Genomic DNA, 56,778 nt, shown 5'->3' with positions numbered 1-56,778 from the left:
ACACCTTCGCTGGTGCAGCCCACAGGCATTGATGTGGCACGCTTTTCTCACGTTGAGGAGAGTGAGTTGGAAGCGCTGCGCGAGCAATTAACTATCGACCCTGCAAGTAAAATATTGATCAGCGTCTCGCGGATTAGTAAGGAGAAAAACATTGGCTTTATGCTGGAGGCCCTCGCCGAACTTCAGTCACAGGGGCATGATGATCTTCATCTGCTACTGATTGGTGATGGGCCAGACCGGGAGGCGATTCAAAACCAAATCGATACTTTGAAACTGACCTCGCAGGTCACCCTGGTCGGTGCGGTGCCGCCGGAGCGCATGGCGCTTTATTACCATCTAGGCGATATATTTGTATTTGCTTCGACCTCAGAAACCCAGGGCATGGTGATTCTTGAAGCAATGTCGGCGGGGTTGCCCGTCGTGGCGGTGCGCTCCAGCGGTATCGATGATGTGGTGCGCCAAGGGGTCAATGGGTTCAAAACACCGCAAAATCGTCAGGCCTGGGGGCAAAGGGTGGTTGAGTTAAAAGATAACGCTGAGCGACGCCGGGAGTTGGGTAAGCAGGCCAGCCACTTTGCTGAGGAGTTTGATATTGCCAACTTTGCCTCAGCGGTGGCGGGCTTTTACGCCGAAGTGCTGGCCAAATATCACTCGCCTTCGCGGTGAGGCTGTTTTTTTGCCGCTTGGCGCCGGTTAGCATAGCGTTTAAGGCCTATTAACAGGCCCACGCCGGCCGCTAGTCCGACAGTTGCTAAGATAATTTCTTTGGTCGAGGCCGCGGTGAACAGTGCGCCTAGCTGGCTGCCCAATAAAATCACCGCTGCCAGCCCCGGTACGATGCCCAGGGTGGAGCCGATCATATAGTCGCGAAACTTAAGGTGAAAAGCGCCCGCCAGCATATTGGTGAGCGTGAACGGGGCGAGTGGCAGCAGGTTAATCACCGTCATGGTGCGAATGCCGCGTTTGGATAAGTAACCCGATAGGCCGCGCAGATGACGCCCGCCATAACGCATAAGCGCCTCACGGCCTAACCAGTGGCCTACCCAGTAAGACACAATCGAGGAGGTCAATGTGCCTAGCGTGGCGTACACCAGCCCCCATATCGGGCCAAACAGTAAGCCAGTCACCACCACCAGTAGGCTAAGTGGAAACATCACCAGCAAGGCGCTGGCATAAGTGGCCATTACCGCAGCAAACATCCAGGGCGCGGTACGCCACTGGCGAATGTAAGCGATAAACTCGCTAAGGCGCGCCTGGGTGAGTAGGTCGTAGCGCTGCAGTACCTGCCACATGACGCCCAGCAGCACGACGACTACCAGCAGGCCTACGCCCTTACCCAATGTCCGCGACATGCCCACTCCCATCGGCTAAAAAAGCGCTAGCATACGCTAGCCATCCAATGGGATGAAGGCGCTTTTCCATTAAGCGCAGTCGTTAATCAGCGGTTTCTTAGTTGTTGAGCTGGGCTTCAATGACCGGCCAAGCAGGATCGCCATCAGTGGTGGTGACGTCTGCCAACATTGCTTCAATGCGTTCTGGGTGGTCGTTGATCCACTGTTCGGCGACGTCGGTAAGATCCTGCTCTTCCTGGCCAAACGCCTGAATCATCCAGCTCTGCTCTTCAGCCGAAAAGGTAAACTGCTCAAAGAAGGTCACTACGTTAGGGGTGGCTTCAGCGTAGTCACTGCGCAGCAGCGTCAACACATCGCTTTCACCGTTGTTCTCACCGAACAGGTCTTCAGGATCTTCCAGGTAGCGCATGGGCAGCTCAAGGTTCATCCAGTGGGGCGTCCAGCCTACCCAGACAATCGGTTCCTCACGGGAGATGGCGTCACGTGCAGCGGAAAGCATGCCCACTTCACTGGTATCGACGACCTGCCAGTCACCTAGACCCCAGGTGTCGTTGTCAATGGCGTTGTGAAGAATCTCACTGGCAGCAGAGCCTGCGCCGAAGCCATAGATTTCACCCTCGAACTGCTCGCGATTTTCGTCTAGATCAGCAAAGCTCTGAATGCCACTCTCATACAGATATTCCGGCACCGCCAGGGTCATTTGCGCACCATCGACGTTATTCGCCACGTCAATCAGTACACCCGACTCCTTGCGGGGATTGAACATCTCACGCTGGGCGGGCAGCCAAGCCCCTAGAAAGGCGTCGATATCGCCGCTTTCGATACCCTGGTAAATCACCTGTAGGCCGATTTCCTGGGTGCTGGTTTCGTAGCCGAGTGGGTTTAATAGCTGTTCGGCGATAGCCGTTTTTACTGTAATGCCGGGCCAGGCGGGCACACCGAAATCGAGGGTTTGGTCGTCGGCGTGAGCAGCCGAGGCAAATAGCGCGGTAGTGGCGAGGGCAATGCCTGAGGCGAGAGGCTTGAGGTGTGTCATAGGATCTCCTTGCTAGGTTTTTGTCTGATAGGTGTTGTTGTTAAACAGTGATTATTGAATACCGCTAAACGTTACGGGCCAGCACGCGGAGGCGTGAAGCCAGCATGTCGCGGTCTAAATAGGTGCCCTGTAAATGGCGTGCGCCGCTGTTAGGGTCGAACTCGCGCCGTCCGTGGAGTACGCGACGATTATCAAAAGCGACCATTTGACCAGGGCGAAGGGTGAACTCTAGCTGGTGTGCTTCGCTGTGGAACAGCTTCCACAATAGAGCGTAGGCGCTGTACCAGGCGTCCATCTGCTCTACTGGTAGGTGAAGGGCATCGCGAATCCAGTTATTCAGGCGCATCTCAACCAGGTTGCCTGCGCTATCCAGAGTGATCACCGGTGCCCGCATTGAAATATCGTGGGTTTCATCCTGAAAGCGAAAATCAATCGGTGTTTCGCTAAGAATCGTCAGCGCTTCTGGAGACTCCTGGCGCAGCGCTTCTACGACCCGAGCGCCATCAGCAAATAACGATTCGCCGCCGCTGGCACCGTTTTGCAGGCAGTAGAGCAACTGAATGTCTGGCGGTTGGCGCCAGTTGGGTAAATCGATATGCAATGGCAACCCTACCGCGGTATAAGCCGCGTTGTTGGGATTGGGTTTGGAGCGCACATCAAAGCGGGCGCCAAAGTTGGTGGCGCGCAGGGGGCCAATACGTTCAGCTAAGCGGCTTACTTCCTCTTCTACCAATGGGCCGTCGGTAATTAGTGCCAGCCCGTCGCGTAGCATGGCGGTTAGCCAGGCTTTCTCGCCTAGAGGGGTTAAAAAATCGCTATGGCTGATGTGCTCGGGAGTGAAGTTATCGACCCAAGGCTTAGCGTTGGGTACCGCAGAAGTCAGCTCGGCTTCCGGGCGGCGCTGGTAAAGCCAGCCGCTATGAAAGGCACTGACATGACCATCTTGCCATTGCAGGTGTAAGTGCCCATCTAGCAGAGCAACGCTGGGTGGCTCAGTGATGGGTTCAAGCGGCAGGTAGAGCCTTTCCCGGGTCTGCGGATGCCGGCAGGCCGGGCAGGCGCAGTGGTCGCGCAGCCAGAGCAGGGGCAGAGTGGTTTTTTGACCATCTAGCCACTCAAGGGCAATGCCATTGTGGGCAAGCGTCGCTTGAGTGAGTACCGGGCCCGCTTGATAAGGACTTAATTCGCCCATCTCAGGGGTGTTTGCATGGGGGGGCGTTAAGGTGGTCTCTGCTGTGCTGTTCATTAAAACTCCGATTCGCTCCCTCTGTGGCATTACGTAGGGGTGTGCGTTTGTGCCAACCAGGATGCGGAGTAGCCGCAGCAGTGACAAACGATTAATCTGACCCCTAAGACATCATTTAATTTATAGGTCTCTTTTTCATGAGCCAATTACCGCCATTGTTATGGCTACAAGCCTTTGAATCTGCGGCGCGTACCTTAAGCTTTACCGCTGCAGGCAATGAGCTTGGGGTTACCCAAGCGGCCATCAGCCAGCGCGTCAGGCTGCTGGAAGACCGGGTGGGGCAAAAGCTCTTTGTTCGTCATGCACGCAGCTTAACGCTTACCCCCGCTGGGCAGGCGTGGCTGCCCAGCATTCACGATGCGTTTGTGCGTATTAGTGAGGGCACCCTGGAGGTCTTTGGCAGCACCTCTGAGCAGCCAGTGACGCTGCGTGCCACGCCGGTTATTCAGCAGTCGTGGCTGGCGCCGCGTTTAATTGCCTTCCACCGGGCTCATCCCCAGGTGTCGATTCGTGTAGTAAGTGCTATCTGGCCCGATGACTTTGGCCCCGAAGGGGCGGATATCGAGATTCGCTATGGCAAAGGGGAGTGGACGGGCGTTGAAATGCAGCCGCTAGGCGAAGAGCAACTGCTGCCCGTTTGCTCGCAGGCGTTAGCGGACACGCTTACTGCGCCGAGCGATCTGGCTGGGCATACGCTGCTGCACGCTGTCGGTTTTGGGGTGGGGTGGCCGGGGTGGCTGCAGGAAGCGGGGGTTGCTCACCTGGAAGCGCAGTGCTGGTCGCTCACTTGCGATAACCAGGTGATGACACTGGCGCTTGCTAGCCAGGGCGGTGGCGTTGCGTTAACTCACCGACGCTTAATGGAGCAGCGTAGCGATTTGGTGGCGCCTTTTGAGCTCAGTGTGCCCAGCGATGAGCGCTTCTGGTTGGTTCGCCCTAGCCGGCGCCACGTTAGCGACGAATCCGAGCTGGTATGGCGGGGGCTTTGCGATTCAATGTGATAAGTGGTTATTGCTGTTTTAAAGTCTTTTCACCAATTTCCTTGCCATTTTGGTGCAGCCGTGAAAAATGATGCGCTTTCATTGTTTAAAAAGGCGTGATCTTCATGGACTTTACTCTCCCTCCGTTGCTGACATCGCTGGTGGATCGCGGCAACGGCTTGCTCTGGGGCAGCGTGCTGATTTATCTGCTGATTGGCGCGGGTCTCTATTTTACTGTGATGACACGCGGTATTCAGCTGCGCTATTTCGGCCATATGTTTAAGCTGCTGGGCAGCTCCCGACAATCAAACGGCGGTATCTCTTCGTTTCAAGCGCTCTCAACCAGTCTGGCGGCCCGAGTCGGTACCGGTAACCTGGCGGGTGTCGCGGTGGCTATTTATTTTGGTGGCCCTGGGGCCATTTTCTGGATGTGGATGACCGCAATGGTTGGGATGGCGACCAGTTTTGTGGAGTCCACCCTGGCTCAGGCGTACAAAACAGACCACGGCGACAACACCTTCCGTGGCGGCCCTGCGCGTTATATTGAGCGTGGTTTGGGCTTGCGCTGGCTGGCTGTGCTGTTCTCTATCTGTTTGATCATTGCCTTTGGGTTAGCGTTCAACAGCGTTCAGGCCAACTCTATCGCCCAGGCCATGGAACAGGCGTTCGCCATTCCCACCTGGGCCATGGGGTTAGTTTTGATGGCTGTTGTGGCGCCGATCATCTTCGGCGGTTTGAAGTCGATTGCCAAGGTGGCTGAACTGGTGGTTCCGCTTATGGCGCTGCTCTACTTAATTCTGGCGCTGGTGGTAGTCGGGTTGAATATCAGTGACTTGCCCGCAGCGATCATGACCATTGTGCGCAGTGCATTTGGCTTTGAGCAGGCGGCCGGTGGGGCAGTAGGCTACGCGGTATCCCAGGCGATTATGAACGGCATTCAGCGCGGGCTGTTTTCCAATGAAGCGGGGATGGGCTCAGCGCCCAATGCCGCGGCCACGGCCTCTACGCGGCCAGATCATCCTGCTGCCCAGGGCTTTATTCAGATGCTCGGGGTGTTTCTGGATACCCTAGTGATCTGTACGGCCACGGCGGCGATCATCATTATGGCGGGGCCGGAGCTGATGGCGGGCGATGAGAACAACGGCATTCAGTTGACCCAAATGGCGCTTTCCAGCCATGTGGGCGATTGGGGTGGTATGTTTATCGCGGTGGCGATTCTGCTGTTTGCGTTTACCTCGGTGATTGCCAACTACTCCTACGGCGAGTCAAACATTGAGTACCTGGCCGGGCGCCGCGCCCCGGTTGCCGTGTTTATTTACCGCTTAGCGGTGCTGGCGATGATTATGATTGGTTCGGTGGCAAGCCTGGGGGCGATTTGGAACTTCGCCGACCTCTCTATGGGTATGATGGCTATTATTAACCTGGTCGCTATTCTGCTTCTCTCGCCAGTAGCTTTCGCACTCTTCCGCGACTACGAAGCGCAGTTGAAAGCGGGCAAAGAGCCTGTGTTTGATCCCAGCCTTTTTCCCAAGCTGGTTAATAAAGTCGATCCCAAGGCCTGGCCCAAGAAGTAATCAAGCTTAAGAAAACGAGCTATAGTCATCTAATCCACTGGCTGTGCCCCGCTTCGCATTTTGCGTCGCGGGGCTTTTTATTTTATTGGCCGTCGCATGATTCGATTTAATCGAATATAAGTCGGAAAACGTTGCGCTTTTGCTTATTAGAAAGCGCCGTAGAATAGCTTCCAATCCTTCCGTGTACATTTTGGAGCTTTCAATGACGACTCGTGCCCTGGTAATTACCTCTTCTATTCTGGCTGAAAACGGCCAATCCATTGCGTTGGCTAATCGCTTTATCGAGCAGGCGAGCGCCCGCAACGATGTAAACGTTACTCAGCGTGACGTGGTGAAAACCTCGCTCCCTCACCTGGATATTAGCGAACTGGGGGCTTGGCAGGTGGCGGCCGCAGAGCGTACCGCTGAGCAGCAGGCGTTAGCCGCGCGCTCGGACGAACTGCTGACTGAGCTGCGCACCAATGATGTGCTGGTCATTGCGGTACCGATGTACAACCTGGGTATTCCTTCACAGCTGAAGGCGTGGTTTGACCGTGTTCTGCGTGCCGGTGAAACGTTCCGCTATACCGAAAACGGCCCGCAAGGGTTGGTAGAAGGCAAGCGAGCGATTATTCTGGCAGCGCGGGGTGGTCAGTACGCGGGTACGGAATTTGACAGCCAAACACCACACCTGAAAGCCATGCTGGGGCTGATGGGAATTAAAGAGGTTGACGTGGTCTATGCTGAAGGGCTGAATTTGGGTGAGCAGCAGCGCGAAGCTGCAATAAAAGAAGCTTTCCAAGCGATCGATCAACTGGTTGAGGGGCTTTAAGCACATTCAGAAGTGCCCTCAAGAAATAAAAGGATAGTCACATGGCTCGGCCGGAATTACTCGAACAGATTTACACTATTGTCGATCAAATTCCGCCGGGCCGGGTGACGACCTATGGCCGCATTGCCGCCATGACCGAAGGTGCTACCCCACGCATGGTAGGTTCGGCAATGCGCCACCTGCCGGATGGCCACCAGTTGCCTTGGCATCGCGTGATCGCATCGTCTTTGAAGCTTGCCGATCACGGTGGCGCCGAACGCCAGCATCGTAAGCTACGCGATGAAGGGGTGTTGTTTGATGCCAAAGGCCGAGTGCCCGCGCACCTCGTCTGGCCTGATTAAGCTGCTGTCATTGCGAGGAGCTTGCGACGAAGCAATCTAGGCAGATGTGGCCATAACCCCGAGATTGCTTCGCTTCGCTCGCAATGACATGTGAGGGTGCGTTCGCAATGACATTAGCGGAATCTGACGCGAACACAACCACGCCGCCCAATTTGGGCGGCGTGGTTGTATTTATGAATTGCGTTGGTGAGCCTTCTCGCGATTCACCATTCGCGATTCACCATTCACCATTCACCATTCACCATTCACCATTCAATCCTCCAAATTAGCACCCGATTTCCACGACCAGTCGCGCCAGCGTAGGTCAAACAGATCCTTGCGGCGGTCTTTAAGGTTGGTCACCGAACCCTCGGCACGTACCACCGTTAGGCGAGTGAGATCCAAGTCCGAGAAGAAGATCATCTCGGTATTGGGTGTGGTTTCCGCCAGCACTGCATCGTGGGGAAACGCGAAGTCAGACGGCGAGAACACCGCTGATTGGGCGTACTGGATATCCAGGTTTTCAATCGAAGGCAGGTTGCCGACGCTGCCGCAGAGCACCACGTAGCACTCATTTTCGATCGCCCGCGCTTGACTGCAATGGCGCACGCGCAGGTAACCGTTTTTGGTGTCGGTCCAGAAGGGCACAAACAGAATGTCCATATCCTGGTCGGCCAGCAGTCGGCCCAGTTCCGGAAACTCCACGTCGTAGCAGATCAGGATGCCCACGCGGCCAGCGTCGGTATCGAACACCTGTAGCTCATCGCCGCCCTCGATCACCCAGTCGCGACGCTCTTGAGGCGTAATATGCAGCTTGGCCTGGCGCTCAACGGTGCCGTCACGATGGAAGAGGTAGGCGATGTTGTAGAGTCGGTCATCGTCACCCACTTCAATCATCGAGCCGCCGACAATATTGATATTGTAAGAGACCGCCATCCGCGACAGTTCAGACTTAAAGCGTTCGGTGAAACCGGCCAAAAAGCGAATCGCGCCCATTTGATCCTGCTGGGCGGCGCGGTCTTGGAGGCCCATCAACGGCGCGTTGAATAGCTCAGGGAAAACGGCAAAGTCACTTTGATAGTCGGAGAGCGCGTCTACGAAGTACTCGATCTGCTGAAGCGCGGCTTCCACCGATGAAAACTCACGCATCTGCCACTGCACCGCACCCACCCGTACTTGGGTCGGTTTGTTGTCGAGCACACTGGCAGCGGGCTCAAACAAAATGTTGTTCCACTCCAACAGGGTGGCGTAACCGCGAGACTGCTCATCTTCAGGCAGGTATTTGCGCAGTAGGCGCTTTACCTGAAAATCGTTGGCCTGCTGGAAAGAGAGAATCGGGTCGTAGATCTCTTTGCGCGAGACTTTATCGATGTATTGGGCAGGCGTGAGTTCATCGGCGTGCTGGTGATACTCAGGAATACGCCCACCGGCTAAAATCGCCCGTAGGTTCATTGAGCGACATAGCTCTTTACGCGCTTCGTAAAGGCGGCGGCCCAGGCGATAACCGCGGTAATCTGGGTGAATCAGCACATCCAGCCCGTACATGGCGTCGCCATCCTCGTCATTGAGGATGATCTCGCGATGGCCAATCAGGTCATCGTACTTATGCGGGTTGGAAAATTCGTCGTAATCCACCTGAACGGTGAGTGCTACGCCCACCAGAAGGCCATCGTCTTCAATGGCGATTTGGCCGTCGGGGAATTCCTGAATTAATTTGTCGATGGTGTGCTTCGGCCATGACCCGCCGATATCGTGATAGACGGCGTCCATCAATGCCTTGAGCTGATCGTAGTCATCGCTCATTAGGTTGCGCAGATTAAGATGCAGTTCTTCCAGGGACATATCAGGGCTTCCCAGCGTTAGAAATCGACGGCCATTCTAGCATTATCGGGCGCTGCTCGGCTTATCCGAGGTTAAACCACGTGCTAACGGGCGTGTCAGCGTTTGCGCCATGATGACACCCGCCAGAATCAGCAGCCCACCGGTAAAGTGGAACCCTGCCACTTGTTCACCCAAGAAGGCCATCGCAATCAGTGCGCTAAACAGTGGCATTAGGTTGATGAAAATACTTGATTGATTGGCACCGATCTGGCGAACTGCGCGCATCCACAAAAAGGTGGTGATGATCGAGGCAGGAATGCCCGCGTAGACAATCAGGCCGATATTCTGACTATCAATAGGTGTCATTGGCCCCATCAAATAAGGCGGTAACAAGAACAGCACCGCAAAACAGACTTGGGCGTAAAGCATCACCCAGGGCGGTAAATTCATCGACCAGCGTTTGAGCATCACCCCATATAGCGCGTAGCAAGTGGCTGCTACCACCATCAGCGCATCACCAAGGGCAACCTCTAGCTGTAGCAGCGAGAGCGGATTACCACGCCCTAGCAGAACGGTAACCCCCACGAAGGCCAGCACGCCGCCCACGATGCCACCCAGGGTCGGCGGCTCGCGAAGAATCAGCGCGCTCAGCAGTACCGTTAACAACGGCACCATGGCGGCGAGAATCCCCATGTTGGTAGCGGTCGTCGTTTCTGCCGCCACATAGGCCAGCCCTTGCCATAGGCCCATGCCGAGTAGTCCAAGCAGCGCTAGCTTGGGCCACTGGCGGCGAATTTCGTCGCGGTGGCGTAACGCTGCGGGGAGTACAAACGGGGTCATCACCGCAAGGGCAAGCAGCCAGCGTAAAAAAGCGATACTGCTTGGCGCGATGGCGCCTACGCTAAGCTGATTAATGGTCATATTGCCCGACCAGATAAGCACGGTGGCGAGTGGCGGCAAAAAATACATCAAGGGCATAGCAACGGTTCCTTATCGTTAGCCGGGTAATGTGACGCGAATTTGCACGCTGGGCAAGGGGGAGGAGAACGGCAAACCTGGCAATATTCAGATAGGTAAAGGTCTGTACGTTGCGGCGAGTATGTCATACGCTTGTTTGAATGCGTTTTAACACTGTTACTAATAATACCAAGGAGTACCGTGATGACCCGTGCGCCCGCCTATCCGCACCTTTTCCGCCCGCTGACCATTGGCTATTTAACGTTGCCCAATCGCGTTTTGATGGGCTCTATGCATACCAATTTGGAAGAGGCGCCCAATGGCTTTGAACGCTTAGCGGCATTTTATGCCGAGCGTGCGCGGGAGGGGGTTAGCCTGATCGTCACCGGCGGTATTGCCCCTAATGCGGAAGGCGCCGTATTCCAGGGCGCCCACGCGCTCGTTGATGAGGCGCAGTTGCCAGAACACCGCCAGGTGGCAGACGCGGTGCATGCTGAGGGCGGTCATCTGTGCATGCAGATTCTTCATGCCGGGCGCTACGCCTACTCGCCGGATTTGGTAGCACCTTCGGCTATCCAGGCGCCGATCAATCCCTTTATGCCTAGAGCACTTTCTAGCGATGAGGTTGAGCAACAAATTGCTGACTACGTTCGCTGCGCAAGCTTAGCCAAACAGGCGGGCTACGATGGCGTTGAGATCATGGGGTCAGAAGGTTATCTGATCAATCAGTTTATCTGCCAGCGTACCAACCAGCGTGACGATGAGTGGGGCGGGGCGTTTGAAAACCGGATGCGTTTTGCCGTTGAGATCGTGCGCCGTGTTCGCGAAGCGGTGGGTGAACGATTTGTGATTATCTTCCGCCTCTCGATGATTGATTTGGTCGAAGAGGGCAGCACCTGGGAAGAGGTCGTCACGCTGGGCCAGGCGATCGAAGCCGCCGGGGCGAACGTGATCAACACCGGTATCGGTTGGCACGAAGCGCGGGTGCCCACCATTGTAACCAGCGTGCCCCGCGCTGCCTTTACCGAGGTGACCCGGCGGATCAAATCAGCACTATCGATTCCGTTGATTACCACCAACCGTATCAATATGCCTGAGGTAGCCGAGCGCGTACTGGCGGCGGGCCACGCGGATATGGTCTCCATGGCGCGGCCTTTCCTGGCAGATCCCGCCTGGGTACGCAAAGCCGAAGAGGGCCTGGCGGAAGAGATCAATACCTGTATCGCCTGTAACCAAGCCTGCCTGGATCACACCTTTGCCGGAAAGCTGACCTCATGCCTAGTTAACCCCCGTGCCTGTCATGAAACCGAGCTTTTGATAGAGCCCGCGCAAACCCCTAAACGCGTTGCAGTGGTGGGCGGTGGGCCAGCGGGCCTGGCAACGGCCGTGACAGCCGCTAGCCGCGGCCATAGCGTGGTGCTGTTCGAACAGCGCAGTGAGCTGGGCGGGCAGTTTAACTACGCGCGTAAGATTCCTGGCAAAGAGGAGTTTAACGAAACCCTGCGCTACTACCGGGTGATGCTGGAGAAATATGCGGTAGAAGTACGTCTAAACACTACGGCAAGCGCAGAAACCCTCGCCGATTTCGATGAGGTGGTCATGGCCACCGGCGTTAAGCCCCGGGAACTCAATCTTCCAGGTCACGACCACGGCAAGGTGTTGAGCTACGCCGAAGCGATTGAATCTCCCGAGCGTGTTGGGCGTAAAGTAGCGGTGATTGGCGCGGGAGGTATTGGTTTTGATGTGTCCGAACTGCTGGCCCACCAAGGCCACCCAGCCTTGGACATTGCCGACTGGTGCGACGAGTGGGGCGTTGATTTGGCAGTCGGCAAGCGGGGCGGTTTAAAAGCGCCGACAGCGCCCATGGTTCCCCGCGAAATTGTCATGCTCCAGCGTAAAACTTCCAAGCCTGGCAAGTATCTGGGGAAAACCACCGGTTGGGTTCACCGCGCATCGCTTAAGCAGCGGGGAGTGAAAACTCTCACCGGCTGCGAATACCTTAAAATGGACGACGAGGGGCTGCATATTCGCCGCGATGGCGTTGACCAAGTACTTGCCGTGGATAGTGTGGTGGTGTGCGCCGGACAGGAGTCAGTGCGTGATCTGCTGGCGCCGTTGGAGCGCGCACGGGCGGTGGTACATATAATCGGCGGCGCGGATGAAGCCAGCGAGCTGGATGCCAAGCGGGCAATTGAGCAGGGCACTCGATTGGCCGCTAGCCTATAGGCTGGATAGAGTAAATTTCATAAATCCCCATTCACCATGTTCGAGGGCAGGTTGAAGCGAGGGTCTTTCGCCATGGCCGGAATAATGTTCCCGACAATGCCGGCATTTCCGCCATCCATGGCGGTCAGATGGCGAAAGTAGCGTCCATGGACGGATTCACAGCGCCCTCGCGGAAACCTGCCCTCGGCCACCGACGTGTCCCGAGATAGTTCTGTGTAGGTGAGTTGAGCGGGTGACGTTAGCCCATAAATGGCGATAGACTAAATGACTAATCTAGTTATTAAGAATAGCTAGATATTAAAGGCGCGAGTGGCACCCAGCTCGCGCCGTTCGATCGCCAGATAAAAGGACTGTCGTCATGACCTCGGAGTGTAGCCCGCGTTTTTTAGCCAGTGATAACACCTCCGGTATCTGCCCGGAGGCGATGGAATACCTGCTTGAAGCCAACCGTTGCGATGATTTGGCTTACGGCAACGATCTCTGGACCGCCCGTGCCGCGGATCGCTTTCGCGAGATGTTTGACTACGACTGCGATGTCTTCTTCGTTTTCAACGGCACCGCCGCCAACTCCCTGGCACTCTCTGCAATGGGACGCAGCTACCACAGCGTTATTTGCCACGAGCTTGCGCATATCGAAACCGACGAGTGCGGCGGTCCGGAGTTCTTCTCTAACGGAGCGAAGCTGCTGACCTCTCCGGGGGCCAATGGCAAGCTGACGCCGGAAGGCATTGAGGCGCTGGTCACCAAGCGCAGCGATATTCACTACCCAAAACCTAAAGTGGTATCGCTCACGCAAGCCACCGAAGTGGGCACGCTCTACTCCCGGGAAGAGCTCATGGCGATTCGTGCCATTGCCGATAAACATGACTTGCGCTTGCACATGGACGGCGCCCGCTTTGCCAACGCTTGCGCCAGCCTAAATGCCACTCCGGCAGAAATTACCTGGCAGGTGGGAGTGGATGCGCTGTGTTTTTCGGGTACCAAAAACGGCTTAGCGTTTGGCGAAGCGATTCTGTTTTTTAACCGCGAATTAGCCGAAGACTTTTCCTACCGCTGCAAGCAGGCAGGGCAGTTGGCTTCCAAGATGCGCTTTGTCTCAGCGCCGTGGTTAGGGCTACTAGAAAGTGGTGCCTGGTTAACCAACGCACAGCACGCCAACGAGATGGCGCGCTACCTATCGGAAGGGCTGCAAGCGCTACCCGGCGTATCGCTAATGTTCCCTACCCAAGCCAATAGCGTGTTCGTTGAATTGCCGCCCCACGCTATTGAAGCGTTGAAAGCTAAAGGCTGGACCTTCTATACCTTTATTGGCGCAGGTGGCGCGCGTTTTGTATGTGCGTGGAACACCACCGTTGAATTGCTGGATGGTCTATTGGCCGATATTCGCGCGGTACTTGAGCGTTAAAGCCGTCAGTTACTCTCTTTTTTGTCGCTGTTGGGCGCTTTTGACCTAGTGATGTCGCTGCCTAAAGCAGCGACATCACTGCTTTAGCGCTTTGCGTTTATTTGAGATGCTTGGACTAACGCAACTATTCGTCTGAATAATTCTCTTATCTATATCGCTGCTGCGTTGAAGGTTTTAGTCATCACTTTTTGCTAATGCTGACTACGCTAAAAAAGCGACACCTCGTTTGGCACGCCGTTGCGTAACATTTGGCTTGACGGTGACTGCCTGGGGATGGGCCACAGGAGAGTTTCATGAGCATCTTTGATCACGTTCAAGACCGTTTTTCCCGCGTTCAGCAAGAGGACATGAGTCTGGAGGAGTACCTGGCGCTTTGTCGCCGTGATCCGAAGGTTTATGCCAGCGCCGCCGAGCGCATGCTGGAAGCCGTAGGCGAGCCTGAAGTGATCGACACGGCGAAAGACCCGCGTCTATCACGTATTTTTTCCAATAAAGTGATTCGTCGCTATCCAGCCTTTGCCGAGTTTCACGGTATGGAGGAGGCCATTGAGCAAATCGTCTCCTACTTCCGCCATGCGGCTCAAGGGCTTGAAGAGCGCAAACAGATTCTCTATCTGCTTGGCCCTGTGGGCGGCGGTAAGTCGTCGCTGGCAGAGCGTCTTAAGCTGCTGATGGAGCGGATTCCGTTCTATGCCATTAAAGGCTCGCCGGTCTACGAGTCGCCGCTTGGCTTGTTCTCACCCGAAGAGGACGGCGAACTGCTCGAGAAAGAGTACGGTATCCCACAGCGCTATTTGCGCAGCGTAATGTCGCCCTGGGCGGCAAAACGGCTGAATGAGTACGGCGGCGATATCTCCCAGTTCCGGGTAGTGCGTTTGTACCCATCACGGCTTAACCAGATCGCTATTTCCAAAACCGAGCCAGGGGATGAGAACAACCAGGATATCTCGTCGCTGGTGGGTAAAGTCGATATTCGCCAATTGGAGCTTTACTCCCAGGATGATCCGGATGCCTACAGCTTCTCCGGCGGTTTATGCCGTGCTAACCAGGGGCTGATGGAGTTTGTGGAGATGTTCAAAGCGCCGATCAAGGTGCTGCATCCACTGCTTACCGCGACGCAAGAGGGTAATTACAACCCCACCGAAGGCATGGGGGCGATTCCCTTTGATGGCGTGATCCTGGCCCACTCCAACGAGTCGGAATGGCAGGCGTTTCGCAATAACCGCAATAACGAAGCGTTCCTTGACCGGGTTTATATCGTCAAGGTGCCTTATTGTTTGCGGGTTACCGAAGAGATCAAGATCTATCAAAAACTGCTCGAAGACTCCTCGCTTAACGCCGCGCCCTGCGCACCGGACACGCTGCGCATGCTGGCCCAGTTCTCGGTACTGTCACGGCTAAAAGCGCCGGAAAACTCCAATATTTACTCGAAAATGCGCGTTTACGACGGTGAGAATCTGAAAGACACCGACCCTCGCGCCAAGTCGATTCAGGAGTACCGCGACGCCGCAGGCGTTGACGAGGGTATGCAGGGTCTCTCCACCCGCTTTGCATTCAAGATTCTTTCTAAGGTATTTAACTTCGACAGCACCGAGGTGGCCGCTAACCCAGTCCATTTACTTTATGTGCTTGAGCAGGCGTTGGAGCGTGAGCAGCTGCCATCGGAAGTGTTTGAGCGCTACTTGGGCTTTATCAAAGAATATATGGCGCCTCGTTACGTGGACTTTATTGGTAAGGAGATCCAGACCGCTTACCTCGAATCCTACAGCGAGTATGGCCAGAATATCTTTGACCGCTATGTGACCTACGCAGATTTCTGGATTCAGGATCAAGAGTATCGTGATCATGAGACCGGTGAGTTGCTAGACCGCCAGGCGCTCAACGAAGAGCTGGAGAAAATCGAAAAACCCGCGGGTATCTCGAATCCCAAAGACTTCCGCCACGAGGTGGTCAATTTTGTGCTGCGGGCGCGGGCGCAAAACAACGGTATGAACCCGAGCTGGCAGTCCTATGAAAAGCTCAAGGGCGTTATCGAGCACAAAATGTTCGCCAATACCGAAGAGCTATTGCCGGTGATTTCGTTCAATGCCAAGGCTTCTCGCTCGGATCAGAAAAAGCACGAAGACTTTGTGGCGCGGATGGTCGATCGCGGCTACACCGAAAAACAGGTGCGGTTGCTATCCGAGTGGTATCTGCGCGTGCGCAAGTCCCAGTAATGGATGGTGTGCTTAAGATGAGCGTTTAAGGAGGTCGTATGACCTACTTTATTGATCGAAGGCCGAACGCGAAACATAAAAGCGCGGTGAACCGGCAGCGCTTTTTGGAGCGCTACCGTAAGCATATCAAGCGCTCGGTTGAAGAGGCCGTTAACCGCCGCTCGATTACGGATATGGAGCGTGGTGAGAACGTTTCGATTCCGGCAAAGGATATCTCCGAACCGGTCTTCCAGCATGGCCCGGGTGGGGCGCGTAATATCGTTTCACCCGGTAATAAAGAGTTTGTCGCCGGTGATAAAATCCGCCGCCCCAGTGGGCAGGGGGGCGGTGGTGGCGCAGGCGAGGGCGGCCCCTCTAATCAGGGTGAAGGCGTCGATGAGTTCGCTTTTACGCTGAGCCGCGAAGAGTTTTTGGAGTTTGTTTTTGACGGTTTAGAGCTGCCCCATTTGCAGCGCAAACCGTTGAAATCGCTTGAAGAGGTCAAAATGGTGCGGGCGGGGCTCTCCCGGGACGGTGTGCCGTCGCGGATTAGCATTACCCGCTCTATGCGCGAAGCCTATGCTCGGCGCATTGCTATGCGCGCACCGATTAAACGGGCGTTAAGAGAGGCGATTGATGCCCTGGAGGCCGAAGAACGCAAGGACACGGTGCTGCGTAATCCCACCCGCATTGCCGAGCTGAAAGCCGAAATTGAGCGCCTGGAGAAGCGCATCGCGGGCGTACCGTTTATTGACACCTACGACCTGCGCTACCACCAACTAAGCGCACAGCCTCAGCCTTCCAATCAAGCGGTGATGTTTTGCGTCATGGATGTCTCCGGCTCGATGACCCAAAACCACAAAGACATCGCCAAGCGGTTTTTCCTGCTGCTCTATCTGTTCTTGGAGAAGCACTACGAGAAGGTCGAGTTGGTTTTTGTGCGCCACCATACGGCTGCTCGGGAAGTCAGTGAAGAGGAGTTTTTCTACTCGCGGGAAACCGGCGGTACGATTGTTTCCAGTGCGCTGAACCTGGTGAATAAAATCATCGAAAAGCGCTATCCCGTTGGCCAATGGAATCTGTATGTGGCCCAGGCGTCCGATGGTGATAACTGGGATGATGACTCGAATATTTGCCGCGACTTACTGGTCAAACAGTTGATGCCGCAGCTGCAATACTACGCCTACGTTGAGATCACGCCCCATGACCATCAGTCACTGTGGCATGAGTACGAAAGTGTGGTGAAAGAGTTCCCCGAGCGCTTTGCCATGCGCCAAATTGTGGAGGCGGGCGATATTTATCCGGTCTTTCGTGAACTGTTTAAGCGCCGCTTAAGCCAGTCCTAGTGACCTTGTATAGAGGTTAGTGACCGCGTGTAGAGGAGGGGGCTATGAGTGCGACCCGCAAGCGTAAGCCGATTGCCACCGGCTCCGATTGGAACTTCAGTGTACTGGAGCGTTTTGATGCGGAGCTGGCCAGGCTCGCTGATGAGTATCGGCTAGATACCTATCCTAATCAGATAGAAGTCATCACTACCGAGCAGATGATGGATGCCTATGCGAGTGTAGGCATGCCGGTGGGCTATCACCACTGGTCGTTCGGCAAGCAGTTTCTAGCCGTCGAACAGGCGTACAAGCGTGGCCAGATGGGTTTAGCCTATGAACTGGTGATCAATTCCGACCCCTGCATCGCTTATTTAATGGAGGAGAATACGCTGATGATGCAGGTGTTGGTGATGGCTCACGCCTGCTACGGCCACAACTCCTTTTTTAAGGGTAACTACCTGTTTCGCACCTGGACCGATGCCTCTTCAATTGTTGATTACCTGGTGTTTGCGCGTAAATATATCGCCAAGTGTGAAGAACGCCACGGCGTGCAGGCCGTTGAGCAGTTACTGGATGCTTGCCATGCGCTACAAAACTATGGGGTCGACCGTTACAAGCGGCCCTCGCCGATCTCTGCCGAGGAAGAAGCGAAGCGCCAGGAGGAGCGTGAAAGCTACCTGCAAACCCAGGTGAATATGCTCTGGCGTACCATTCCTGAGGCACCTATCAGCGATTCACCGCTGTCAACGGGGGGCCTGCATGCTGACGATGACCCATTGGGCTTGCACAGCGGCGGCCACTATCCTCCGGAACCTCAAGAGAACCTGCTCTACTTTATTGAAAAAAATGCGCCGCTGCTGGCGCCTTGGCAGCGTGAGATCGTGCGGATTGTGCGCAAGTTGGCGCAGTATTTTTATCCTCAGCGGCAGACCCAGGTAATGAATGAGGGCTGGGCGTGCTTTTGGCACTACACGCTGATGAACCGGCTCTACGATGATGGCAATGTCGATGAGGGATTAATGCTGGAGTTTCTACAGTCTCATGCGGCGGTCATTAACCAGCCAGCGTTTGATCATCCTCACTTCAGTGGGATTAACCCCTATGCTCTTGGCTTCGCAATCTTTATGGATATTAAGCGGATCTGCGACGCACCCACCGATGAGGATCGCGAGTGGTTCCCTGATATTGCAGGCACTCCGTGGCGGGAAACGCTGGAGTTTGCGATGCGCAACTTCAAGGATGAGTCGTTTATTCAGCAGTTTTTATCACCGAAGGTGATGCGTGACCATAAACTGTTTTTGGTGGTGGATGACGATCAGGTGGAGACCCTTGAAGTCGCAGCGATTCATAACGAACAGGGCTACCGCCAGGTTCGGGAAGCGCTTGCCACTCAGTACGCGCTCTCTGTCCGCGAACCCAATATTCAAGTGGTTGAAGCGGCCATTCGTGGGGATCGCTCGCTAACACTCCATCACGTGCAGGATAGTCGCCGCCCATTAGGCCGCAGTGTTTATCCGGTGATTCGCCATCTACAGCAGCTATGGGGCTTCCCTGTTCATCTTGTCTCTTTGGAAGAAGGACGGGTAACGCGGCGTTTTCATTGGCCGGTAGAGGATGAAAGCCCGGCTTCTTAGCTGCTAGCGTGTCTTAAACAAAACTACCCCGCCCAAATGGCGGGGTAGAGGTGCTTATACGGCTATCAAGTTTTAAATGCTTAAGCTTGGGCAGTCCAGGATTGGCACCAGCCAGCGGGTGCTACGCTATTCTCTGGAAATAGCTGGCAACCCTCAGTGTCTGCATTAAAGAACATGCAGTTATCGCAGCGTTCGCCCTCTTCATAAGCGGGATGATCGCTGGCTTCACTGGCGTCTTCTACATAGTTAAGCGCTTGGGCGTTGCTTGCGGAAGGATCAAGGCGCGGCAGCTCTTGGGCGAAAGCAGTTTTAGAAAGAATGCCAGCTCCCAGTGGAAGGGCTGCAAGACCCAACATGCTGTTGCGCATAAAGTCACGACGGCTCTTATTAGCCATGATTTCTCCTTATCGTCACGGTCTGACGTTTGGTCACGTTGTTGGGTGGTTATCCACCTCTTTGTGCTCCGCGTAGTCTTATAAGCCGGAGCTCTCTGCTACATCTTTCAATCAGTTGTATTTTCGACCTACTATTTTTTTCAACCTACTACAATTTAGGCCAGCCGTTTTCAACCCTATTCTTAAACTACATGCTAGCGGATGTATAAGGGTTGTGCGAATAGTGCTGCTGGAATAGCGACAATTGGTCACGCTGTCGCCGGGTGCTGCGCTCGCTTCCTCGTCGCTGCTATACTCTGCCCAGCTTTGACACTACTTTTATGACCATTTTCTCTTAAGGGGCGCGCCATGCAAAACGCAGTCATTTTAATCAATACCGATAAAGGCCAGGTCAAGGCCGTGGCCGAGCGCCTGGCCGATGTAGAGGGCATTAGCGAGGTGTACTCCACCTGCGGCCGCTACGACTTAGTGGCCATTGCTCGCACCCGTGATTTTGAAAGCTTGGCTGAATTGGTGACTGAGCGCCTGAACGCCGTAGAAGGTATCAGCGATACAGAAACCCTGAATGCCATGCAGGTTCACTCCCGCCACGATCTTGAAACCATGTTCTCTTTGGGTTGGTAGCCCTTTATTATTTGGTTACACGCAAAGCGTTCACGAACGCAGTGAAAATGAAAAAGCGCTAATGTAAGCATTTAACAAGGGGAAAGTCTGTTGGGAACATCGCTTTTGAGCTGGCGTCGACAGGGGCGACGCCTGGGCATTGCTGTGCTTTTTGTGGTAGTTGGCACAGGGCTGTGGGAGTTTCAGGAGCGCCAGCATAAAGATGCTTACACCTGGATGGGGGTGCCAACGTGGGAGGAGTTTCGCCCCACTACGATGCACCGAGTGCTGCGCAATGATGGCTACTTGGTAGGCTGGTCCGATGTGCGGGTCAATCCGCTATGGGTAAGTTATCAGGTTGAAGCAGTAGACGACTCGAGCATCGGCCCAAGGCCAAATTTTCAAGCCGATTGGCGCACGCTATGGCCGATAGGCACCGACAGCTACGCAGGTAGTGGCTACGACCGGGGCCATTTAGCACCAAACTACGCCATTGCGGCGGTGCATGGGCGCAGCGCTCAGGTCGATACCTTCCTAATGAGCAATATGTCTCCGCAACGGCCCAATCTGAACCGACAGCTCTGGCAGCGGTTAGAAGAAGCGGTGATGGATCACTTTGCGCCACGCTTTGACAGGTTGCAGGTGATTACCGGCCCCATTTACCCAGAACACTTTATGGATAACGTGTTCAACCGGGTGGGGCTGGTCGAAGTGCCTTCGGCTTTTTACAAGATCATAGTGGCGCCCCACAGCGAGGCACCATTGGCGTTGGCGTTCATCATGCCACAAGACGTTCGGGGCAATGAGCCGCTGGATGACTATTTGGTGACCATTGATGAGATTGAGGCACGCACAGGGCTTAACTTCTTTCCAGAGTTAGCAACGGAAGTAGAGTCTGTATTGGAAGGAGAATTACGTACACAGGGGTGGGCACTTGACGAAGTGGCAAGGCGCCCGGGGCGGTATCAATAGCCGTTTAAGTACTTAGTGGCTGGCATGCCTGGGGTTTAGCTTGTATCCAGCACCCAATGGCGGAAGGCGCGCATGGGCTCTGTCAGGTGTCGGTGCTGTGGCGTCAAAAGCGATAGTTTTCCTCGGCTGGGTATGGTGAGTGGCAGTGCTTGAACAAGGTTGCCTTGTCGAAGCTCGGCATCTAAAAGCCGCATCCAGCCTAGGGTCACTCCCTGGCCGGCCAACGTAGCATTCATCAGCAGTTGGAAGCTGTTGGCGCGCAGCGTATGCAGGGGAGGCTGCCATTTCAGGCCTAGTTCACGGAACCATATTTCCCAGCTTAGCCAGTCGTGGTAATGATCTTCCACCACCATAAGTGTGTGATTCACCAGCAGATGCGCAGGCTCAATGCTATTGCCATGGCGTTCCAGGTAAATGGGGCTACAAACGGCTGCTACCCTTTCATGTTCAAAAATGGCGTCAGCTACAAGGCCCGGTGGATCAACTTCATTGGGCACATGGTAATAAATACCCAGGTCGAACTCCGCCAGGTCAAGGCGATGTGGGTCTTCTACCGTCAAGATGCGAATTTCGATGTTAGGGTACGCGCGCTGAAAGTCGGGCAATTGGCGCGCCAGCCAGATCGACGCAATGGTCGGGCTTGAGGCGAGGGTTAATTGTCTGTCGTCTCCACGTCGCCTGAGACGGGCAGTTTCATCGCCTAAATCGCGAAGAAGGCGTTGCACGACTCGAAAGTAGTGCTCTCCGGTTGGGGTGAGTCGCAGTCCTTCATGATGACGCTCGAAAAGTAGGCGCCCTAGGTCATGCTCAAGACGTTTGATTTGCCGACTAATCGCGCTTTGCGAGAGATTTAGCTCGTTTCCAGCTTGCGTGAAGCTACAGTATCGTGCGGCAACCTCAAAGGCGCGCAGGCAAGATAGCGGCGGTAAAGCATCACGCATGGATCAAGCCTTAAAACAGGGAGTCAGTGATTTCAAGCATACCACTGCCGAGCGGCGGCTGCTGCCCGGCCGGGTTGCAGAGGCTAGACGGCCGTACGAGGAATCTCTCGCTGCCACGATTTATCGCTCACCAGCTTATCGTCTTCATAAGCGTGCTGCTCGGCATTCAGGTAAAACATGTGTTCATCACAGCGCAGGTGATAGCGGCTAAATACGGTGACGGCAAAGCTGTTTTTTTCTCCTTCACGGCGAGCGCGGTACACCCACTCGATATCTGCACGTGTCCGGGTAGCATCGTCAGGATGACTGGTATAAGTCTCCTTGGCGTACTGCTCAACCTGCAAGCCGTGTTCAAGAAACTGAATATCTCCCATGTCATCTTCAATGATGACGCTGACTTCGCCGCTGCCCACATCTTCGCTGATCGTGCGCTTGGGATGGCCGGTACGCAGTTTCTTCACAGGGCAGGGAGGGGCGCTTTCTGGCGGCTCGAAAGGCATGGAAATATAGGGCGCTTTGGATAGCGGTAGCTCCAGGCTAGGCGTACCTGCCTTGAGGGTCAGATCTGCGCGCTTTTTAGGCGACCACACTAATGGGAAGCTGGCGCTGGAGAGAGCAACCCTCAAACGGTGGCCTTTGGGCAACCGATAGCCAATAAGGTCCATGGCAAGCCTTACCTGCATGGGTTCACCAGGTATGGGAGGGGTAACTGTGCCCGCGTCGTCGCGCAAGTTTAGGTTAAGTGTCCCGTAGGTGATCAAGGCACTTTCACCGCTAGGCGATACGTCGCATAGGCGTGCGTGCAGTTGGCCGCACGCCTCGCTACTTGCCAGCGTCAGTGAAACGCAAGGCTGCCCCAGGATATCGAGCCCATGTGCATAAGGTTCGGAGTCAAATGTCAGTGACAGCGCATCGTCTCGGCGCTGGTCGGGTGGGAAGTCGGCTCCAAACCAGAGCGGAATGTACTCTCCCTGCAGTGCGCCAGTAGTAAGCGGCGATGCAATCAGTTGGTCCTGGCTGAGGCGGGTGCTGGGTAAAAGGCCATGGTCACCCATGGTTAGGGTAATGGATTCACTCTCGTCGCCCGGGGCTGGCCAGCCATGAGTGCGAACCCACTGTCCCGGCCGCTCCTTATACTTTGGAGCGGGCGGAACGCCATCCTGAAGGTAAAAGGTGCAGGTAGGTTCGTCCATTACGCCGGTCTCAATACCTTTGAGCCAGTAATCCCACCAGCGCAGCGCTTCTTGCAGAAAGCCAATCGCTGGATCAGGCAGTGCAAAGTGTGGATACTTGTGCATCCAAGGGCCCAGTAGCGCTTTTTTCGGGCATTGAAGATGCTCCATCATTCTAGGGATCGTATTGATATAGGAGTCGCCCCAGCCGCTTATCATGTAAACGGCCGCTTCGATGTCGGCATACTCCTCGCAGATAGAGCCATGCTTCCAATACTCATCGCGATGCTGGTGAGAGAGCCAAGTTTCAGCTAGCAGCGGCATATTATCGAGGCGAGACATCCACATATCGCGCCATTTGTCGCCAACCAGTGCGGGGTCTGGCACCGCCGCAGAAAAACTTAGCATAGTGGCCGCCCAGCCTAGATTCTCCAGCAACATATTGCCGCCCTTGTAATGAATATCATCAGCGTAGCGGTCATCGGTTGAGCAGAGCGTGATGATGGCTTTGAGCGATTCGGGGCGCAGGGCGGCTACTTGCAGGCTGTTAAAACCACCCCAGGATATTCCCATCATGCCGAGCTGGCCGTTACACCAAGGCTGGCTGGCAATCCATTCGATCACTTCAAGGGCATCTGCCTGCTCTTGAGGGGCGTACTCATCTTCCATCAAGCCATCTGATTCGCCGTTTCCACGCATGTCTACTCGAACGCAGGCATAGCCGTGACCAGCGAAGTAGGGATGGGTTAGTTCATCGCGAATTGCGGTGCCATCGCGTTTTCGGTAAGGGAGATATTCCAGGATGGCTGGAACGGGGTGTGATTCAGCGTCAACCGGTAACCAGATGCGTGCAGCTAAGCGGGTACCGTCAGCCAGTGGGATCCAAATGTTGTCTATTTCGCGGGTGCGATGCGGAAAATCCTGCTTTATAATCATGAGTCACGCTTGCTGCTGGTGAGTGTTGGAACACGACTAAGTTGGTCCGGGTTTTTTAGCCAGACCCAAAGCGAACCGGTTGCTATCAGAACGATGAAAAGTGCAGGAAGTCCGCCCAGGTTAGACAGCATCTTGACGCCATCAATGCCGACAAAACTCACCATCACCCAGGCGACGATACCGACAATCACCCCCCAGGTTACTTTCATGGTAATACCTGCATTGAGGTCTGAATCAGCTGTCAGCCCACGGGTGCAGAGATTGCCAATGGCATCGGTTTGAGAGTCGGCAGCCGTCACATAAGAGATATACGCAATGAACAGCAGTACTGGTATCCATAGCCCTGAAAGGGGTAGCTGCTGGAACAGCTCATAAAGAACGTTTTCCACCCCGCGGTCATTGAGGATGGTGTAAAGATCGACCCCGGTGTGGGCTTGATAGTAAAGCGCAGTTCCAGAAAAGATTAGAATCCAGACGCTGGCGAATAGTGCGGGGTAGAGTAGGTTGACGCGAAGAAACTCTCGCACGGTGTAGCCGCAGGATATCTTACCGAGAAACAGGGCGGCGACGGGAGCCCAGGAGAACCAAACGGCCCAATAAAATATTGACCACCATTGTGGCCACTGATCTTCCCCCGCCGTGCCGGTAAACAGACTCTTAGTGAAAAAGTTATCGATGAATACACCAAACGACTCGACCCCGAGAGCCAGGCTGAAAATGGTGGGGCCTGCGATGAAAGCGAACACACCCAGAATAAGCAGCAGGACAGCATTAAGTGATGAAAATCGAGCAATGCCTTTTTGCAGCCCGCTGGCGGCGGAAAGAACGAACGTGGTCACGATAATGGCAACGATAACGCCAAGCCGTAGAGGGCTGGTTTCGCCACCCATGTATTGGCCTACGCCACCCGCAAGTGTCAGGGCGCCGGTGCCCAGCGAAGAAGCCATGCCGGCTACCAGGGCGTAGAGAGAAACCGCATCAATAAGTCCTGCAAAGCGTCTGATTCCTGGGCCGAAAAGTGGCTCCAACATGCTGGAAATAGAGAAGCGAAGACGCAGGTTGTAAAACGCTAGGGCAAAGATCAATGCAGGTACGGCATAAATAGCGTAAGGCGTGAACGTCCAATGTAAAAACATGGTCGACATCGCAAACACCATGGCATCGCTTGAACCAGCTTCCAGCCCACTTGAACTGGGAGGGCTCATGAAATGATAAAGCGGTTCGGCGGTGGTCCAAAATAAAACGCCGACGGCCAAGGTGGTGCAAAGGGTGATTGAGAACCAGCGTAAAGGTGATAAAAGAGGCTTTGCGGAAGAACCCCCAATACGAACATGGCCGATTGGAGAGAAATAAACGATAACCGCCATAATGAGAAGGTAAAGGCTACCTAGACTGAACAGCCATGAAAAATTATTCAGGATTGCTTCATTTAGTCCACTCGCAACGGCTAGAAAGGCCTCTAAATTGATATAGCTGGCAATGACTGCAGCAAATAGAACAAGAAATGTTGGCCAGAAGACCAACGGTCGCAGCGATTTCATCGGCATACCGTTTTCCCTTTATCGTTATTGCTATGCATGAACTTCATGGCATAACAACCTAACGTCATTCCAATCCTGATATAAAGCGAAGACTCGGAATGGGGGTATGCGCTGAATGCATGGGCCGCCGATGGATTAGCAGGTCATTAAAGACAGCAAACGCTTGGAGTTAAAATCTAAGATATGCGCGATCAGGAAGCCAGGATTTGAGGCGACTTAAATCCGGTGGAGATAAAGGGATGTATAGGAGATAAAAAAGGGGGGTAGTGAGAGTGGCAGAAAATCTGAAGATACTATGATGATGCGGACTGGCCCATGTAAGTCATGGTGCCCAGGAGAGGACTTGAACCTCCACGTCCATACGGACACTAGCACCTGAAGCTAGCGCGTCTACCAATTCCGCCACCTGGGCGCATCATCTAACGCTTGGATTAACTACTTACTGTTTGTGTTCGTATGGTGCCCAGGAGAGGACTTGAACCTCCACGTCCATACAGACACTAGCACCTGAAGCTAGCGCGTCTACCAATTCCGCCACCTGGGCGAACACAAACCTTGCCTTGCTTAACACCGTACTGCTCATACCAATAGATAGCATAAAAGCAGTTTGGTGCCCAGAAGAGGACTTGAACCTCCACGTCCATACGGACACTAGCACCTGAAGCTAGCGCGTCTACCAATTCCGCCATCTGGGCAAGTGGCGCGTATAATACCGGGGTGATGGTTAAATGCAAGACCCCTAACGTGCTTTTTATAACGCAAATTGTATAAACAACGTCTAAGACGGTTGGGTGATTGAACGTGCAGCGCTATACTGCGCCTATGACTAAACAAAACCCTATTCATTTCAGCCTATCAAGCGTTGAAATATCCAGCCCGCAACGCAACGCGTTTGCGCCTTTTTTATGCCTCTCGCAAATGACGCCATCAAGGATGTTGATCGCATGAAGTATTGGACGTTAAGTGATGATCCGCACGCCGAGCGCGAGGCGCATAAATATGGCAACCCAGCGCCAAGCCGGGAGTATTTGCTTGCAGCCTTAGAAAGCTATGGCAAGCCGATCACTCACGAAAATATGAGCCGCATGCTGGGGCTGGAAGACGAAGAACTTATAGAAGCCGTCAGGCGCCGCTTGGCGGCGATGGAACGCGACGGTCAGGTGCTGCGTGACCGGCGAGGCGCCTATGCGCTGATCGACAAGCTCGATCTGGTCAAAGGCAAGGTGCTGGGGCACCGAGACGGCTTTGGTTTTCTGCTGCGCGATGATGGCAAAAAGCCAGACCTGGTATTGCCCCCGCGCCAAATGCGCCGTGTTTTTCACGGTGACCACGTGCTGGCGCGCATTAGCGGACGCGATCGCCGTGGTCGTGATGAGGCGACCATTGCCGATGTGATTGCACGCAACACGCAAACTATCGTCGGCGTTTACCGTAGTAATACGCCTGAGTTTGGCATTCTAATACCGGAAAATCCGCGTATCACTCAGGAAGTGATTATTCCTCATAGCGCCTGCGGTGGCGCGAAAGATGGCCAGGTGATCTCGGCCAAAATCGTTCAGCAGCCGGCCACCCGTGTACAGCCGGTAGGTGAGGTAATCGAAGTGCTGGGTGAGCGTATGGATCCCGGTATGGAAATTGATATTGCGATTCGCAGTTACGATATTCCTGCAGAATTCCCGCCTGAAGTGCTCGACCAGATCGCCGGCATTTCAGCTGAAGTGTTGGAAGAGGATAAGCAGCACCGCGTTGACCTGCGTGACGTGCCGCTGGTTACCATTGACGATGAGTCTGCCAAAGACTTCGATGATGCTGTGTGTGCTTGGAAAACCAAATCCGGTAGTTGGAAACTGCTCGTCGCCATCGCGGACGTTTCCCACTATGTACGCCCAGGCACGCCGTTGGACGACGAAGGCCGCACACGGGGCAACTCGGTCTACTTCCCTGGTCAAGTGGTTCCCATGCTACCGGAACTGCTGTCCAACGGGCTCTGTTCGCTGAACCCACACGTGGATCGGCTGGTGCTGGTGTGCGAGATGAATATTTCGCAAACCGGTGCGATTAGCCGCTACCGCTTCTACGAAGCCGTCATGAACTCCCACGCTCGCCTGACCTATAACAAGGTGGCCGCGATTCTCGACGATAAGAGCGAAGACGGTGAGGCGCTAAGGGCAGAGCACAGTGAGCTAGTTAAGCCGCTGAAAAATCTGGAAGAGCTTTACTACTTGTTGCGCGAAGCGCGTGCCGAGCGTGGTGCGATCGATTTTGACACCACTGAAACAGCAATCATCTTTAACGATGAGCGCAAAATCGAAAAAATCGTTCCACGTAGCCGTAACAATGCTCACAAGTTAATTGAAGAGTGCATGCTGGCGGCCAACGTGGCGACTGCGCGCTTCCTGGATAAGCATGATTTGCCAGCGCTTTACCGTATCCATGAGCGCCCGACGCCGGAGCGGCTTGATAAGCTGCGCCTGTTCTTGAATGAGTTAGGTCTTGCTGTCGGCGGCGGTGATATGCCCACTCCGCAGGACTACCAGGCACTACGTGAAACGATTGCCGACCGCCCTGACTTCGATATCATTCAGACGGTCATGCTGCGCTCAATGAATCAGGCGGTCTACTCACCGCAAAACGAAGGCCACTTTGGCTTGGCCTACCAAGCCTACGCCCACTTTACCTCGCCGATTCGCCGCTATCCCGACCTGCTGGTACACCGCGCTATTCGTTCGGTGATCCGCGGTCCGCGCCAGACCAACACGGTGTTGCGCGTAGAAGGTGCGCCGGTTGAGCCGCCCAGCAAGTGGTGTCCGTATACCTTCGAGCAGATGCTTGAACTGGGTGAACACTGCTCAATGACTGAGCGCCGTGCCGACGAGGCCACTCGTGATGTAGAGAGCTGGCTGAAGTGCGAGTTTATGTCCGACAAGCTCGGCGAAATGTTCGAAGGTACCATCGCCTCCGTCACTCAGTTCGGTCTGTTTGTGCGTCTGGATGAGTTCTACGTGGAAGGCTTGGTTCACGTGACGTCGCTGCCTTCGGATTATTACCACTACGAAGCTGAGAAGCACCGTCTTAAAGGTGAGCGCACCGGCACGACCTACCGTTTGGGTGATGGTCTTACCGTCCAAGTGGCGCGTGTCGATATGGACGATCGTAAGATTGACTTTGGGCTGGGTGATGAAAAGCCGCGCCCACGCCGCCAGCCGCGTAAGAGCCGCGGTGGGGAAGGGGGCGCTGGTGCTAAAGGTGGTGGTGCTAAGGCATCTGGTAACAAACCATCCAATAGCGAGAAGCCTGCTACGCGTCGCGGCCCACGCCGTACGCGAAATGGCCCACGCAAACCATCACCGAATAAGGGCTGAGTATGAAGTCGGCGTCTTCACGGCGGGGCCCCAAGACCCCTGATGGTTTGGATCAGGTATATGGCGTTCATGCATTGCAAAGCCTGTTAGACAGAGGCGAAGCGCCCCGAGAGCTTTGGGTGCAGCAGGGGGCAGGGAGCCGCTTAAAAGAGCTGATTACCCAGGCCCAGGCGCATGGTGCTCGAGTAAAAGAGCAGCCCCGGGATTTGCTTGATCAGCTAACCCAGGGGGCGGCTCATCAGGGAGTGGTGGCGTTTTGTCCGCCGTTAACTCCTGAAGGTGAAGAGTCGCTCTGGCTTAAGCTACGCGCCTGGCCCTCGAATACACCACCGCTGTTGCTGATTTTGGATGGCGTGACAGATGTGCATAACTTTGGTGCCTGCCTGCGTAGCGCGGATGCCGCCGGTGCCCACGGCGTGATTGTGGCGAAAGATAAAGCCGCACCGCTCAATGCAACGGTGCGTAAAGTCGCTTGTGGCGCCGCCGAAGTGGTGCCGGTTTATCAAGTGACTAACTTGGCTCGCACCCTGGCCAAGCTAAAAGATGCCGGTGTCTGGATAACCGGTACGGCTGGTGAAGCTGAGGCCAGCGTTTTTGACATTGATATGACCGGCCCCACCGCGCTGGTGATGGGGGCGGAAGGCAAGGGCATGCGGCGCTTGACTCGCGAAGCCTGCGATAATCTTGCCAAGCTTCCCATGGCGGGGGAGGTCTCTAGCCTTAATGTCTCGGTGGCTACTGGTATTTGCCTGTTCGAGGCTGTCCGTCAGCGCCAGCTTGCAAGTTAACCGCCGTGCTACTAAGATACACGCGCCCGTTTGTCTGCAAGCGGGTGTTAGCTGTCGTTGAAGTATTAGCTTTTGCTGAAATGAAAAGTTCTGTTTGATGCCCCTGTGGCCGCCTAGCGCGGTGGCGGAGCACTTCAGTTAACTCCTTGCTTCCCTGTCGTCGTTTATTGCGTTAAGCAATGGCACACAAAGGAAGCTGTCAAACCGCAAGGAGATCCCATGCGTCATTACGAAATCGTGTTTATGGTCCACCCGGATCAAAGCGAGCAGGTGCCGGCAATGGTCGAGCGCTACACCAGCATCGTTACCGAAAACAGCGGCACTGTGCATCGTCTAGAAGATTGGGGCCGTCGTCACTTGGCTTACCCAATCAACAAGATCCACAAAGCCCACTACGTGCTGATGAACGTTGAATGTAGCGGCGAGACTCTCGACGAGATCGAGAACATCTTCCGTTACAACGACGCCATTATCCGCAGCCTGGTTGTTCGCTGCAAAGAAGCTGTTACTGAAGCTTCCCCGATGATGAAACCGGCAGAAGAAAAACGTCCGCGTCGCGAAGAAAAACCGCGCGCTGAAGAAGAAGAAACTGCCTGATTTTATTCACTGCACGTTTTAAGGAGCTAGTCCATGGCACGTTTTTTCCGTCGCCGTAAGTTTTGCCGCTTCACCGCTGAAGGCATCAAGCAGATCGATTACAAAGATCTGGACACGCTGAAGGCTTACATCACCGAAACCGGCAAGATCGTTCCAAGCCGTATTACCGGCACCAAAGCACGCTATCAGCGTCAGTTGGCGACCGCTATCAAGCGTTCGCGTTATCTGGCACTGCTGCCCTACTCCGATAGCCACCAGTAAGCGTTTAACGTGATGCTGGCACTAGCCCGATGGCTAATGCGGGGCACGCCTTACGCTGCAGGCGGGGCGGCCTTGGCAACGCTAGTGCCTTGGCTGTTCTGGTTAGGAGCAGCCATCGCTGCGTTGATGACGCTGCGCAGAGGTTTTGCCCCTGCGCTACCGGTCATCATCGCCGCAGCACTACCAGCCGGTTGGTGGTGGGCTCAGGGTGATGTGATTCCGCTTGCCAGCTTACTGCTGGTTACGCTGATGGCCGTTATCCTGCGCGAGAGGATGCGTTGGGGGGAAACCTTGATTGTGGGGACGTTGGTCGCCTCTGTCATGGTTCAACTCGGCATCTTCAGTCCGCCAGGTGGCACTGAGCTAATGCTTGAGCAGTTGCGAGAAGGTTCAGAAGAAGTGGATCGCATGCTCACGGAATTTGCCAATCAAGGCTACGATACTCAAACCATTGCCGCACTGGTGGTGGGTGGAGTAACCGGGCTTGTGGTGCTGTTGGCAGCCATAGTGTGCTTGGCACTTGCGCGGAGTTGGCAAGCTGGGTTGTACAACCCAGGTGGCTTTCGCGAAGAGTTTCACGCACTGCGCTTGACCCCTAAAGAGCTAGCCGTGCTGGTCGTCATTGGGGTGATAGGTATGCTGCTAGGCGCTCATGCGCTGGCGATGCTTGGTTGGATTCCGCTGTTGGTAGCTGGCGTTGCGTTAGTGCACGGGTTTATTGGAATAAAGGGGATGAACGGGCTGTGGCTGGTAGCATTTTATGTGCTACTGATCACGACCTGGCCCACGATTCTCATTGTGCTGCTGTTGGGGCTGATTGATACATTCGCGAACGTTCGCGCACGCCTTGCCCGCAGCAACTGACAAGAGGTTTACGAGATGGAAGTCATTCTGCTCGACAACATTGGTAAGCTGGGCGGCCTGGGTGACAAGGTCACCGTGAAGCCTGGTTATGGTCGTAACTACTTGGTGCCTTACGGCTTAGCCGTACCGGCCACCAAAGACAACATCGAAGCGTTTGAAGCACAGCGTGCTGAGCTCGAAGCGCAAGCCGCTGAGCGTAAGGCAGAAGCCGAAGCGCGCGCTGAGCAGCTAAACGATATCGAACTGTCTTTGGTTTCCAAAGCAGGCGATGAAGGCAAGCTGTTTGGTTCTATTGGTCCGCGTGACCTGGCCGACGCGATTTCCTCTGCTGGCATCGATATTGCCAAAAGCGAAGTCCGCATGCCAAATGGCCCAATTCGTCAAACTGGCGAATACGACATCACTCTTCACTTGCACGCTGAAGTGGATGCCGTTGTACGCGTAGTGGTAGTTGCAGAGTAATTGAGCGAGTAGTTAAGTTAGTAACGACGTAAAGTCGTTACTAACGGCAGCTAATACAGCTGCCTCAAAAGGCGCGGGGTTTCTCCCGCGCCTTTTGTTTTTCCGGGTATCCGCTAGTTCTGGATATTCGCTATTTTTTGGGCGTTGCCAAAACTATCCAGCCCATCTCCCGCTGGGTATTTTAAGACAACGCCTTGATCATGTTGGTAGTCGCACCGCATGCGGCTAAGATAAGCATCTTCACCGGCTACGCAGTAGTGTTTAAAGGAGCTCGCTATGCAGGACCAGCCTTCTGCTGATACAGAAACGGCAGCGCTAAAACTGCCGCCGCATTCATTAGAGGCGGAGCAGTCGGTACTAGGCGGGCTCATGCTAGACAACCAGGCCTGGGATAACGTTTCAGAGCGGTTGGTCGCTGATGACTTCTACCGCTATGAGCACCGTTTGGTGTTCAACGTGATGATTCATCTGGCTGAAGCCGGTCAGCCGCTGGATGTGGTGACGCTTTCTGAAGCGCTGGAAGCGCGTGATCACTTGGATACCGTAGGCGGCCTGGCGTTTTTGGCAGAGCTTGCTCGTAACACGCCCTCTGCCAGTAATATTCGCGCCTATGCTGATATCGTGCGTGAGCGGGCAACGCTGCGCAAGCTGATCCGTGCGGCTAATCAAATTGCCGATAGTGCCTTTACTCCCCAGGGGCGCCCGGCTGATGAATTGCTTAACGAAGCCGAGCGGTTAGTGTTCCAGATTGCCGAGGAGCGCCCCAAAACGGGCGGCCCCATTGGCATGAGCGATCTATTGACCAAGGCGGTGGATCGTATTGATGAGCTGTTTAATCTGAAAGGTGAAATGACCGGGCTTTCCACTGGTTTTCGTGATCTGGATGAAATGACCACCGGGTTGCAGCCATCCGATATGGTGGTCATCGCCGGTCGACCCTCGATGGGTAAAACGACCTTCGCTATGAACCTGGTTGAACATGCGGTGATTTCCAGCGACAAGCCAGTCATGGTGTTCTCCATGGAGATGCCCGCAGAGTCGCTCATGCTGAGGATGCTGTCTTCCCTGGGCCGAATCGATCAAACCCGTGTGCGTACCGGGCAACTGGAGGACGAGGATTGGCCGCGTTTAACCTCAGCGGTTAATCTGCTCAAAGACAAACAGCTGTTTATCGACGACACCGCGGCCTTGTCGCCTAACGAAATGCGCTCAAGGTTGCGCCGTGTGGTGCGTGAACATGGCAATATCGCACTGGTCATGATCGATTATCTTCAGTTGATGCAGATCCCTGGCTTTAGCGAAAACCGCACCGGTGAGATTTCCGAGATTTCGCGCTCCTTGAAGGGGTTGGCGAAAGAGTTTAACTGCCCTGTGGTAGCTCTTTCTCAGTTGAACCGCTCCTTGGAGCAGCGCCCCAACAAACGCCCGGTTATGTCGGATCTGAGGGAATCTGGTGCGATCGAGCAGGATGCCGACGTCATTGCCTTCGTTTATCGCGATGAGGTCTATAATCCAGATAATCCCGACAATCAGGGGATTGCTGAGTTAATTATCGGTAAGCAGCGTAATGGTCCTATTGGCACGGTGCATATGGCCTTTATCGGCAAATATACCCGCTTTGAGGATTTGGCCCCGGATAGTTACGGCCAAGCGTTCGGCGACTAAGTTAATGATGACTGGTTTGTGATGACAGGCTAGTGATAAGTAGCTTGAGGATGGGGGGCGAGTTCGTATAATGCCTCACCCACGATATGTAAAAACGGGAGCAGCAAATGGCAGGTGGATTTCGGCGCGGTAACCGGCAGCGTCTTCCTAAGTTAGAAGGTCGCGGTGAGCTAGAGGCGATAGAGCGCGAAGGCCCTTTTAAAGAGTGGCTAGGTATGCCGGATCTTTATCGCTACCATTTAGTGGTCGCAGGCGAGAAGTATAGTTACCAGACTGAAGATGGTGAGCTGCCTGTGACGGTGGGAGATAAGGTCGTGTTCCGCTACAAAGAGACTAAAGGCGGCAACTGGATTGACCGCAATTCGCTTGGCAAAGCGATCGACCCCTCTGAATATCAATGATCGATTGATATCTTGACCTGCCGGTCAGGAACTCTCTTGCGATATTGACCTCCTAGCTATTAATGTCTAGTTATTGCTTATTGTCATTACATTGCAATGACAGGGCAATAGAAGTGTCATGGGGCGCAGTCATGCTGTGCCCTGATGACATAACGTATGAAATAGCCAAATAATAGGAGGGAACCATGGAACTTAAGGATCTTAAGCAATTTGTCGCCAATCACGACAATTTTGAAATTCGCGTGATTACCCATTCGGGCAGCCGTTTTTATCAGGTTGAGCTGGAAGACGTTGAAGGCGAGCGTCATATGCTGACGCAGCGTACCAAGCCAATGCTGTTTCGCTCGCTAGATGATGCCTATATGGATCTCAAGCGCGCCGGGATTCATCGCGCTTACCTGGTACAGCATGTGCCCCACGATGAAGTGATAGGCCGCGACGCGCACTATAGTGAGCCGCTCACATCGCGTATGCCGCTTGTTTTTTAACGCTGCTCTCACCCATCAACGTTTAGCCTGACGCTTTTCCCACCACTGCCCAAGCCGAATTCGGCGACGGGCAAAAAACCGGTAGCCGGCATTCATTATGCCGTGTACTCCCGGAAAGCATGAAAACCTCACCAGCCGCCGATAGCCCAACACTGCATAGAGGGCACGGCTGGCATCCATGCCGATATACCATTTCCCTTGGCTATCACGCAGGTGCAACTGGCCCATCATGGCGTTAAAGTCCTGCCCATACGCCTGAGCGTTAAAATCACGTGCCTGGATATCTACCAGCGCGATGTGTTCCCGATGGCGATGCTTTTCCAGCCACGCGACTTCCTGTTGGCAAAAGGGGCAGTGACCATCGTGAAATAGCATAACTGGCGGTGCAGCATGTAGTGGCGTGTAGCGGCTCATGGTGACTCCTGGTTGGTATTGGCCGAATAACCTGCTGTGTGGTAGGGCTGCCCGTAGCCAGGCGATGTTTCCAATTGATCCAAAAAGTGCTCAGCCTGTTGGCGGATAGCCTCGCGCTTCTCATCGGCCATGCGGTTGAGGGAGCCGTAAATCAGCTTCATACGAGGGTTCTTACTCAGGCGCTCAGCGTTGGTTTCGAGAAAGTGCCAGTAAAGGCTGTTGAAAGGGCAGGCTTTTGGCCCCGTGACCTGCTTGGGTGAGTAACGGCAGTGCTGACAATGGTCGGACATTTTGTCGATATACTTGCCCGACGCACAGTAGGGCTTCGAGCCCATTAAGCCGCCGTCGGCATGGAGCACCATCCCCAGCGTATTAGGCAACTCTACCCACTCACTGGCATCGGCATAAACCGCCAAGTACCAGTCGCATAGCGCCTCAGGTTTAACTCCGCATAGTAAGGCGAAATTGCCTGTCACCATCAGTCGTTGAATATGGTGGGCGTAGCTATTGTCGATGGTCATCTGAATAGCGCGCTGTAGGCAGCGCATATCGGTATCCGCGTCCCAGTAAAACGCGGGCAGATCGCGCTCAAAACCTAGCTGATTAGCGCTTTTGTAGCTGGGCATCTGTGTCCAGTAGAGCCCTCGCACGTACTCGCGCCAGCCAAGTATTTGGCGAATAAACCCTTCGACGGCGTTGATCGGCACGTCGCCGTCATAGTAGCGCTGCTCGGCGGCTTCGCAGACTTCATGAGGCGACAGCAAGCCGATGTTCATCGCGGCTGAGAGCCGCGAGTGATATAGATAGGGCGCTGAATCGCTAATCGCATCCTGATAGCGGCCAAAATCAGCCAGTCCATGGTCTATAAAATGCTTTAGATCCACTAATGCCTGCCGCCGTGTCACCGGAAGGTTAAAGTTCGCCAATGTGCCCATATGATCGCTAAAGTGGCGCTCGGCATCAGCCAGAGCGGCTTTTGTCAGTGCATCCTGGCGATGTTGAGGTAGCTCAGGGAAATCCAGTGCGGCTTTGATAGGCTGGCGATTGTCGTGGTCAAAATTCCATTTGCCGCCAACGGGTTCGTCGCCCTCCATCAAGTACCCGGTGCGCTTGCGCTGTTCCCGGTAAAAGTACTCAAGGCGCAGCTGTTTGCGTCCGCTTGCCCATTGGCTAAAGTCATCGGGTGTGGTGAAAAAGCGCTCATCCTCAAGTAGTCGCCACGGAATCGTTGCGTTTTCGCGCTGCTGCATCGTCTCCCATAGCTGCCATTCGCCAGGTCGGGCAACGCGTATCTCATTGCAGCCGTACTGTTGCGCGATGCGTTCGGCTTCCTCAATAAGGGAGTGGCAATTATCTGCATCATCCAGCGCGCTGTAGTGCACTTGAAAGCCTTTTTCGCGCAGTGCCTGGGCAAAGTGACGCATGGCGGCCAAAAAGAGGCCAATTTTATGGATATGATGGGGCACATAGCGCGCCTCTTCGCCAACTTCGCATAGGGCAACCACGGCATTGGCGGGCGCGTCTCGCAGCGTTGTGAGTGAAAACGAGAGCTGGTCGCCGAGCACTAAAAGCAAAGGCTTGGACATAAATTGGCCTGTAGTTATACAAATAATGCCGATAGTATAACTTTATGCCGCCACTTTGCCGAAAAGTGATAAGATTTAATTAATTGATAGATGTACTGAGCACCATCGTTATTTTTCAGGAGCATGAGTAATGACCGAGAATGTCGTCAAGGATCAGCCGGGCGAGGGCCGCTTGGCCCATGCACCCAGCGAGCATCCGCCGGTAGCGCGCGCCAAGGTGGGTGTTGTGCTGGCAAACCTGGGAACCCCGGATGCCACCGACTACTGGTCAATGCGTCGTTACCTTAATGAGTTTCTTTCTGATAAGCGTGTGGTCGACTATGCCGGTTGGAAATGGCAGCCGTTGCTACAGCTGATTATTTTGACCAAGCGTCCGTTCTCATCGGGCAAGGCCTACCGGGGAATCTGGAATAACGAGAAAAACGAAAGCCCGCTGCTAACAACGACGCGCGCCCAGACCGAGAAGATGACCGCACGGTTAAAGGCGCTTTATGGTGACGATGTCGAGGTCGATTTCTGCATGCGCTACGGTAATCCCTCGACGGAAAGCGTGCTGACGCGATTAAAAGAGAAGGGCTGCGAGCGAATCGTGTTTTTTCCGCTATACCCTCAGTACGGTTCGCCCACCACGGCGACGGCGAATGATCAGGCGTTTCGCACCCTGATGAAGATGAAGTGGCAGCCTTATATACGTACGGTGCCCGCTTATTTTGAACATCCTGCCTACGTTCAGGCGTTGGCCAACTCGGTACAAGAAGCCTACGACGGTTTCTCGACCCGGCCGACCAAGCTGGTGGCCAGCTACCATGGCGTTCCCGAGCGCTACCTGATGGAGGGTGATCCTTACCACTGTCAGTGCCAGAAAACGACGCGCCTGCTCCGTGAGAAGCTTGGTTTTAGCAAAGAGGAAGTGGATACCGCTTTCCAGTCGCAGTTTGGCCCTGAAAAATGGGTCGGCCCACAAACCGTTAAGCATGTGGCAGAACTCGCCGAGCAGGGGCATAAGCACATTGCGATTATGTCGCCTGCCTTCTCTTCCGACTGTGTTGAAACCTTGGAAGAGATCGAAGAGGAGATTCGCGATAGCTTTATGGAAGCGGGTGGCGAAACGTTCAGCTATATACCTTGCCTGAATGATCGCGATGACCATATTGAGGCACTGTTAGCAGTCATCAACAATGAATTAGCAGGATGGCTATCGGCCCCAAACCCTAGCGTTTAGCTAGCTACTCGTCATAACTGAAAGCTAATAGCAGCCGCCCTGCGAAATTAATCGCTGTGCGGCTGTTTGCGTTTAAGCGTTTGACTGGTCAGTCAAAACTGCCTGTTATATGGTGTACAACTTTAGAATCACTATTATTCAACGCTGGCATATTATTGGCAAGGTAAGGTGTCTAACCGCTAGCGGCTGTCTTGGTGGTGAGCCTTTCGTTTTTCAGGAGGTTTCGCTTGATACAATTTGCCGTTTTAATGGGGTTCGTACTGGCGGCGCTATCGCCAATGTTAAACCACTGGTTCGGCCAGCGTGCCAGCCTAGTATTGGCTCTATTTCCTGCCGGATTGGCGGCGTGGTTGGCACTTCAAGCCCCTGAGGTCATTGAGAACGGTAGCCTGCTTTTAGAGTGGCAGTGGGTGCCTTCTCTGGGAATCAGCCTTACCTTCCTGTTGGACGGTCTATCGTTACTCTTTGGGTTATTGATTACCGTTATGGGGGCCTGCGTGCTGGTATATGCCGGCGGCTACCTTAAAGATCACCCTGATCTTGCCCGATTTCACATCGCCTTGGTCGCCTTCATGGTGTCGATGCTGGGGCTGGTACTAGCTGACGGCCTATTAACGCTATTCGTTTTTTGGGAATTGACCAGCATTACCTCCTATTTGCTGATTGGTTTTAACCACGCTGATATCAATGCACGTAAATCAGCGCGGCAGGGCTTATTCGTTACCGTGGCGGGTGGGTTAGCATTAATGGCTGGGCTGGTGCTGCTAGGGATTGCCAGCGGTAGCTGGTCGCTGGCGGAGATTCTCGATCAGGAGGCTGACCTGCGTGAACATGCACTCTACACGCCTATGCTGATCTGTTTGCTACTGGGTGCCTTCACCAAATCGGCGCAGTTTCCGTTTCACTTTTGGTTACCCAACGCCATGGCCGCGCCGACTCCGGTTTCGGCTTACCTGCACTCGGCCACCATGGTGAAAGCGGGTATTTATCTGCTGGCGCGCTTACACCCGGAGCTGGGTGGCACTGCGATGTGGGTTGGCGTTCTTTCCGTGGTCGGCGCAACCACTATGCTGGTGGGTGCGTTTTTAGCGATTCATCACACCAATATCAAAAAGCTGCTCGCTTACTCGACCATTATGGCGCTGGGCACGCTGACGATGCTATTGGGCATCGGCACCGAGTACGCGATGACCGCGTTTGTTACCTTCCTGCTCGCGCACTCGCTGTATAAAGGGGCGCTGTTTATGGTCGCCGGTATTCTCGATCATGAGACCGGCACGAAAGATGTCACCCAGATGGGCGGGTTACGCTCAGTGATGCCGCTGACTGCCACCATTGCGTTGGTGGCTGCGCTTTCGCTTGCCGGTGTGCCGCCGCTACTCGGTTTTATCGGTAAAGAACTGATGCTTGAATCAGTTCTCGGTGCCGATAGCTTCCGAACACTACTGGTGCTGTTCGCCTTTCTGGCATCTATTTTAACTATCGCCGTTGCTTTCATTGTGGCGCTACGTCCTTTTTACGGTAAGCGTCACCAAACCCCGCTTGAACCACATGAAGCCCCGCCTGGTATGCTGCTTGGGCCCGCGTTGCTCGCACTAGGGTCGCTACTGTTAGGCTTGATGCCCGCTGTGCTGGGTGCTGATGCGTTGTTAACGGCAACCGCCACTGCTATATCCGGGCAAACAGTAGAAGTGGCGCTGTCGCTTTGGTATGGCATTAACGTCGCGTTGATAATGTCGATCGTTAGCCTTGGTTTAGGCTTTTTGCTGTTTAGGCGTTGGGACAGCGTGCGTGGCAAGCTCTCTGTATTGGCACCGGTGATGCGCCATGGCCCCGAGGCTGGGTATGAAAGCATGATGAATGGCATTGTGCACTTCTCAGAGTGGCAAACTCGGCTGCTCCAAAACGGCTATATGCGTAACTACATTTTAGTGATGTTAGCGACGCTTATTGCACTGATCGGTAATTCAATTCTATTACGCCATTCGCCTGTGTTTGCCGTTGACCTGGATGTGCGTTTTCACGAGGTAGTCGTGGCTGGCACTATGGTGATGGGGGCACTGTTTGCGACCATTTCTCGATCGCGGCTGGGGGCAGTGGTTTCCGTGGGCATCATGGGTTTTTCCATTGCATTGATTTTTGTTCTGTTCAGTGCGCCAGATTTAGCGATTACCCAACTGCTGGTAGAGACCTTAACGGTTATTTTGCTGGTACTGGTGCTGTTTCGCCTGCCACGCTTCTCGAATCTTTCCACCAGCTTGGAGCGCATACGCGACGGCGTGGTGGCCGCTATGGTGGGTATCTTGATCTGCCTACTGATTATGACCTCCTGGAGCATTCAACAGTTTGAGCCCATTTCGACCTACATGATTGAGAACAGCGCGCCTTTGGCGTATGGCCGCAACATCGTTAACGTCATTTTGGTCGACTACCGTGCCCTGGATACCTTAGGTGAGATGTTCGTGTTAGCGCTTGCCGCCATCGGCGTGATCGCCATGTTAAAGCTACGCAATAACACCAAAACCACCGACAGCAGTAAAGTAGCTGCCAAGGAGCCTTACGATGGTTAAGTCAGGCACGATTATTCTTAATACCGCCGCACGGTTTTTAATGCCGCTGCAACTGATGTTTTCTATTTTCCTATTGCTGCGAGGGCATGACGAGCCGGGCGGAGGATTTATTGCCGGCTTGGTAGCGGCAGGGGCGTTTACGCTGTATCTGTTTGCCTTTGGTGTAAGTGCCACCAAAGAAGTGCTGCGCATGGTCGACCCCCGAGACCTGATTGGGGTTGGGCTATTGCTGGGAATGATCTCGGTAGTGCCTGCCTGGTTTATGGGGCAGCCATTTCTGACAGCCCAGTGGTGGACTATCCCGGTTATCGACTTTAAAGCTTCCACGCCGCTGATTTTCGATGTAGGCGTCTATTTTGCTGTGCTGGGTTCGGTCACCGGCATGGTGATGACGCTTATGGAGGTCGACAAGGATGAACCTTGAGTTAACAGGAGGCACAGCATGGAACCATTAATGGCAGTGGCGATTGGCCTGCTGTATGCGACGGCTATTTTTATGATGTTGCGTCGTTCTATCGTCAAACTGGTGATTGGTCTGATGCTGCTCTCTAATGCCGCCAATTTACTGATTTTTACCACGGCGGGCATGACCCGTGGAGCACCTCCGCTTATCCCTGAGGGGATGATGCTGCCGCCCAGCGGGGTAGCCGACCCCTTACCCCAAGCGGTTGTGCTGACGGCCATTGTGATTGCCTTTGGGGTGCTTGCCTTTGCCGTGGTATTGATTCGACGCGCCTACGAAGTCGTTAAGGCTGATGATCTCGATAAGATGAAGGATACTGATACGTGAGGCCTGAAGTTGCTCTTCCCGTCCTCTTGCCCCTGCTAACCGGGGCAGTTTCCTTGTTGTTTTGGCGCGCGCGCCCCATGCAGCGCTTTTTGGCGGTGGCAGGTAATGTTGCGCTACTCATGGTTAGCCTGTGGCTGTTTGTATCTACGTTGTCAGATGGCTATGTCACCATGCAAATGGGTAGCTGGCCAGCTCCCTTCGGGATTACCTTAATAGCCGATCTGTTAAGTGCGGTGATGGTGTTAATGACCGCTCTTATCGGTTTGGCAATGGGTGTTTACTCGCTGGCCACCACTGGCCGCGGCCACGAAAAATTTGGCTACTATCCGTTAATGCACCTGCTGCTCGCCGGGGTGATGGGGGCCTTTTTAACCGGCGATATCTTTAACCTCTATGTATGGTTTGAGGTAATGCTGGTGGCCTCTTTTGCGCTGCTGATTCTGGGGGGAGAACGCGCGCAGATGGAAGGGGCGATTAAGTACGTCACCTTGAACCTGTTGGCATCGGTCATCTTCCTGACCGCGGTGGGGCTACTCTATGGCATGGTGGGTACACTCAACATGGCCGACATTGCGTTGCGCATGGATGAGGCAGAGCACACCGGTATGGTGGAAGTGCTTGCGGTCATGTTTATGGTGGCCTTCGGCATCAAAGCCGCCGCCTTTCCGCTATTTTTCTGGCTGCCAGCCTCGTATCACACCCCGCCTGTCGCTGTTTCGGCGCTGTTTGCCGGGTTGCTCACCAAGGTGGGGGTGTATGCGATGTTCCGTGTCTTCACCCTGATGTTCGATCAAACCATGGGCTATCTCCAGGAGATTATGCTCTGGGGTGCTGCCTTCACCATGGTAACAGGCGTGCTCGGTGCCGCCGCCCAGCATGAGTTTAGGCGAATCTTGTCGTTTCATATCGTCAGCCAGATTGGCTATATGATCTTAGGCTTAGCTCTTTACACACCTTTGGCGATCGCCGGTGGCGTGTTTGCCATCGTGCATAACATGGTGGTGAAGACCAATCTCTTCTTGATCAGTGGTATCACCCACCGTTTGCAGGGAACCTACCAGCTTAAAAAAATGGGCGGGCTGTACCGAGATCGCCCTTGGCTTGCCGTGGCGTTCTTTCTTTCTGCCTTCTCGCTGGCGGGGATACCGCCGCTGTCAGGCTTTTTTGCCAAATTTGTAATTGTGCGTGCGGGCCTGGAAGTTGAAGCCTATGTGGTGACCGGTATTGCACTGGCGGTGGGATTAATGACGCTTTATTCCATGGTGAAAATTTGGAATGAAGTGTTTTGGAAGTCGTTACCCGAAGATAACGACGTGCCTGCGACTGCCACGCCCACTGGTGACGACGGTCGGCTGTTAAAGCCTAGCCTGTGGATGATGTATTCGCCCGTTATGGTGTTGGCGTTATTTTCTCTGCTCATTGGTGTGCTTGCAGAACCTATTATGTGGGTGATGATGGGTATTGGTGATCAACTGTTTGAACCTTCGGGATATATCGAAGCCGTATTGGGTGCTTCAGCCAGTGCAGACGATGTTCTGCTGCAGCCAACGGGGGCGGCAGAAGATCAACCTGAGGCGGATGCTGGGGAGGCAGCGCAATGACCGGAGCCATTTGGAACCTACTGCTAGGCCTTGCTTGGGTACTGTTAAGCGGTGATTTTAGCGGCTTAAACCTCCTTGTCGGGCTAATATTTGGCTACATTACGCTGATACTCATCGAACCTCAGCTTGATTCCCTAAAAGGCTATCCTGCGCGAGTACCGCGTTTTATCGGCTTTATTGGTTTTTTTCTAAAAGAACTTGTTCAAGCCAACTTGCGTGTCGCTTTTGATATTGTCACCCCCCCTTGGCATATGAAGCCTGGGGTCATTGCGATGCCGCTTTCCGCGCGTACCGAAATGGAAATTACTCTGGTAGCCAATCTGATTTCATTGACACCAGGAACGTTGAGCCTGGATGTATCAGATGACCGTAAAGTCTTGTATATCCACGCGATGTTTTTAGACAATGAAGAGGAGCTACGGCGCAACTTAAAAGAGATGGAGCACCGGGCTTTGGAGCTATTTCGCTAATGGATACCGTCATTTTAATAAGCCAAGTCATCATGAGCCTGGCGCTTATCTTTACTTTTGTGCGTGTAGTGCGCGGGCCGAGTTTGCCTGATCGGGTGGTGGCGTTAGAGCTTTTTTCTACCACCGTGGTGGGATTGGTCGGGGTTTATGCCATCAAGTCTGACGTGGCTAGCTTTCTGGATGCCGCCATTGTGATCGCATTAATGGGGTTCTTAGCGGCAATTGCGTTTGCGCGCTTTTTGGAAAGGGGAGGCCCAAGGGATGATTGATTTCATAAAGGGCGCGTTAATCATTGGTGGTGCACTATTTATACTGCTTGCCTCAGTCGGATTGCTGCGGTTGCCCGATTTGTTAACCCGCATGCATGCCACTACCAAGGCTGCGGCGTTAGGCGTTATCTTAATTATGTTGGCAGCGGCCATGCACTTTGCTGAAGTGGGGATCGTGGCCCGCTCATTTGCCATCATCGTGTTTATCCTGATGACCGCCCCCGTGGCGGCCCACGTGATTGGCCGTGCCGGGTACTTTGTTGGCTCGAAGCTGTGGAGCGGTACCGTAAAGGATGAGTTGCGCCCGAACTATGATCCCTTAACCCATGAGCTTAAAAGCGGCCTGGAAACCCAGGAGAACGCCAAGCGCCAACCCCGCGAGACTGACCCTGACTAGGTTTGACTAGAGCAAACCACAGCGTAGTAGCCATTGAATAACCGCTGCTAAGCCACCTTCGGGTGGTTTTTTTGCGTCTGGAGATGGGGTGTATTAAGACACGAGTAATTAGTTCGCCCTTAACAAATAATGTACAATAAAATCATGTACAATAATTATACTGTATAAGATAATGCGTTCATGTTTTACCCCATGCCCCGCAGAAATGTGATTAAACGTGACCATGCGACGCAAACAACACCTGCCACAAAAAGACTGTGCTCAATGCCAGCGACCGTTTACTTGGCGGAAAAAATGGGCGCGCTGCTGGGACGAGGTGCGCTACTGCAGCGAGCGGTGCCGTCGTAGTGCCAAGTAGCCAAGCAAACCACGGTGATAACACCAAGTTCTGGGCAGGAATGTACCCCTAGGAGGCACAAACATGTACAGCACGATTGATATTGTCTGGCTGCAAGACGACCTGCGTATTGCTGATAATCCTCTTTTACACTTTGCCTCTCCTCCTAGTTATCTGATGTGTATCTACGTGTTAGATGAGCGATGGTTCTTGCCATTATTTGACGTCGAATCTACGCCGCGTATTGGGCCTGCGCGGTTGCGCTTTTTATGGCAAAGCTTAATGGAGTTGCGTGGTGAGCTCCTACAGCGTGGCAGCGATCTGCTGGTGCGCATTGGCAAGCCCAGTGATGTGGTGATTGAGCTGGCGTCAAAGTTAAACGCACGAGAGGTGCGTGTTGCTGACCATGCAGGGGTTGAGGAATTCGCGCATATTCAGGCGGTTGAGCAAGGCCTGCCTAGTCAAACGGCCCTCAATTGCATAGAGAGTGGGCGACTCATTGATCGAAAGGCGCTGCCTTTTGAGAGGGAAGCGCTGCCTGGGAGTTTTTCTGCCTTTAGGCGCAGTGTGGAGAGCGAATGTGCTGTGCCTGCCAGCCGCTGCGCTCCAATAACGTTGCCCCCTTGGCCCGAGGCGGCAAGGGGATTTCCGCCGCTAAAAGCCGTCTGTGAGCAGAGCGCTACCTGGCAGCCCGATCCTCGCCAAGGTTACGCTTATAGGGGAGGAGAGTCAGCGGCTCATGGGCGTCTGAAGGATTACTTGTGGCGTCAACAGGGCGGTGAAACCTACAAGAAAACCCGCAACGGGCTATTGGGGGCTAATTTTTCAACCCGCATTTCACCCTGGCTGGCGCGAGGTTGCCTGTCAGCTCGTCAAGTCTATGAGGCTGTGAAAGCGTGGGAAGCGGAAAACGGCAGTAATGAGTCAAGCTACTGGATTGGCTTCGAACTGCTCTGGCGGGAGTATTTTATCCGTACCGCTCAGTTGGAAGGGGCGAAAATGTTTGGCTCACGCCAGACTGACCAGCCGTGTGCCGCTTTCGATGCCTGGCGTAACGGTACCACGGGGTTGCCGTTTGTGGATGCCGCTATGCGGGAACTACTCCACACTGGCTGGCTATCCAATCGTGCCCGGCAAAACGTGGCTAGCTTTTTAGTTAAAGACTTAAAGGTAGATTGGCGTTTGGGGGCGTTATGGTTCGAGCACTGCCTGATTGATTATGACGTGGCCAGCAACTGGGGCAATTGGCGCTATATTGCTGGTGTTGGTCGCGATCCTCGCCAAGATCGTTACTTTAATGTGCTCAAACAGGCGGGCCATTACGATCCCCAGGGGCTCTATGTTGCTCACTGGCTGGAGCAGCTCGAAACACTTCCCAATGGCCTTGAGCGCCATCAGCCGTGGCGTGCAGACCCCTTGAGGTTTGATGCTCCCTGCGTTGTGCCCGAGCAGTGGGAGCGATGGCTAATTCCTCGCTGTGAAGTAGGCACTTTAGCTGAGTCGTCCGCCGTGGAGAGCGTTATAAAGTAATTATCACCTTCGGCCAGACCCTAGTATCTACCTCTTTTCTAGGCCATCATTCCAGATATGCCAAGGACTGCCTAAGGATCGATATAATGTCTGGTAATTTCTCTATTGGGCGGCGCTGCAGCCCTCTTTTGTGTGTTTCCATAGTCGCAGCGCTAAGCGCTCCTTTCGCGTCAAGCGTAGCGGTCGCTAACCCTCAGCTAATGTCAGAAGTCGATACTCAGGCTGCTTCTGAGGTTAGCTACGCTAATTTTCAGCAGTGGCTTCGAGATTTTCGCCAGTACGCTGCAGGCCAAGGGATCAGCGAAGCCACATTAAGCAACGCCCTGGATGGCGTTCGTTATCGTGAGCGTGTGATTGAACTCGACGGCTACCAGCCCGAATTTGTTCGCCCTATTTGGGAGTATCTGGATACCGCGGTTTCATCCACGCGTATTACTAACGGTCAAGAAAAGCTGGCTGATCACCGTGACACTGCTCAGCAAATGGAGCAGCGCTATGGGGTGCCAGCAGAAATAATCGTCGCCATTTGGGGCATCGAAAGTAACTATGGCAGTAATTTTGGCGATTTTTCGACGTTGGAGTCTCTGGCCACGCTGGCTTACGATGGTCGACGCCGTGACTTTGCTCGAGGTGAGCTGCTCGCGGCGTTACGGATTATTGATCAAGGTGATATCGCTGCTGAAGACATGAAGGGCTCCTGGGCTGGGGCGATGGGACATACTCAGTTTATTCCCAGTAGCTTCGAAGCCTATGCCGTCGATGGCGACGGTGACGGTCGGCGCGATATTTGGGACAGCATCCCCGATGTCATGGCATCAACGGCCAACTATCTTGACCGAGCCGGATGGCAAACCGGTCAACCCTGGGGTATTGAGGTACGCCTGCCCGAAGGGTTTGATTACGCCCAGACCGAACGCCGCAGCAGTGCCGAGTGGCGCAACCAAGGCGTACAGGCGCAGCAGGGCGAATTGCCGAACTTCGATAGCGCCGCTATCGTGGTACCCGCTGGCGCTAATGGCCCTGCATTTTTGGTAGGTGCTAATTTCCGTGCGATTTTACGCTATAACAATGCCACCAGTTATGCACTGGCCGTTGCGACTTTAGGCGATGCGATCGCTGGACGCGAGGGCATTCAGCACAGCTGGCCCCGGGATCAAGCGCCACTTACTCGTGACGATGTTCAAGAACTTCAGCGCGCGTTGAACCGGGTAGGATACTCTGTAGGCGGCGCGGACGGCATTATGGGGCCCAACACCCGGCAAGGTTTGCGGAACTTTCAGCGTGATCAAGGGTTAATACCGGATGGGTTTGCGACCCAGGAGTTACTTGAACAGCTACGCCAGCGTTCGCAGTAAGCAGTGTTAAAAGGGTGCTTCTAATTTCCAAGGATGATGTTATGCAGTTGATAGATAAGATGTTTTTTAACAGAGTGATGTTAGGTGCCGTGTTGTTAGGTTCTGGTCTGTCTGCTTCCATGGCGATGGCAGATGATGACCAGGTATTCGGCTGGGTTGAAAAAGCCACCCTGCAACCCTGGGATATCGAGGTAAAAGCCAAGCTCGATAGCGGAGCATTAACCTCTTCATTAGACGCTCGCGATATAGAGATGTTCGAGCAGGGTGACGAGGAGTGGGTGCGCTTTCGTTTGAAGCTTGAAGATCAAGCAAGCGGAGACGTATTCAGCGACCAAATTGAGCGGCCGCTTTATCGAGAATTGGCTGTTCGCGGAGCAGGCGGCCGCGACGAGCGTCCCGTGGTGTTGTTGGAAGTTTGTATGGGCGACACCATTTACGAAGAGCAGTTTAGTCTACGTGACCGTGAAGAAATGAACTATCCGCTGCTGCTCGGTCGTCGTACCATTAGCCACCTTGGCTTGCTGGATGTGCGTGAAACCTTCTTGCAGGAGCCCGAGTGTGGGGAAAACTCTACCGTTGTGCCCCACGACCCAGAAGATGAACAGTCCTAACTTACCTATCGATAAATGCTTAAAACAGCCGTGATAGAAGCGCGGTCACGGCTGTTTCAACGCGTAAAATGCGCGGGCCTAGATGCATACCCTCGCAACCTGCTAGCATTAGTTGCTCTACCTCCCAAGCAATAAAACCGCCCTCAGGGCCTACCAATAGCAGGGTAGGTTCACTTATGTCTCTTGGGCAAGCGTTGGGCATGCCAGGATGGGCTACGAGTCCGCGGCGTTCGCTGAGTAAGCCAGGCAGTTGCTGCTCCAAAAAAGGACGAAAGCCTTTGCTCAGGGTGACCGATGGTAGCTGGGTGTCGCGGGCTTGTTCTAAGCCGAGTACCAAGTGCTGGTGGATTTTCTCCGGGCGTAACTCAGGGGATTGCCAGTAGCTCTTCTCAACCCGTTTAGTATGTAGCAGGGTGATCTCTTTGACGCCTAGTGCCGTCACATGCTCTAACGTACGCGCCAACATACGGGGACGGGGCAGAGCCAATGCCAAATGTACGGGTAACGGTGGCGGCGGTGGTTCATCAAGGTTTTCTAATTGGAAATACGCGCGCTCAGCGTTGAGCTCTTTTAGCATCGCTTTGCCCATGGCGCCGCCTTGCACACCCACGGTGAGCCGGTCGCCAGGTGCCGATCGATGGACATCACGAAGGTGTTTTAGTCGGCGTGGATCGGTGATGCAGACGTGGCCGTCATTGGTGAGATCGTTGGGATTGAGCAGAATCAAATTCATAATGATGGTCTATTGGTCACAAAGCAGGCACGGTACGCCTTGCTAAACTATTAAGGTGGCTTGCATAGGCGCGTGGTGCAGGCACAATATCAGCAACGGAACCAGTAACGGGAATAAAAAAGTCCCTATCGCGTTTAAGGAGATGCGCCGTGCGCGTAATTCGCAAATATGCAAACCGCAGGTTGTACGATACTCAGCAGAGTCGTTATGTGACGCTGGAAGACCTGCGTCGTTTAATCATCGAAGAAGAGCCGTTCAGGGTGGAAGATGCGAAAAGCGGAGAAGACCTGACGCGGACTATTCTGCTCTCTATCATTATTGAGCAGGAGCAAGCGGATAGCGAAGCGGAAGTGTTTTCAAACGATCTTCTAGCGCAGCTTATCCGGGTTTACGATATGACCTCACCGTTGCCGCTGTCGCGTTACCTCGAACAGGGTACGCAACTGATGTTGGAGCAGCAGAAACGTTTGCAGAGCCAGTGGAAACAGGCAATGCGCAACACGCCGTTAGAATTTATGCGTGAGCTTGCCGAAGAAAACATGCGCTTTTGGCAAAATACCTTGAATCAGCCGGGTCAAGCCGATGAGTCGAGTGATGCTGAGCAGCCTGAGAGCGATAGCAACGATACCAGCAAAGATAACAAACCCTCCTCCTGACCCCACTTGGTGCTGCGCTGTGGCATAATGCCGCCGATATACGCTCTCCCGTTTGAGAAGGATGCACATGAAGGTTTTGATGATAGGCGGCGGTGGTCGCGAGCACGCCCTGGCTTGGAAATTGGCGCAATCTACCCAGGTTGAGCAGGTCTTTGTCGCCCCCGGCAATGCCGGCACCGCGGCGGAAGCGAAGCTGACCAACGTAGCGATTGCCGCAACGGATCTCGACAGCCTGGTCGCTTTTGCCCGTGATGAGCAGATTGGCTTGACCGTGGTGGGGCCGGAGGCTCCCTTGGTTGAAGGTGTTGTTGACCGGTTCCAAGCGGCCGGTCTGACTATCTTTGGCCCTACTCAGGCGGCTGCTCAGTTGGAAGGCTCAAAATCATTTACCAAGGACTTCCTGGCCCGTCATGATATTCCTTCGGCTGACTACCAAACGTTTACTGACGTAGACTCTGCGCTTGCCTATTTAAGCAAAATGGGCGCACCCATTGTGATTAAGGCGGATGGCCTAGCAGCGGGCAAAGGCGTCATCGTGGCGCTGAGTGAAGCCGAAGCTGAGGCTGCTATTCGCGATATGCTGGAGGCCAATACCTTCGGCGGTGCAGGCGCTCGCGTGGTTATCGAAGAGTTTCTGGAGGGCGAAGAGGCGAGCTTTATTGTCATGGTGGACGGCGAGCATGTGGTACCCATGGCCACCAGCCAAGACCACAAACGCGCTTATGATGGTGATACCGGCCCTAATACCGGCGGTATGGGCGCCTATTCACCAGCACCTGTGGTCACGCCCGAGGTTGATGCACGTATCATGGAGCAGGTCATTCTGCCCACCGTGAGGGGCATGGCTGCAGAAGGCAATGCTTATACAGGGTTCTTATATGCAGGCCTGATGATAGACGCGGCGGGTAACCCCAAGGTTATTGAGTACAACTGCCGCTTTGGTGATCCTGAAACTCAGCCAATCATGCTGCGCTTAACCTCTGACTTCGCTGAGCTTTGCTTAGCGGGTGCCCAGGGCAAGCTGGATGGGCAACGCTGCGAATGGGATTCCCGTGCAGCGGTGGGCGTGGTGCTGGCGGCCGGAGGCTACCCTGGCAGCTACCGCAAGGGTGACGTGATTCACGGTTTAGCTGCGGCTGAAGAAACGGGCTGCAAAGTGTTCCACGCCGGTACCGCGCAGGATTCCCAGGGCGAGATTATTACGGCAGGTGGCCGTGTGCTGTGTGTAACGGCATTGGGCAATAGCGTCTCAGCGGCGCAGCAGCAAGCGTACCAAGGCGTTAATGCTATTCACTGGGACGGCGTCGAGTGTCGCCGTGATATCGCCTTCAGGGCGATTGCCCGAGAGGAGTAAGCACGCCTTACGCTAAGCTAATACTGACGAGGAAACAGGGCATGGAGCGTGTCAAGCTGGACTTTCCCGCTGAGGCGGTCATACATCGTCACCCCTTGACCGTGAGGGTAACCGATATGAACTACGGCCGTCACTTGGGGCATGATGCGCTGGTATCACTGCTCCACGAAGCGCGCATTCAAGCCTTTGCTGCACTGGATCTGCCTGAGTGGGATATGCAGGGATACCCTTCGGTGGTCGCTGATCTCGCCGTTCAGTATCAAAGTGAAGCGCGCTGGCCCGATGGCCTAACGATTGCCACCGCTGTACCCGAGCCCCAAGGCAAAGCGTTGACGATCTATCAGCGCATCTACCAGGCAGATTCTCAGCAGGTAGTTGCTACCGCACGGATCAATCAGCTACTGATTGATCGTGCTACTGGGCGTCCTGTCGAAGTACCTGAGCAGGTTAAACAAGCGCTTTCCCACGCGAGGTATGGCTGATGTCTCGGGAGTATCCGATTATCGCGGTAACCGGTTCCTCAGGGGCGGGTACCACCACCGTGAAGCGCAGCTTTGAGCGCATGTTTCTGCGCGAAGATGTGCATGCAGCAATGGTCGATGGCGATGCCTTTCACCGCTATACCCGTGATGACCTGCACCGCATCTTCCGAGAAGAGCCAGAACGCAAAGACGAACTTTCGCATTTTGCCGTAGAGGCGAATTTGCTGGATCGTCTGGAAGGGTTGTTTAGTGAGTATGGCGAACACGGTTCGGGGACTTTTCGGCACTATATTCATGCTGAAGATAAGCAGAAAATTGAAGCAGGCTGCCGGGTAGGTACTTTCACCGAGTGGCAGTCGCTGCCCTGTGGTACCGACCTGCTGTTTTATGAAGGCTTGCATGGTGGGCTGGTCACTGAAGAGTATGACATTGCCCGCCATGTGGATCTGTTGGTTGGTGTGGCGCCGACCATGAATCTTGAATGGATTCAAAAGATCGACCGTGATACCAAGCTGCGGGGCTACTCACAAGAAGCGGTCATTGACACTATCCTGGGCCGGATGGATGACTATGTGCGCTACATCCAACCGCAGTTTTCGCGTACTCACATCAATTTTCAACGTGTGCCCACCGTCGATACCTCTAACCCCTTTGAAGTGCAGGATATTCCCACCGACGCTGAGTCGTTCGTGGTCATCCGTTTTCGTGATCCCTCCACCGTTGATTTCCCTTGGCTGCTGGCGATGATTAAGGACTCGTTTATGACCCGTCCGCACACGTTGGTGGTGCCGGGGGCGCGGATGTCGCTGGCGATGGAGTTGATTCTTGCCCCCTTGGTTAGGCATCTTCTTTCCCAGAGACGATTTCGTTAAAAGGTCGTGGGCTTGAAGCTACCTCTCACCGGTGCAATTCATCGGTGCAATCATCAGACTGGCAGAGATAATTCGACACTTAAGTGGCAAGTAGTTAATAAAGGAGAGCTGTATGGATTGTCTGTTTTGTAAAATCATTAACCGTGAAATTCCCGCTGATATCGTTTATGAAGATGACCACGTGTTGGCATTCAATGATATTGGCCCCCAGGCGCCTACTCATCAGCTAATCATTCCTAAAAAGCATATCGCCACGCTCAATGATATCGATGAGGCTGATATTGCCACAGTAGGGCGGCTTCAGTTTACCGCCGCCAAGCTTGCCCGCGAGCAGGGGTTTGCTGAAGATGGCTACCGCGTGGTGATGAACTGCAACGAAATGGGCGGACAAACGGTCTACCATATTCATATGCATCTACTCGGTGGGCGTGCATTCACATGGCCTGCCGGTTGAGTTCGGCAGATCGCTATCGCAAGTCAACGGAGTGTTGCCATGGATCGTCAACAGAGTCGTTCAGATCGCCTGATACATCAGTTCGATACCGTTTTACGAACGCTTATGCCACACGCTGCTTCACCACAGCGCACCAGCCCCGCTGAAGGTGTGGCTGAGGGAACGTTCGACGATCAAGAACGCCGCCATGCAGCAGGTTTGATGCGTATCAACCATTCTGGTGAGGTGTGTGTTCAAGCGCTGTATCAGGGGCAGGGCGTGACCGCTAAACTTCCTCATGTGCGTCACCAGATGGAGCAGTCGGCGCTAGAGGAGATCGATCATCTTGCCTGGTGTGATGAGCGTCTAGAGCAGTTGCAGAGCCGAACAAGCTGCTTAAACCCGTTGTTTTATGCCGCTTCCTTTGGCATTGGCGCGGCCACTGGGGCGGTCAGTGATCGTATTAGTTTGGGATTGGTTGCCGCGACCGAAGAGCAGGTAGGTAAGCATCTTGATTCACACCAACAGTCGCTACCCCGTGGTGACAACCGCTCCCGCGCCATACTGCGCCAGATGGCAGTTGATGAAGCTCACCATGCTCAGCTTGCCTTAGAAGCGGGGGGCGTTCGCTTTCCGGCACCGGTGAAGTGGGGCATACGGCTGGCCTCTAAGGTAATGACTAAAAGCGCCTATCATCTCTGAGACATATTCACGTTGCATAATGGGTTAAGTGGCGGTGTAGGGAAGTCGTTACCAAGGAGAGGAGCAAGAAGATGCTAGGCAATGCAGTGCTGTTTTTAATTATTGCGATCATCGCTGGGGCGGTCGGTTTTTCTGGCATTGCCGGGGCGGCGTCCACCATTGCGCAAATTTTGTTTGTGCTGTTTCTTATTTTGTTTCTTGTGTCATTTTTTACCGGCCGCAGACGTTAGGGCTTTGCGCTAGCGTCAGTGCAAACACAAACTAAAAGGCCCCGCTCTGCGGGGCCTTTTGCTGTCAGCATTGACTGCCAGCGTGATGCTAATGATTAAGCATCAATACGCTTATACTTCATGCGCTTAGGCGTATCGTTTCCGACCCGCTTTCTATGATCCTCTTCGTACTCCGCGTAGTTGCCTTCAAATAAGACCACTTCAGAGTCACCTTCAAAGGCCATAATGTGCGTGGCGATACGGTCAAGGAACCAACGATCGTGAGAGATCACCATAGCGCAGCCCGGGAAGGCTAGAAGCGCGTCCTCCAGTGCCCGCAGGGTTTCAATATCCAGGTCGTTGGAGGGCTCATCGAGCAGCAGCACGTTAGCGCCTTGCTTGAGCGTTTGGGCAAGCTGTAAGCGACCGCGCTCACCACCGGAAAGCTCCGACAAACGCTTCTGCTGGTCGTTACCCTTAAAGTTGAAGCGACCCACATAGGCACGCGAGGAGACTTCGTAGCCGTTAATATTAAGGATATCCTGACCATCCGAAACGGCTTCCCACACGCTCTGCTTGTCATCTAAGCCGTCGCGTAGCTGTTCGACGTAAGCGATATCGACCGTTTCACCCACCAGGACTTCGCCTTCGTCCGGCTGCTCTTTACCGGTAATCAGTTTAAAGAGCGTCGATTTACCCGCACCGTTACCACCGACGATACCAACGATCGCACCCTGGGGAATGGTGAAGGAGAGGTTCTGGTAGAGCAGCTTGTCATCGAAGCGTTTAGCCACATCACGAAACTCAATGACGTTATCGCCCAGGCGCGGGCCAGGCGGAATATAAATTTCATTGGTCTCATTACGCTTTTGGAAGTCGCCAGACTGCATCTCTTCAAAGCGGTTGAGGCGTGCTTTGCTCTTTGCCTGGCGGCCTTTGGCGTTACTGCGCACCCACTCAAGCTCTTGCTTGATGGCTTTCTGACGCGAGGCTTCCTGCTTGGCTTCCTGGTTCAAACGCTGATCTTTCTGCTCCAGCCACTGGGAGTAGTTACCCTCGAAGGGTATGCCTTGGCCACGATCAAGCTCCAAAATCCAACCCGCCACGTTGTCCAGGAAGTAGCGGTCGTGGGTGATCGCCACTACTGTACCGTTATAGTCGTGAAGGAAGCGTTCAAGCCAAGCCACCGATTCTGCATCCAGGTGGTTGGTAGGCTCGTCAAGCAGCAGCATATCGGGGCTGGAGAGCAGTAAGCGGCAGAGTGCTACACGACGGCGCTCACCACCTGAGAGGTTACCCACTTTGGCATCCCAGGGGGGGAGTCGCAGTGCTTCGGCAGCAACGTCAAGTTTGCGTTCCAGGTTATGCGCATCAGCAGCTTCGATAATATTTTCAAGCCGGGCCTGCTCGCTGGCTAGCGCATCAAAGTCGGCGTCGGGCTCTGCGTAGGCCGCATACACCCCATCCAACTTCTCCTGGGCATCTTTGATCGCCCCCAGTGCTTCTTCGACGGTGTCGCGGACGTTTTTCTCGTCATCTAGCTGCGGCTCCTGTGGAAGGTAGCCAACATTGATGCCAGGCATCGGACGAGCTTCACCTTCAAACTCTTTATCGACACCGGCCATAATGCGCAGCAGTGTGGATTTGCCCGAACCGTTAAGCCCCAGAACGCCGATTTTGGCGCCAGGGAAAAACGAGAGCGAAATATCCTTGAGAATTTGCTTTTTGGGCGGCACTACTTTGCCAACCCGGTTCATGGTGAAAACGTATTGCGCCATGGAGATCCGTTAAGTTGTTGAAAAGAAGAAAGCGACAGCAGCAGGCTGCTGGCTCTTATTGCTGGCTGAAGCGTGATGATAGTGGTCTGCACCAGGAAAGGCTAGGCTACTTGAGGTGTTGGCTAGCCAGGCCCGCTCATTTGCTGAGAAGGCCAAGCTGCTCAAGGATTACTCTTCTTCGTCCCAGTCATCTTCGATGGCGCGCTGAAGTCGTCGCTCTTCCAACCACGCCTCGACTTGGCGCCGCGCGCGTAAGCTGTCAGCTTTGCTCGGTTTGCTTCTGTTGTAGTGGTCGTCATTGACGGCGTCTAAGCTTTCGAACTCATCTGAGTCGAGTGTTTCGTTGCCTAAGGTTTCATGACTTAGGGTCTCACGACTTAGGGGATCACGGCTCATGTGATGTCCTCCAACCCAGCCGGCGTGCCGGCGTAACAACGGCTTCACGCGAGTACATGTGCAGTTTATTAAACACATGCCAACTGCAAAGTGAAGCGCCTAGCGCAATTCAAGCGCCTTGCCGCTATATAACGCCAGTTGGGATGAAGTTCAAGCTTTATAGTTTTTTTTAGTGAGAAAGTTAATGATTAGCTGTTTTCTCGCTGCTTTTGTAACTCCGCTAGCGCAAGCTGTGTTTCTACACGCTCCGTTACATCTTTTTGCACTCCAATGTAATACATCAGCTTGTCTGCTTCGTCATAGACCGGCGTAATGGAAAGTTCATTCCAAAACATGGTGCCGTCTTTGCGATAATTACGCAGTACTTCTCGAGAAGGTCGGCCCTCGTTTAGCGCATCTCGAATGGCGACAAGCGCGTCCTGGTCGCGGTCTTCGTTCTGTAAAAAGCGGCAATCGCGATACAGAATTTCATCAGCACTATAGCCCGTCAAGCGCTCAAAGCCTTTGTTGACGTAGATGAGGATATTTTCATCCCCTTCCTGTTCGGCAACGACAATGCCGTCTTCCGATGCGTCAACAATACGTTCGAGCAATTCTGGACTGATCAATGGAGATCGTTTCATCAAGGGGTTCCTGTTGCAGCTCCAATCCTTTCCGTCGTTCACAGTCGCTTTCGCCCATGAGCTAACGGAATTTCCAATCACTTATTATAGGCAGCATAGCAAAGGCGCCACTACATCACTGCTATTCGGCCCTATCATGGCGAGCGTTGTCACGCATTGCAATCGCGAACGTTACGCTAATGTAGGTAGAGCTCTCGATAGCACGCTTGAATACATGTGGTTACCGGTGGCGCGTCACTCGACTTCAGGTAATTGATGGGCGCTAAGTATGGCCCCCACGGCGGTAGCCGCTAGCACGAGGAGTAATGTGCCGCTACCAAACCACTGGGCAAAGGCGCCAATAAGGCCACCTACAATCAACATTAAGACGCCGGTTAAGGTATTCGAGAGCGCCACGTAAAGCGCACGATTATCTTGGTTGGCCATATCGACGAGGTAGGTTTTACGCCCTAAGCGTACGCCGTGGTGAACAATCACGAGTAGTGCATAAACTGCCGCATAGGGCCATACACTGTGTGTCCACTCGCCGGGTAACCAAGCTAAACTAGCGCCCATTATGCAGCAAATGGCGGTACCGATCGCCGCATCGCGCATCACGCCACGGCTCGACTGATCCGCCCGTTTCCCCCATACCGGGCTAGCTACCATCGCGGCCAGCCCCGACACCACAATCAGTATGCCCAGGCCTCCCAGGTCGGTGCCGCTTTGGTTTTGCCCTAGCAGGGCGATGTAGGGTAGGGCGAGTGCACTTGAGAGCAGCAGCGCCCTGGCAAGGTTGAAGTGTAAAAAAGTACGGTCATCTTTTAACCGCGACAGTCCCTGTTTAATACTGTCCCAGCCGTTTTCGCCGCCTTCTACTGCCCCAGGGGCTTCTTTGATGCGTGCGGCGGCGATGGCATTGATTAGCCACCCGCAGGCAGCTATGGCCAGCAGTATCGCCACCACTAAATGGCCGGGTCGGCTCTCAAACAACATTAGCAGTGTCCCAGCGACCAGCGTTGCACCACCAGCAATGCTGCCGCTCCAGCCCATTAGCGTACCGCGGCGGCGCTTGGCAA

General features: G+C 54.2%; 56 protein-coding genes and 3 tRNA genes (2 of these 59 running past the window's edge). 40 read left to right on the top strand and 19 right to left on the bottom strand.

The features are described from left to right. On the top strand, positions 1-666 hold the final stretch of the coding sequence (locus LMS44_RS15155) for a glycosyltransferase (protein ID WP_498945532.1). It extends 1,581 nt beyond the left edge of the window; only the last 666 of its 2,247 coding nucleotides appear in the window; its start codon lies off the left edge, out of view; its stop codon occupies positions 664-666. Here the strand turns inward: LMS44_RS15155 and LMS44_RS15150 are convergent. The 3 genes from LMS44_RS15150 to LMS44_RS15140 all read right to left on the bottom strand — a co-directional run bounded on the left by LMS44_RS15150 (position 648) and on the right by LMS44_RS15140 (position 3,634). Continuing rightward, positions 648-1,352: a TVP38/TMEM64 family protein gene (locus LMS44_RS15150; RefSeq protein WP_201304223.1), complete on the bottom strand. Its 705-nt coding sequence runs from the start codon at positions 1,350-1,352 to the stop codon at positions 648-650. The genes LMS44_RS15155 and LMS44_RS15150 overlap by 19 nt on opposite strands. A gap of 97 nt (positions 1,353-1,449) precedes the next feature. Next, the gene (locus tag LMS44_RS15145) at positions 1,450-2,388 is read right to left on the bottom strand and encodes an ABC transporter substrate-binding protein (protein ID WP_278370715.1); all 939 of its coding nucleotides are present in this window, start codon (positions 2,386-2,388) and stop codon (positions 1,450-1,452) included. Between the two features lie 64 nt (positions 2,389-2,452). Beyond that, the gene (locus tag LMS44_RS15140) at positions 2,453-3,634 is read right to left on the bottom strand and encodes a TauD/TfdA family dioxygenase (RefSeq protein WP_022522708.1); all 1,182 of its coding nucleotides are present in this window, start codon (positions 3,632-3,634) and stop codon (positions 2,453-2,455) included. A gap of 137 nt (positions 3,635-3,771) precedes the next feature. Here LMS44_RS15140 and LMS44_RS15135 point away from each other — a divergent pair, with 137 nt between their 5' ends. The 4 genes from LMS44_RS15135 (at position 3,772) to LMS44_RS15120 (ending at position 7,340) form a co-directional block, all read left to right on the top strand. Beyond that, positions 3,772-4,635 (top strand): LysR substrate-binding domain-containing protein, encoded by an 864-nt coding sequence (locus LMS44_RS15135; protein ID WP_022522709.1) that lies wholly within the window; start codon positions 3,772-3,774, stop codon positions 4,633-4,635. Positions 4,636-4,739: 104 nt separating this feature from the next. After that, a complete protein-coding gene (locus LMS44_RS15130; protein ID WP_022522710.1) occupies positions 4,740-6,188 on the top strand; it encodes an alanine/glycine:cation symporter family protein in 1,449 nt (482 codons plus the stop codon). A 202-nt stretch (positions 6,189-6,390) separates the two neighbouring features. Next, positions 6,391-6,999, top strand: coding sequence for an FMN-dependent NADH-azoreductase (locus tag LMS44_RS15125; protein ID WP_022522711.1), 609 nt, complete (start codon positions 6,391-6,393; stop codon positions 6,997-6,999). A 41-nt stretch (positions 7,000-7,040) separates the two neighbouring features. Further along, entirely contained in the window at positions 7,041-7,340 is a 300-nt protein-coding gene (locus LMS44_RS15120) for an MGMT family protein (protein WP_022522712.1), read from the top strand. Between the two features lie 252 nt (positions 7,341-7,592). Here LMS44_RS15120 and LMS44_RS15115 read toward each other — a convergent pair whose 3' ends face one another. Continuing rightward, the gene (locus LMS44_RS15115) at positions 7,593-9,161 is read right to left on the bottom strand and encodes a bifunctional GNAT family N-acetyltransferase/carbon-nitrogen hydrolase family protein (protein WP_022522713.1); all 1,569 of its coding nucleotides are present in this window, start codon (positions 9,159-9,161) and stop codon (positions 7,593-7,595) included. Positions 9,162-9,203: 42 nt separating this feature from the next. Further along, a complete protein-coding gene (locus tag LMS44_RS15110) occupies positions 9,204-10,118 on the bottom strand; it encodes a DMT family transporter (RefSeq protein WP_009287651.1) in 915 nt (304 codons plus the stop codon). A 183-nt stretch (positions 10,119-10,301) separates the two neighbouring features. Between LMS44_RS15110 and LMS44_RS15105 the strand changes: the two genes are divergently transcribed. The 5 genes from LMS44_RS15105 to LMS44_RS15085 all read left to right on the top strand — a co-directional run bounded on the left by LMS44_RS15105 (position 10,302) and on the right by LMS44_RS15085 (position 18,882). Further along, a complete protein-coding gene (locus LMS44_RS15105; RefSeq protein WP_498945527.1) occupies positions 10,302-12,323 on the top strand; it encodes an NADPH-dependent 2,4-dienoyl-CoA reductase in 2,022 nt (673 codons plus the stop codon). A gap of 358 nt (positions 12,324-12,681) precedes the next feature. Continuing rightward, positions 12,682-13,728: a threonine aldolase family protein gene (locus LMS44_RS15100; RefSeq protein ID WP_009287653.1), complete on the top strand. Its 1,047-nt coding sequence runs from the start codon at positions 12,682-12,684 to the stop codon at positions 13,726-13,728. Positions 13,729-14,021: 293 nt separating this feature from the next. Beyond that, complete coding sequence (locus tag LMS44_RS15095; protein WP_009287654.1) at positions 14,022-15,944, top strand: PrkA family serine protein kinase; 1,923 nt, start codon at positions 14,022-14,024, stop codon at positions 15,942-15,944. A 38-nt stretch (positions 15,945-15,982) separates the two neighbouring features. Further along, the gene (locus tag LMS44_RS15090) at positions 15,983-17,269 is read left to right on the top strand and encodes a YeaH/YhbH family protein (protein ID WP_009287655.1); all 1,287 of its coding nucleotides are present in this window, start codon (positions 15,983-15,985) and stop codon (positions 17,267-17,269) included. Between the two features lie 44 nt (positions 17,270-17,313). Further along, positions 17,314-18,882 (top strand): SpoVR family protein, encoded by a 1,569-nt coding sequence (locus tag LMS44_RS15085; RefSeq protein ID WP_027960138.1) that lies wholly within the window; start codon positions 17,314-17,316, stop codon positions 18,880-18,882. A gap of 80 nt (positions 18,883-18,962) precedes the next feature. Here LMS44_RS15085 and LMS44_RS15080 read toward each other — a convergent pair whose 3' ends face one another. Further along, positions 18,963-19,277, bottom strand: a complete 315-nt coding sequence (locus LMS44_RS15080) for a high-potential iron-sulfur protein (RefSeq protein WP_022522716.1) — start codon at positions 19,275-19,277, stop codon at positions 18,963-18,965. A 348-nt stretch (positions 19,278-19,625) separates the two neighbouring features. On the opposite strand from LMS44_RS15080, the gene LMS44_RS15075 reads away from it, so the two are divergent. Both LMS44_RS15075 and LMS44_RS15070 read left to right on the top strand, forming a co-directional pair. Further along, positions 19,626-19,901, top strand: a complete 276-nt coding sequence (locus tag LMS44_RS15075; RefSeq protein WP_008958975.1) for an Lrp/AsnC family transcriptional regulator — start codon at positions 19,626-19,628, stop codon at positions 19,899-19,901. Positions 19,902-20,006: 105 nt separating this feature from the next. Next, positions 20,007-20,852 carry a DNA/RNA non-specific endonuclease gene (locus LMS44_RS15070; RefSeq protein WP_035538804.1) on the top strand — a complete coding sequence of 282 codons (846 nt, stop codon included), beginning with the start codon at positions 20,007-20,009 and terminating at the stop codon, positions 20,850-20,852. Between the two features lie 35 nt (positions 20,853-20,887). Here LMS44_RS15070 and LMS44_RS15065 read toward each other — a convergent pair whose 3' ends face one another. The 6 genes from LMS44_RS15065 to LMS44_RS15040 form a co-directional block, all read right to left on the bottom strand. Beyond that, a complete protein-coding gene (locus LMS44_RS15065) occupies positions 20,888-21,793 on the bottom strand; it encodes a LysR substrate-binding domain-containing protein (protein WP_027960140.1) in 906 nt (301 codons plus the stop codon). Between the two features lie 83 nt (positions 21,794-21,876). Then, positions 21,877-23,901, bottom strand: a complete 2,025-nt coding sequence (locus LMS44_RS15060) for a CocE/NonD family hydrolase (protein WP_027960141.1) — start codon at positions 23,899-23,901, stop codon at positions 21,877-21,879. Continuing rightward, positions 23,898-25,448: a BCCT family transporter gene (locus LMS44_RS15055; RefSeq protein ID WP_051430588.1), complete on the bottom strand. Its 1,551-nt coding sequence runs from the start codon at positions 25,446-25,448 to the stop codon at positions 23,898-23,900. The genes LMS44_RS15060 and LMS44_RS15055 overlap by 4 nt, the downstream gene beginning before the upstream one ends. 319 nt (positions 25,449-25,767) lie before the next feature. Beyond that, positions 25,768-25,854: transfer RNA gene (locus LMS44_RS15050), tRNA-Leu, on the bottom strand. Positions 25,855-25,899: 45 nt separating this feature from the next. Beyond that, a tRNA-Leu gene (locus LMS44_RS15045) sits at positions 25,900-25,986 on the bottom strand. A gap of 64 nt (positions 25,987-26,050) precedes the next feature. Next, positions 26,051-26,137, bottom strand: a tRNA-Leu gene (locus LMS44_RS15040). A gap of 249 nt (positions 26,138-26,386) precedes the next feature. Between LMS44_RS15040 and rnr the strand changes: the two genes are divergently transcribed. The 9 genes from rnr to LMS44_RS14995 all read left to right on the top strand — a co-directional run bounded on the left by rnr (position 26,387) and on the right by LMS44_RS14995 (position 34,330). Next, positions 26,387-28,804: a ribonuclease R gene (rnr, locus tag LMS44_RS15035; protein WP_027960143.1), complete on the top strand. Its 2,418-nt coding sequence runs from the start codon at positions 26,387-26,389 to the stop codon at positions 28,802-28,804. A 2-nt stretch (positions 28,805-28,806) separates the two neighbouring features. Continuing rightward, positions 28,807-29,592, top strand: a complete 786-nt coding sequence (rlmB, locus tag LMS44_RS15030; RefSeq protein WP_009287665.1) for a 23S rRNA (guanosine(2251)-2'-O)-methyltransferase RlmB — start codon at positions 28,807-28,809, stop codon at positions 29,590-29,592. A gap of 219 nt (positions 29,593-29,811) precedes the next feature. Beyond that, positions 29,812-30,189, top strand: a complete 378-nt coding sequence (gene rpsF, locus LMS44_RS15025) for a 30S ribosomal protein S6 (protein WP_007113338.1) — start codon at positions 29,812-29,814, stop codon at positions 30,187-30,189. A 33-nt stretch (positions 30,190-30,222) separates the two neighbouring features. Then, positions 30,223-30,450, top strand: coding sequence for a 30S ribosomal protein S18 (gene rpsR, locus LMS44_RS15020; RefSeq protein WP_008958980.1), 228 nt, complete (start codon positions 30,223-30,225; stop codon positions 30,448-30,450). Between the two features lie 12 nt (positions 30,451-30,462). Further along, positions 30,463-31,314, top strand: coding sequence for a hypothetical protein (locus tag LMS44_RS15015; RefSeq protein WP_498947298.1), 852 nt, complete (start codon positions 30,463-30,465; stop codon positions 31,312-31,314). 15 nt (positions 31,315-31,329) lie between these two features. Next, positions 31,330-31,776 (top strand): 50S ribosomal protein L9, encoded by a 447-nt coding sequence (rplI, locus tag LMS44_RS15010; RefSeq protein ID WP_022522724.1) that lies wholly within the window; start codon positions 31,330-31,332, stop codon positions 31,774-31,776. 276 nt (positions 31,777-32,052) lie between these two features. After that, entirely contained in the window at positions 32,053-33,441 is a 1,389-nt protein-coding gene (dnaB, locus tag LMS44_RS15005) for a replicative DNA helicase (protein ID WP_009287667.1), read from the top strand. Between the two features lie 107 nt (positions 33,442-33,548). Then, positions 33,549-33,842, top strand: coding sequence for a hypothetical protein (locus LMS44_RS15000; protein ID WP_022522725.1), 294 nt, complete (start codon positions 33,549-33,551; stop codon positions 33,840-33,842). A gap of 185 nt (positions 33,843-34,027) precedes the next feature. After that, positions 34,028-34,330, top strand: a complete 303-nt coding sequence (locus LMS44_RS14995; protein WP_027960145.1) for a DUF6482 family protein — start codon at positions 34,028-34,030, stop codon at positions 34,328-34,330. Positions 34,331-34,345: 15 nt separating this feature from the next. On the opposite strand, the gene LMS44_RS14990 is transcribed toward LMS44_RS14995, so the two are convergent. Together LMS44_RS14990 and LMS44_RS14985 are read right to left on the bottom strand one after the other, a co-directional pair. Then, a complete protein-coding gene (locus tag LMS44_RS14990) occupies positions 34,346-34,744 on the bottom strand; it encodes a thiol-disulfide oxidoreductase DCC family protein (RefSeq protein ID WP_498945520.1) in 399 nt (132 codons plus the stop codon). Further along, positions 34,741-36,330 carry a cryptochrome/photolyase family protein gene (locus LMS44_RS14985; protein ID WP_498945519.1) on the bottom strand — a complete coding sequence of 530 codons (1,590 nt, stop codon included), beginning with the start codon at positions 36,328-36,330 and terminating at the stop codon, positions 34,741-34,743. The genes LMS44_RS14990 and LMS44_RS14985 overlap by 4 nt, the downstream gene beginning before the upstream one ends. A gap of 130 nt (positions 36,331-36,460) precedes the next feature. On the opposite strand from LMS44_RS14985, the gene hemH reads away from it, so the two are divergent. The 12 genes from hemH (at position 36,461) to rloA3 (ending at position 47,482) form a co-directional block, all read left to right on the top strand. Then, on the top strand, positions 36,461-37,552 hold the full coding sequence (gene hemH / locus LMS44_RS14980) for a ferrochelatase (RefSeq protein ID WP_022522729.1): 1,092 nt from the start codon (positions 36,461-36,463) through the stop codon (positions 37,550-37,552). 230 nt (positions 37,553-37,782) lie between these two features. Continuing rightward, positions 37,783-40,122: a putative monovalent cation/H+ antiporter subunit A gene (locus LMS44_RS14975; RefSeq protein ID WP_027960148.1), complete on the top strand. Its 2,340-nt coding sequence runs from the start codon at positions 37,783-37,785 to the stop codon at positions 40,120-40,122. Beyond that, the gene (locus LMS44_RS14970; protein WP_022522731.1) at positions 40,115-40,546 is read left to right on the top strand and encodes a Na+/H+ antiporter subunit B; all 432 of its coding nucleotides are present in this window, start codon (positions 40,115-40,117) and stop codon (positions 40,544-40,546) included. Before LMS44_RS14975 ends, LMS44_RS14970 begins: the two co-directional genes overlap by 8 nt. Before the next feature lie 18 nt (positions 40,547-40,564). Next, the gene (locus LMS44_RS14965) at positions 40,565-40,912 is read left to right on the top strand and encodes a Na+/H+ antiporter subunit C (RefSeq protein WP_022522732.1); all 348 of its coding nucleotides are present in this window, start codon (positions 40,565-40,567) and stop codon (positions 40,910-40,912) included. Continuing rightward, positions 40,909-42,513, top strand: coding sequence for a Na+/H+ antiporter subunit D (locus LMS44_RS14960; protein WP_278371533.1), 1,605 nt, complete (start codon positions 40,909-40,911; stop codon positions 42,511-42,513). The genes LMS44_RS14965 and LMS44_RS14960 overlap by 4 nt, the downstream gene beginning before the upstream one ends. Then, entirely contained in the window at positions 42,510-42,983 is a 474-nt protein-coding gene (locus LMS44_RS14955) for a Na+/H+ antiporter subunit E (RefSeq protein WP_022522734.1), read from the top strand. The genes LMS44_RS14960 and LMS44_RS14955 overlap by 4 nt, the downstream gene beginning before the upstream one ends. Continuing rightward, positions 42,983-43,252, top strand: a complete 270-nt coding sequence (locus tag LMS44_RS14950) for an MrpF/PhaF family protein (protein WP_022522735.1) — start codon at positions 42,983-42,985, stop codon at positions 43,250-43,252. Before LMS44_RS14955 ends, LMS44_RS14950 begins: the two co-directional genes overlap by 1 nt. Beyond that, complete coding sequence (mnhG, locus tag LMS44_RS14945; protein ID WP_007113321.1) at positions 43,245-43,649, top strand: monovalent cation/H(+) antiporter subunit G; 405 nt, start codon at positions 43,245-43,247, stop codon at positions 43,647-43,649. The genes LMS44_RS14950 and mnhG overlap by 8 nt, the downstream gene beginning before the upstream one ends. Before the next feature lie 223 nt (positions 43,650-43,872). Further along, a complete protein-coding gene (locus LMS44_RS14940; protein ID WP_138800494.1) occupies positions 43,873-44,007 on the top strand; it encodes a DUF2256 domain-containing protein in 135 nt (44 codons plus the stop codon). A 63-nt stretch (positions 44,008-44,070) separates the two neighbouring features. Further along, positions 44,071-45,516 (top strand): DASH family cryptochrome, encoded by a 1,446-nt coding sequence (locus LMS44_RS14935; protein WP_138800495.1) that lies wholly within the window; start codon positions 44,071-44,073, stop codon positions 45,514-45,516. 86 nt (positions 45,517-45,602) lie between these two features. Continuing rightward, positions 45,603-46,871: a lytic murein transglycosylase gene (locus tag LMS44_RS14930; RefSeq protein WP_022522737.1), complete on the top strand. Its 1,269-nt coding sequence runs from the start codon at positions 45,603-45,605 to the stop codon at positions 46,869-46,871. A 41-nt stretch (positions 46,872-46,912) separates the two neighbouring features. Beyond that, positions 46,913-47,482 (top strand): retropepsin-like aspartic peptidase RloA3, encoded by a 570-nt coding sequence (rloA3, locus tag LMS44_RS14925; RefSeq protein ID WP_022522738.1) that lies wholly within the window; start codon positions 46,913-46,915, stop codon positions 47,480-47,482. Between the two features lie 19 nt (positions 47,483-47,501). Here the strand turns inward: rloA3 and LMS44_RS14920 are convergent, their stop codons facing one another. Beyond that, on the bottom strand, positions 47,502-48,215 hold the full coding sequence (locus LMS44_RS14920) for a 16S rRNA (uracil(1498)-N(3))-methyltransferase (RefSeq protein ID WP_278371537.1): 714 nt from the start codon (positions 48,213-48,215) through the stop codon (positions 47,502-47,504). A 149-nt stretch (positions 48,216-48,364) separates the two neighbouring features. Here LMS44_RS14920 and phaR point away from each other — a divergent pair, with 149 nt between their 5' ends. The 7 genes from phaR (at position 48,365) to LMS44_RS14885 (ending at position 52,944) form a co-directional block, all read left to right on the top strand. Further along, positions 48,365-48,871 (top strand): polyhydroxyalkanoate synthesis repressor PhaR, encoded by a 507-nt coding sequence (gene phaR / locus LMS44_RS14915; protein ID WP_009287676.1) that lies wholly within the window; start codon positions 48,365-48,367, stop codon positions 48,869-48,871. A 67-nt stretch (positions 48,872-48,938) separates the two neighbouring features. After that, positions 48,939-50,225 (top strand): phosphoribosylamine--glycine ligase, encoded by a 1,287-nt coding sequence (purD, locus tag LMS44_RS14910; protein ID WP_138800497.1) that lies wholly within the window; start codon positions 48,939-48,941, stop codon positions 50,223-50,225. Positions 50,226-50,266: 41 nt separating this feature from the next. Next, a complete protein-coding gene (locus LMS44_RS14905) occupies positions 50,267-50,707 on the top strand; it encodes an acyl-CoA thioesterase (RefSeq protein WP_022522742.1) in 441 nt (146 codons plus the stop codon). After that, on the top strand, positions 50,707-51,579 hold the full coding sequence (locus tag LMS44_RS14900; RefSeq protein ID WP_009287678.1) for a phosphoribulokinase: 873 nt from the start codon (positions 50,707-50,709) through the stop codon (positions 51,577-51,579). Before LMS44_RS14905 ends, LMS44_RS14900 begins: the two co-directional genes overlap by 1 nt. A 112-nt stretch (positions 51,580-51,691) precedes the next feature. Continuing rightward, positions 51,692-52,033 carry a histidine triad nucleotide-binding protein gene (locus tag LMS44_RS14895; RefSeq protein WP_022522743.1) on the top strand — a complete coding sequence of 114 codons (342 nt, stop codon included), beginning with the start codon at positions 51,692-51,694 and terminating at the stop codon, positions 52,031-52,033. Positions 52,034-52,072: 39 nt separating this feature from the next. Further along, complete coding sequence (gene coq7 / locus LMS44_RS14890) at positions 52,073-52,714, top strand: 2-polyprenyl-3-methyl-6-methoxy-1,4-benzoquinone monooxygenase (RefSeq protein ID WP_009287679.1); 642 nt, start codon at positions 52,073-52,075, stop codon at positions 52,712-52,714. Between the two features lie 71 nt (positions 52,715-52,785). After that, positions 52,786-52,944: a DUF1328 domain-containing protein gene (locus tag LMS44_RS14885; RefSeq protein ID WP_022522744.1), complete on the top strand. Its 159-nt coding sequence runs from the start codon at positions 52,786-52,788 to the stop codon at positions 52,942-52,944. A gap of 95 nt (positions 52,945-53,039) precedes the next feature. On the opposite strand, the gene ettA is transcribed toward LMS44_RS14885, so the two are convergent. From ettA to LMS44_RS14865, 4 genes are all read right to left on the bottom strand, one after another. Continuing rightward, complete coding sequence (gene ettA, locus LMS44_RS14880; RefSeq protein WP_009287680.1) at positions 53,040-54,701, bottom strand: energy-dependent translational throttle protein EttA; 1,662 nt, start codon at positions 54,699-54,701, stop codon at positions 53,040-53,042. Between the two features lie 168 nt (positions 54,702-54,869). Then, positions 54,870-55,097: a PA3496 family putative envelope integrity protein gene (locus LMS44_RS14875; protein ID WP_022522745.1), complete on the bottom strand. Its 228-nt coding sequence runs from the start codon at positions 55,095-55,097 to the stop codon at positions 54,870-54,872. A gap of 188 nt (positions 55,098-55,285) precedes the next feature. Beyond that, a complete protein-coding gene (locus LMS44_RS14870) occupies positions 55,286-55,720 on the bottom strand; it encodes a PAS domain S-box protein (RefSeq protein WP_022522746.1) in 435 nt (144 codons plus the stop codon). A 234-nt stretch (positions 55,721-55,954) separates the two neighbouring features. Further along, a protein-coding gene (locus tag LMS44_RS14865; RefSeq protein ID WP_414121864.1) for an MFS transporter crosses the window boundary here: on the bottom strand, positions 55,955-56,778 show its 3' portion. 490 nt of this gene lie beyond the right edge of the window; only the last 824 of its 1,314 coding nucleotides appear in the window; its start codon lies beyond the right edge, outside the window; its stop codon occupies positions 55,955-55,957.

This window comes from Halomonas profundus, from assembly GCF_020865425.1.
Taxonomy (GTDB): Bacteria; Pseudomonadota; Gammaproteobacteria; order Pseudomonadales; family Halomonadaceae; genus Vreelandella; species Vreelandella titanicae.
This window is presented reverse-complemented; position numbering and strand designations above follow the sequence as displayed.

Coding starts and splice junctions, on each gene's coding strand:
- mnhG (WP_007113321.1), top strand. CDS start 43,245: ATGATTGATTTCATAAAGGGCGCGTTAATCATTGGTGGTGCACTATTT.
- LMS44_RS14875 (WP_022522745.1), bottom strand. CDS start 55,097: ATGAGCCGTGATCCCCTAAGTCGTGAGACCCTAAGTCATGAAACCTTA.
- LMS44_RS14930 (WP_022522737.1), top strand. CDS start 45,603: ATGTCTGGTAATTTCTCTATTGGGCGGCGCTGCAGCCCTCTTTTGTGT.
- LMS44_RS15105 (WP_498945527.1), top strand. CDS start 10,302: ATGACCCGTGCGCCCGCCTATCCGCACCTTTTCCGCCCGCTGACCATT.
- LMS44_RS14965 (WP_022522732.1), top strand. CDS start 40,565: ATGGAACCATTAATGGCAGTGGCGATTGGCCTGCTGTATGCGACGGCT.
- LMS44_RS14870 (WP_022522746.1), bottom strand. CDS start 55,720: ATGAAACGATCTCCATTGATCAGTCCAGAATTGCTCGAACGTATTGTT.
- LMS44_RS15095 (WP_009287654.1), top strand. CDS start 14,022: ATGAGCATCTTTGATCACGTTCAAGACCGTTTTTCCCGCGTTCAGCAA.
- LMS44_RS14905 (WP_022522742.1), top strand. CDS start 50,267: ATGGAGCGTGTCAAGCTGGACTTTCCCGCTGAGGCGGTCATACATCGT.
- LMS44_RS15120 (WP_022522712.1), top strand. CDS start 7,041: ATGGCTCGGCCGGAATTACTCGAACAGATTTACACTATTGTCGATCAA.
- rplI (WP_022522724.1), top strand. CDS start 31,330: ATGGAAGTCATTCTGCTCGACAACATTGGTAAGCTGGGCGGCCTGGGT.
- LMS44_RS15100 (WP_009287653.1), top strand. CDS start 12,682: ATGACCTCGGAGTGTAGCCCGCGTTTTTTAGCCAGTGATAACACCTCC.
- rpsR (WP_008958980.1), top strand. CDS start 30,223: ATGGCACGTTTTTTCCGTCGCCGTAAGTTTTGCCGCTTCACCGCTGAA.
- LMS44_RS14950 (WP_022522735.1), top strand. CDS start 42,983: ATGGATACCGTCATTTTAATAAGCCAAGTCATCATGAGCCTGGCGCTT.
- LMS44_RS15000 (WP_022522725.1), top strand. CDS start 33,549: ATGGCAGGTGGATTTCGGCGCGGTAACCGGCAGCGTCTTCCTAAGTTA.
- LMS44_RS14990 (WP_498945520.1), bottom strand. CDS start 34,744: ATGAGCCGCTACACGCCACTACATGCTGCACCGCCAGTTATGCTATTT.
- purD (WP_138800497.1), top strand. CDS start 48,939: ATGAAGGTTTTGATGATAGGCGGCGGTGGTCGCGAGCACGCCCTGGCT.
- LMS44_RS15115 (WP_022522713.1), bottom strand. CDS start 9,161: ATGTCCCTGGAAGAACTGCATCTTAATCTGCGCAACCTAATGAGCGAT.
- LMS44_RS14895 (WP_022522743.1), top strand. CDS start 51,692: ATGGATTGTCTGTTTTGTAAAATCATTAACCGTGAAATTCCCGCTGAT.
- coq7 (WP_009287679.1), top strand. CDS start 52,073: ATGGATCGTCAACAGAGTCGTTCAGATCGCCTGATACATCAGTTCGAT.
- LMS44_RS15135 (WP_022522709.1), top strand. CDS start 3,772: ATGAGCCAATTACCGCCATTGTTATGGCTACAAGCCTTTGAATCTGCG.
- LMS44_RS15130 (WP_022522710.1), top strand. CDS start 4,740: ATGGACTTTACTCTCCCTCCGTTGCTGACATCGCTGGTGGATCGCGGC.
- LMS44_RS15055 (WP_051430588.1), bottom strand. CDS start 25,448: ATGCCGATGAAATCGCTGCGACCGTTGGTCTTCTGGCCAACATTTCTT.
- LMS44_RS15080 (WP_022522716.1), bottom strand. CDS start 19,277: ATGGCTAATAAGAGCCGTCGTGACTTTATGCGCAACAGCATGTTGGGT.
- LMS44_RS15075 (WP_008958975.1), top strand. CDS start 19,626: ATGCAAAACGCAGTCATTTTAATCAATACCGATAAAGGCCAGGTCAAG.
- LMS44_RS15060 (WP_027960141.1), bottom strand. CDS start 23,901: ATGATTATAAAGCAGGATTTTCCGCATCGCACCCGCGAAATAGACAAC.
- LMS44_RS14985 (WP_498945519.1), bottom strand. CDS start 36,330: ATGTCCAAGCCTTTGCTTTTAGTGCTCGGCGACCAGCTCTCGTTTTCA.
- LMS44_RS14885 (WP_022522744.1), top strand. CDS start 52,786: ATGCTAGGCAATGCAGTGCTGTTTTTAATTATTGCGATCATCGCTGGG.
- rpsF (WP_007113338.1), top strand. CDS start 29,812: ATGCGTCATTACGAAATCGTGTTTATGGTCCACCCGGATCAAAGCGAG.
- LMS44_RS14970 (WP_022522731.1), top strand. CDS start 40,115: ATGGTTAAGTCAGGCACGATTATTCTTAATACCGCCGCACGGTTTTTA.
- LMS44_RS15015 (WP_498947298.1), top strand. CDS start 30,463: ATGCTGGCACTAGCCCGATGGCTAATGCGGGGCACGCCTTACGCTGCA.
- ettA (WP_009287680.1), bottom strand. CDS start 54,701: ATGGCGCAATACGTTTTCACCATGAACCGGGTTGGCAAAGTAGTGCCG.
- LMS44_RS14920 (WP_278371537.1), bottom strand. CDS start 48,215: ATGAATTTGATTCTGCTCAATCCCAACGATCTCACCAATGACGGCCAC.
- hemH (WP_022522729.1), top strand. CDS start 36,461: ATGACCGAGAATGTCGTCAAGGATCAGCCGGGCGAGGGCCGCTTGGCC.
- dnaB (WP_009287667.1), top strand. CDS start 32,053: ATGCAGGACCAGCCTTCTGCTGATACAGAAACGGCAGCGCTAAAACTG.
- rnr (WP_027960143.1), top strand. CDS start 26,387: ATGAAGTATTGGACGTTAAGTGATGATCCGCACGCCGAGCGCGAGGCG.
- LMS44_RS15085 (WP_027960138.1), top strand. CDS start 17,314: ATGAGTGCGACCCGCAAGCGTAAGCCGATTGCCACCGGCTCCGATTGG.
- LMS44_RS15150 (WP_201304223.1), bottom strand. CDS start 1,352: ATGTCGCGGACATTGGGTAAGGGCGTAGGCCTGCTGGTAGTCGTCGTG.
- LMS44_RS15125 (WP_022522711.1), top strand. CDS start 6,391: ATGACGACTCGTGCCCTGGTAATTACCTCTTCTATTCTGGCTGAAAAC.
- LMS44_RS15145 (WP_278370715.1), bottom strand. CDS start 2,388: ATGACACACCTCAAGCCTCTCGCCTCAGGCATTGCCCTCGCCACTACC.
- LMS44_RS14940 (WP_138800494.1), top strand. CDS start 43,873: ATGCGACGCAAACAACACCTGCCACAAAAAGACTGTGCTCAATGCCAG.
- LMS44_RS14955 (WP_022522734.1), top strand. CDS start 42,510: ATGACCGGAGCCATTTGGAACCTACTGCTAGGCCTTGCTTGGGTACTG.
- LMS44_RS14995 (WP_027960145.1), top strand. CDS start 34,028: ATGGAACTTAAGGATCTTAAGCAATTTGTCGCCAATCACGACAATTTT.
- LMS44_RS14935 (WP_138800495.1), top strand. CDS start 44,071: ATGTACAGCACGATTGATATTGTCTGGCTGCAAGACGACCTGCGTATT.
- LMS44_RS15110 (WP_009287651.1), bottom strand. CDS start 10,118: ATGCCCTTGATGTATTTTTTGCCGCCACTCGCCACCGTGCTTATCTGG.
- LMS44_RS14900 (WP_009287678.1), top strand. CDS start 50,707: ATGTCTCGGGAGTATCCGATTATCGCGGTAACCGGTTCCTCAGGGGCG.
- LMS44_RS15090 (WP_009287655.1), top strand. CDS start 15,983: ATGACCTACTTTATTGATCGAAGGCCGAACGCGAAACATAAAAGCGCG.
- LMS44_RS15140 (WP_022522708.1), bottom strand. CDS start 3,634: ATGAACAGCACAGCAGAGACCACCTTAACGCCCCCCCATGCAAACACC.
- rloA3 (WP_022522738.1), top strand. CDS start 46,913: ATGCAGTTGATAGATAAGATGTTTTTTAACAGAGTGATGTTAGGTGCC.
- LMS44_RS15065 (WP_027960140.1), bottom strand. CDS start 21,793: ATGCGTGATGCTTTACCGCCGCTATCTTGCCTGCGCGCCTTTGAGGTT.
- rlmB (WP_009287665.1), top strand. CDS start 28,807: ATGAAGTCGGCGTCTTCACGGCGGGGCCCCAAGACCCCTGATGGTTTG.